Source organism: uncultured Tateyamaria sp., from assembly GCF_947503705.1.
In the GTDB taxonomy this organism is placed as follows: domain Bacteria; phylum Pseudomonadota; class Alphaproteobacteria; order Rhodobacterales; family Rhodobacteraceae; genus Tateyamaria.
Map to the genome: position 1 here is coordinate 1 of NZ_CANNES010000011.1, position 57,671 is coordinate 57,671.

General features: G+C 56.0%; 42 protein-coding genes and 1 pseudogene (1 of these 43 running past the window's edge). 25 read left to right on the top strand and 18 right to left on the bottom strand.

What is annotated here, in order from left to right:
* Positions 1-123 precede the first annotated feature (123 nt).
* The 4 genes from Q1A44_RS18715 to Q1A44_RS18730 form a co-directional block, all read right to left on the bottom strand.
* Positions 124-369: a hypothetical protein gene (locus tag Q1A44_RS18715; RefSeq protein WP_299628343.1), complete on the bottom strand. Its 246-nt coding sequence runs from the start codon at positions 367-369 to the stop codon at positions 124-126.
* A gap of 88 nt (positions 370-457) precedes the next feature.
* Positions 458-643 (bottom strand): hypothetical protein, encoded by a 186-nt coding sequence (locus Q1A44_RS18720; protein WP_299628345.1) that lies wholly within the window; start codon positions 641-643, stop codon positions 458-460.
* 853 nt (positions 644-1,496) lie between these two features.
* On the bottom strand, positions 1,497-3,140 hold the full coding sequence (locus Q1A44_RS18725; RefSeq protein ID WP_299628347.1) for a toll/interleukin-1 receptor domain-containing protein: 1,644 nt from the start codon (positions 3,138-3,140) through the stop codon (positions 1,497-1,499).
* Between the two features lie 9 nt (positions 3,141-3,149).
* On the bottom strand, positions 3,150-3,935 hold the full coding sequence (locus tag Q1A44_RS18730; RefSeq protein ID WP_299628349.1) for a hypothetical protein: 786 nt from the start codon (positions 3,933-3,935) through the stop codon (positions 3,150-3,152).
* A gap of 247 nt (positions 3,936-4,182) precedes the next feature.
* Here Q1A44_RS18730 and Q1A44_RS18735 point away from each other — a divergent pair, with 247 nt between their 5' ends.
* Complete coding sequence (locus Q1A44_RS18735) at positions 4,183-5,604, top strand: hypothetical protein (RefSeq protein ID WP_299628351.1); 1,422 nt, start codon at positions 4,183-4,185, stop codon at positions 5,602-5,604.
* Here the strand turns inward: Q1A44_RS18735 and Q1A44_RS18740 are convergent.
* Positions 5,601-6,635 (bottom strand): caspase family protein, encoded by a 1,035-nt coding sequence (locus tag Q1A44_RS18740; RefSeq protein ID WP_299628353.1) that lies wholly within the window; start codon positions 6,633-6,635, stop codon positions 5,601-5,603. The two genes, Q1A44_RS18735 and Q1A44_RS18740, sit on opposite strands and share 4 nt — an antisense overlap.
* Positions 6,636-6,847: 212 nt before the next feature.
* Between Q1A44_RS18740 and Q1A44_RS18745 the strand changes: the two genes are divergently transcribed.
* The 12 genes and pseudogenes from Q1A44_RS18745 (at position 6,848) to Q1A44_RS18800 (ending at position 14,377) form a co-directional block, all read left to right on the top strand.
* Positions 6,848-7,240: a hypothetical protein gene (locus Q1A44_RS18745; RefSeq protein WP_299628355.1), complete on the top strand. Its 393-nt coding sequence runs from the start codon at positions 6,848-6,850 to the stop codon at positions 7,238-7,240.
* 134 nt (positions 7,241-7,374) lie between these two features.
* A complete protein-coding gene (locus tag Q1A44_RS18750) occupies positions 7,375-8,583 on the top strand; it encodes a hypothetical protein (RefSeq protein ID WP_299628357.1) in 1,209 nt (402 codons plus the stop codon).
* On the top strand, positions 8,583-9,158 hold the full coding sequence (locus tag Q1A44_RS18755) for a hypothetical protein (RefSeq protein WP_299628359.1): 576 nt from the start codon (positions 8,583-8,585) through the stop codon (positions 9,156-9,158). The genes Q1A44_RS18750 and Q1A44_RS18755 overlap by 1 nt, the downstream gene beginning before the upstream one ends.
* 93 nt (positions 9,159-9,251) lie before the next feature.
* A complete protein-coding gene (locus Q1A44_RS18760) occupies positions 9,252-9,608 on the top strand; it encodes a hypothetical protein (RefSeq protein WP_299628361.1) in 357 nt (118 codons plus the stop codon).
* Positions 9,609-9,699: 91 nt separating this feature from the next.
* Positions 9,700-10,089 (top strand): hypothetical protein, encoded by a 390-nt coding sequence (locus tag Q1A44_RS18765; RefSeq protein ID WP_299628363.1) that lies wholly within the window; start codon positions 9,700-9,702, stop codon positions 10,087-10,089.
* Positions 10,090-10,179: 90 nt separating this feature from the next.
* Positions 10,180-10,698 (top strand): hypothetical protein, encoded by a 519-nt coding sequence (locus Q1A44_RS18770; protein ID WP_299628365.1) that lies wholly within the window; start codon positions 10,180-10,182, stop codon positions 10,696-10,698.
* A gap of 313 nt (positions 10,699-11,011) precedes the next feature.
* Positions 11,012-11,395: pseudogene (locus Q1A44_RS18775) on the top strand (type IV secretory system conjugative DNA transfer family protein); the annotation flags it as partial.
* Positions 11,379-12,764: a type IV secretory system conjugative DNA transfer family protein gene (locus tag Q1A44_RS18780; RefSeq protein ID WP_299628367.1), complete on the top strand. Its 1,386-nt coding sequence runs from the start codon at positions 11,379-11,381 to the stop codon at positions 12,762-12,764. The pseudogene Q1A44_RS18775 and the gene Q1A44_RS18780, both read left to right, overlap by 17 nt.
* Before the next feature lie 12 nt (positions 12,765-12,776).
* Positions 12,777-13,241, top strand: a complete 465-nt coding sequence (locus tag Q1A44_RS18785) for a hypothetical protein (RefSeq protein WP_299628369.1) — start codon at positions 12,777-12,779, stop codon at positions 13,239-13,241.
* The gene (locus Q1A44_RS18790; protein ID WP_299628371.1) at positions 13,241-13,516 is read left to right on the top strand and encodes a hypothetical protein; all 276 of its coding nucleotides are present in this window, start codon (positions 13,241-13,243) and stop codon (positions 13,514-13,516) included. The genes Q1A44_RS18785 and Q1A44_RS18790 overlap by 1 nt, the downstream gene beginning before the upstream one ends.
* A 43-nt stretch (positions 13,517-13,559) precedes the next feature.
* Positions 13,560-13,931, top strand: coding sequence for a hypothetical protein (locus Q1A44_RS18795; protein WP_299628373.1), 372 nt, complete (start codon positions 13,560-13,562; stop codon positions 13,929-13,931).
* 221 nt (positions 13,932-14,152) lie between these two features.
* Positions 14,153-14,377, top strand: coding sequence for a hypothetical protein (locus tag Q1A44_RS18800; RefSeq protein WP_299628375.1), 225 nt, complete (start codon positions 14,153-14,155; stop codon positions 14,375-14,377).
* Here Q1A44_RS18800 and Q1A44_RS18805 read toward each other — a convergent pair.
* Positions 14,374-15,141: a recombinase family protein gene (locus Q1A44_RS18805; protein ID WP_299628377.1), complete on the bottom strand. Its 768-nt coding sequence runs from the start codon at positions 15,139-15,141 to the stop codon at positions 14,374-14,376. The two genes, Q1A44_RS18800 and Q1A44_RS18805, sit on opposite strands and share 4 nt — an antisense overlap.
* Positions 15,142-15,146: 5 nt before the next feature.
* Here Q1A44_RS18805 and Q1A44_RS18810 point away from each other — a divergent pair, with 5 nt between their 5' ends.
* A complete protein-coding gene (locus tag Q1A44_RS18810) occupies positions 15,147-15,494 on the top strand; it encodes a hypothetical protein (RefSeq protein ID WP_299628379.1) in 348 nt (115 codons plus the stop codon).
* A gap of 5 nt (positions 15,495-15,499) precedes the next feature.
* Here the strand turns inward: Q1A44_RS18810 and Q1A44_RS18815 are convergent, their stop codons facing one another.
* The 8 genes from Q1A44_RS18815 to Q1A44_RS18850 all read right to left on the bottom strand — a co-directional run bounded on the left by Q1A44_RS18815 (position 15,500) and on the right by Q1A44_RS18850 (position 30,576).
* The gene (locus tag Q1A44_RS18815; RefSeq protein WP_299628381.1) at positions 15,500-16,246 is read right to left on the bottom strand and encodes a hypothetical protein; all 747 of its coding nucleotides are present in this window, start codon (positions 16,244-16,246) and stop codon (positions 15,500-15,502) included.
* A 136-nt stretch (positions 16,247-16,382) separates the two neighbouring features.
* Positions 16,383-19,193 carry an AAA family ATPase gene (locus Q1A44_RS18820; protein WP_299628383.1) on the bottom strand — a complete coding sequence of 937 codons (2,811 nt, stop codon included), beginning with the start codon at positions 19,191-19,193 and terminating at the stop codon, positions 16,383-16,385.
* On the bottom strand, positions 19,190-19,546 hold the full coding sequence (locus tag Q1A44_RS18825) for a hypothetical protein (protein ID WP_299628385.1): 357 nt from the start codon (positions 19,544-19,546) through the stop codon (positions 19,190-19,192). The genes Q1A44_RS18820 and Q1A44_RS18825 overlap by 4 nt, the downstream gene beginning before the upstream one ends.
* A gap of 92 nt (positions 19,547-19,638) precedes the next feature.
* Entirely contained in the window at positions 19,639-19,776 is a 138-nt protein-coding gene (locus tag Q1A44_RS18830; RefSeq protein WP_299628387.1) for a hypothetical protein, read from the bottom strand.
* A 49-nt stretch (positions 19,777-19,825) separates the two neighbouring features.
* Positions 19,826-20,581 (bottom strand): aspartyl/asparaginyl beta-hydroxylase domain-containing protein, encoded by a 756-nt coding sequence (locus Q1A44_RS18835; protein WP_299628389.1) that lies wholly within the window; start codon positions 20,579-20,581, stop codon positions 19,826-19,828.
* Positions 20,578-27,789 (bottom strand): type I polyketide synthase, encoded by a 7,212-nt coding sequence (locus tag Q1A44_RS18840; RefSeq protein ID WP_299628391.1) that lies wholly within the window; start codon positions 27,787-27,789, stop codon positions 20,578-20,580. Before Q1A44_RS18840 ends, Q1A44_RS18835 begins: the two co-directional genes overlap by 4 nt.
* Before the next feature lie 96 nt (positions 27,790-27,885).
* Positions 27,886-29,187 carry a hypothetical protein gene (locus Q1A44_RS18845; protein ID WP_299628392.1) on the bottom strand — a complete coding sequence of 434 codons (1,302 nt, stop codon included), beginning with the start codon at positions 29,185-29,187 and terminating at the stop codon, positions 27,886-27,888.
* A gap of 63 nt (positions 29,188-29,250) precedes the next feature.
* Positions 29,251-30,576, bottom strand: coding sequence for a hypothetical protein (locus tag Q1A44_RS18850; protein WP_299628394.1), 1,326 nt, complete (start codon positions 30,574-30,576; stop codon positions 29,251-29,253).
* A gap of 391 nt (positions 30,577-30,967) precedes the next feature.
* Between Q1A44_RS18850 and Q1A44_RS18855 the strand changes: the two genes are divergently transcribed.
* From Q1A44_RS18855 to Q1A44_RS18885, 7 genes are all read left to right on the top strand, one after another.
* Complete coding sequence (locus Q1A44_RS18855) at positions 30,968-33,040, top strand: hypothetical protein (protein ID WP_299628396.1); 2,073 nt, start codon at positions 30,968-30,970, stop codon at positions 33,038-33,040.
* On the top strand, positions 33,040-38,247 hold the full coding sequence (locus tag Q1A44_RS18860; RefSeq protein WP_299628398.1) for a DUF6603 domain-containing protein: 5,208 nt from the start codon (positions 33,040-33,042) through the stop codon (positions 38,245-38,247). The genes Q1A44_RS18855 and Q1A44_RS18860 overlap by 1 nt, the downstream gene beginning before the upstream one ends.
* Before the next feature lie 46 nt (positions 38,248-38,293).
* Entirely contained in the window at positions 38,294-40,018 is a 1,725-nt protein-coding gene (locus Q1A44_RS18865; protein ID WP_299628400.1) for a hypothetical protein, read from the top strand.
* A 1-nt stretch (position 40,019) separates the two neighbouring features.
* Positions 40,020-41,048 (top strand): hypothetical protein, encoded by a 1,029-nt coding sequence (locus Q1A44_RS18870; protein ID WP_299628402.1) that lies wholly within the window; start codon positions 40,020-40,022, stop codon positions 41,046-41,048.
* Complete coding sequence (locus Q1A44_RS18875) at positions 41,045-46,126, top strand: hypothetical protein (RefSeq protein WP_299628404.1); 5,082 nt, start codon at positions 41,045-41,047, stop codon at positions 46,124-46,126. The genes Q1A44_RS18870 and Q1A44_RS18875 overlap by 4 nt, the downstream gene beginning before the upstream one ends.
* Positions 46,127-46,204: 78 nt before the next feature.
* Positions 46,205-48,676 (top strand): hypothetical protein, encoded by a 2,472-nt coding sequence (locus Q1A44_RS18880; RefSeq protein ID WP_299628406.1) that lies wholly within the window; start codon positions 46,205-46,207, stop codon positions 48,674-48,676.
* A gap of 58 nt (positions 48,677-48,734) precedes the next feature.
* A complete protein-coding gene (locus tag Q1A44_RS18885) occupies positions 48,735-49,538 on the top strand; it encodes a phosphotransferase (RefSeq protein WP_299628408.1) in 804 nt (267 codons plus the stop codon).
* 96 nt (positions 49,539-49,634) lie between these two features.
* Here Q1A44_RS18885 and Q1A44_RS18890 read toward each other — a convergent pair whose 3' ends face one another.
* The 3 genes from Q1A44_RS18890 to Q1A44_RS18900 all read right to left on the bottom strand — a co-directional run bounded on the left by Q1A44_RS18890 (position 49,635) and on the right by Q1A44_RS18900 (position 53,547).
* A complete protein-coding gene (locus tag Q1A44_RS18890) occupies positions 49,635-50,717 on the bottom strand; it encodes an FAD-dependent monooxygenase (RefSeq protein WP_299628410.1) in 1,083 nt (360 codons plus the stop codon).
* The gene (locus tag Q1A44_RS18895; protein ID WP_299628412.1) at positions 50,717-52,657 is read right to left on the bottom strand and encodes a LodA/GoxA family CTQ-dependent oxidase; all 1,941 of its coding nucleotides are present in this window, start codon (positions 52,655-52,657) and stop codon (positions 50,717-50,719) included. Before Q1A44_RS18895 ends, Q1A44_RS18890 begins: the two co-directional genes overlap by 1 nt.
* 128 nt (positions 52,658-52,785) lie before the next feature.
* Positions 52,786-53,547: an IclR family transcriptional regulator C-terminal domain-containing protein gene (locus tag Q1A44_RS18900; protein ID WP_299628415.1), complete on the bottom strand. Its 762-nt coding sequence runs from the start codon at positions 53,545-53,547 to the stop codon at positions 52,786-52,788.
* Positions 53,548-53,617: 70 nt separating this feature from the next.
* On the opposite strand from Q1A44_RS18900, the gene Q1A44_RS18905 reads away from it, so the two are divergent.
* The 4 genes from Q1A44_RS18905 to Q1A44_RS18920 all read left to right on the top strand — a co-directional run bounded on the left by Q1A44_RS18905 (position 53,618) and on the right by Q1A44_RS18920 (position 56,566).
* The gene (locus Q1A44_RS18905; protein WP_299628417.1) at positions 53,618-54,976 is read left to right on the top strand and encodes a selenium-binding family protein; all 1,359 of its coding nucleotides are present in this window, start codon (positions 53,618-53,620) and stop codon (positions 54,974-54,976) included.
* Positions 54,973-55,341, top strand: a complete 369-nt coding sequence (locus Q1A44_RS18910) for a 2Fe-2S iron-sulfur cluster-binding protein (protein ID WP_299628420.1) — start codon at positions 54,973-54,975, stop codon at positions 55,339-55,341. Before Q1A44_RS18905 ends, Q1A44_RS18910 begins: the two co-directional genes overlap by 4 nt.
* A gap of 3 nt (positions 55,342-55,344) precedes the next feature.
* Complete coding sequence (locus tag Q1A44_RS18915) at positions 55,345-55,809, top strand: CoA-binding protein (protein WP_299628423.1); 465 nt, start codon at positions 55,345-55,347, stop codon at positions 55,807-55,809.
* 130 nt (positions 55,810-55,939) lie between these two features.
* The gene (locus Q1A44_RS18920) at positions 55,940-56,566 is read left to right on the top strand and encodes a TetR/AcrR family transcriptional regulator (protein ID WP_299628426.1); all 627 of its coding nucleotides are present in this window, start codon (positions 55,940-55,942) and stop codon (positions 56,564-56,566) included.
* On the opposite strand, the gene cysG is transcribed toward Q1A44_RS18920, so the two are convergent.
* Positions 56,563-57,671 carry the 3' portion of a siroheme synthase CysG gene (gene cysG / locus Q1A44_RS18925; protein WP_299628429.1) on the bottom strand. Its footprint extends 277 nt past the window's final position, so 1,109 of the gene's 1,386 nt are visible here — the last part of the coding sequence; the start codon falls outside the window, past its right edge; its stop codon occupies positions 56,563-56,565. The genes Q1A44_RS18920 and cysG overlap by 4 nt on opposite strands.

Below are 57,671 nucleotides of genomic sequence, written 5' to 3' on the forward strand. Positions count from 1 at the left end.
GATTTGCCATTTTGCTTTTTGTCATAACCATCATCCTTACTTAAGTTGATGGTCTCCGACAAACCCGGAGCGATTCATATGGCCTTCGGTTGTAACTTACCGCAGGCTGCGGGCGTGCAATGTTCAGCGCCTTGGGAAAAGGATGACTTTTTGGCATCTCTTTCTATTCGATGTGTCAAGGGATGGCGCGCGCAGGTGAGCAGTCCTTTCCGAATTGATTAATAGACGTTCGTCTTTCGCCCCCTCGATCTCCCAAATGGCCACATTTAAGGCATTGGTGACCGCAGAGGCTACTTGGTCGAGGCCATTTTTTTCTGCGTAAGCGCGTAAGTCTTTGCACACGCCAATGATCCAGTCGTGGTCGTTCATGTCCGCTCTTAGTCCTGTTTGTTGCACTCTCAACGAATGCGCACAAATGGTTAACAGAACCTAAACTTTTAGTAGGGCTGTGGAAAAATCAGTGGATAGTGTGTTGACCCGCATCACCGTCCATCTTCGGTGTTGCAGTGAACTCTTCGCCTAGTGTTGCACGAACTGCACGAAGAACATCAAGTAACGCAAGATAGGTTTCATCAAAACCACTTTTCTTGGCTACGTCGGCAGCAAGCAGCAACTGGCCTTCAAATTCTGATAGAGCGCGCATCGTTAATTCCTCTTAAGGATGTGTCACATGTGCAGCGGAAATCTTAACAACCCATTAACTGAAAACACTTTCCACCTTAGGTTAGCGTATTGCTGCCCATACTATCCATTTAGTAGGCGGACACCTGCCCAACCGCTAAACCTAGGGTAGATTTCACTTTTGCAACGTTCGCCTCGTGACAGAAACTGTAACGTTTGACCAACGCGTACCTGAAGAATCTGTCAGACCGCCTAGACAGAGTGTTAACTGAGTACATCAAATGAACCGCGAAAGGCTGGGAGTAGCCGAATGAAGTTGCGTCATGGTATAGAAAGAGCGCCTTAAGTCGGTCTCATACCTGTCATGCGCGGCACTGCGCGAGCAATGTCCACTATCTGGCGTAACTTCATTCAAGCCTGTAGCCGGAGGGATGCAACGGGAGCGCGCAGCGGGCTCCCTTGCCTAGATGTGCTGTCTGCCAGCACACATCTTGCATATTACTTTTACGTCTTCATCTCTGCAAAGATAAGGCTGCCGAAAGGTGTCACCTTGACCCATTTGGCGCGCGGTTTGGATCGTCACATCTTGGGCCAATCTTGGGTCGTTCGCAAGCTGGATCGGACCGCGCAACGGTAATGTTCTGAACAGATGAAGGAGAATCCCCAGGATGTCTCGAACGCAAGACCAGATAAACCACCCTGTTGCTGCAAGCTACGCTGGCATTGATGTCAGCAAAGACAAACTGGAAATTGGTTCAATCGTCCAATTTGTACACAAGCACTTTATTATTGCTCAGCAAAAATACTCGCCTACCAGAATCGCACCAAAGGCAAGTCTTCCGAACTTCGTGATGGCTATATCCAAAATACCCAAATTAAATTGATCGCGGATGGTCAACCAATCCAAGTTCACATCGATGCTGTCCATCCTTTGAGAAGACAGAAGCAACGCGAGGGCCTCCTGCCTTTACCGCCAAGATCCTTTCTCCGTCCGGTGAAAATACAGCTTCTGTGTACTCAGGAATTTCCCCGATCAGTGATCCGGTAAAAAGGTCGAGAATAAAAGTTTTCCGTTGCCATTGGTGTGAAAGAACGGCGGTTCGCCCGTCCCTAGAAAATGAAACTCGTGGTGCAAAGTCACCTCCCAATCCGGGAAACATAACGGATGCGGTAGGCTTGGTTGCGTCCAAATCGGAAAATATGTCGAATTGCACGTTAGTTTCCAGCGAACCTATAACAAGAATCGGAACGCCAGACGGATGGGCAAACAACTCTTCATGAGCATTTGTGTCGAACGGAAGAACGAAAAAATCGTTGTCGTGCACGCGGCCAAAATACTGAACGGAGTTATCTGTCAGCCGCTTGAAGCGATCAGATCCCTTTAATACGAAGCCAAATTCTTTGTATCCGCCTCCAACTTGGCTCCACTCAACAACAGTACCCTGGCATGCTAAGTCTGATGATGTACTCTGGTACAAGCCGTTTAAACTTCTGAAATACTTGATGGGTTGCAACTGATCGGTAGAGAAAAAGACCACGTCATCAGACGTGTTGCCTCTCGTCGAACACCCTAGTGGATAGTCCGGAAGGCTTTCTCTCAGGCGCTCAGCCTTTGACTCCCCGGTCATGAAGACCCAGTTGAAAATAAGAGTGCCAACAGCAGACAGGAAACTGCTGCCCAAGTTTAATGAGCTGTAGTAATAATCACGCGCCCCGTATGAGCCGCATACGGTAAAGTAGTATTCGGGCCAATAGAAGCCATACTGCGAGCGTACCTCATCAATCCTCATGAATCCGGTTGCCTTACCCGGGGTCGCACAAACAGAAACCATCGTGTAATCGTCTGAACCACCAAAGAAACACACACCAGACTTTCCATTCCGCTCAAAGACTGAAAACCTAAAATCGTCACCGCCGTCGTCGCCGCATACGAACTCGCAGTCCGAACTCCATGAATCACGTTCATTACTCGGGCGTATGGCATTCCGAGAGAAAACAGGTACGTCGTTGAGTTGCTTCATGACTGTATCGGACAAGATCACTGGACCCAAAGTTGAACCAAACAGTCTGGGATAACTAAATGTCATTCGACGAATGAGAGTTTCGAATTCAACTGGAAAGCGGTGTTGGTTGACTTCCTCAGCGTCGCTATCCAAAAGATATTTTAGGGTTGACGGCAATTTTGCACCATCGATCTTGCGACCTGATCGTCCGAGCAGAACAGGGATTACGGGGATGTCTGCCTCCCTCGCCATTTCGAGCTCTTGCTTAACAAAATCTGGGACACCCGATTTACGACGCACTTCAAAACTGTCTTCCCAGTCCGCTGAAATAAGCGCGAAGACTAAACTTGAGCCGCGCAACCGGTCCGCCGTATCCTTTGAAAACTCTTGACCCGGTTGAAGTGCATCTACATCCATGAAGACTTTAGCTCTACCGATTAAGCTCTCAAGCTTTGCATGGAATGCATAAGCCAAAGCTGACTCGGAATCCCTGCGATAGCAGATGAAAACAGTCATAATACCTCTTTACGTTACGCGTGAACAATCCGGTGTAAAGTCATTAAGCCAATTTGAAAATGCAGGAGTTGAGGCCCTGATTTCCAAAATCATACTTGAGTACCAATCATAGAACCTCCTTCCGAGGTCGTGTATGTAATTTTCGGCGATGGATCCATCTGGTACGAGTGCAAACACTGCAGTCGAGCCCCCCTTCATTAACGCTCCACCGAGAGCGATTGCAGTGCAAGCCGTGATGTCGTAGGTAACTGCTATACACGCTACAAGTACAAATAATGGCGCAAAGAGGTCGCGGGCGACAATGGCAGGTATATAAAAAGACCGCTTGGTGAATTGCTCGAGTTTATCCTCGCCGGAAAACCCATCATCCCAATACATTGCGTCGCTAGCCAGTAGAGACAGGTACATTAAGAAAAATAGAGCTGAGAATATGGTCAAAATCCCAGATAAAGCCTCAATGCTCATTGAGAATATCGAACTTCCATCGAAGACCGTCCAAAACCATATAGATAGTATAGAAAATTGAATTGACCGATTGCGCCGCCCTAGCGTCTCCCTTGGCTTCCTTGGATTTGCTGACCCAGTTAGTACGGAGAAGAAGCATGCAACGATGAATAAACATACATAAAGGACCAATACGAGTGCAAAAAAACCTAAGAAAATACTTGAAATGGAAAATAGAATTAGGCCGAACAAAATAAAAGAGATTGAGACCACTACTCCCAACCTGAATAGCACAATGGGCCAATACAAATTTTTCAATTTTTGATAGGCTTGTGCAAGACGTTCAAGCATTAACGTTTCCTTTGTAAGAATAGACGGTAAGCGTCCGTGATCACATCAGTTTAGTCCCAATACTCTATCAACCCGAAACCGTTTGCTGTATTCTGAACTTGCTGGACCCGGCGGGCGTCTTGGCTGTTTCACGTTTGCGAGTCATTCAACTTGACATCGATGGGTATCGTCCGGCCCTTCGCTGAGAGATAGTTTGTGAATTTTTCTACCCATTTTGCATGAACTTACGTTCGGTGTCATATTGTCAGTGACCGCACTTGTTTTAGGAGAATTTTTCTTGCTTTTGTCTTTGCCGGAGGTCGCTGTGAGAGCTTTCGTTTTTTGCTATCTCGCGGACCGTCCCTCAGATAGAAAAGGCATAATGCGTTGGCTTTCCGATGTGTTAGCTGTTTGCCAGCCCGAAAGCGGTGATGCAATGACAGCTTCTATTTCCGAGCGATCCCTTCGTCACTTCCTCGTAAAAGGTGGGCGCCCGAGCCCAGAAACGCTTAATGCATGCATTCACCTTCTTAGTGAGGAAGGATACATAGTAACAGAACACGCACTTTTCCAAACCCAACGCTCTCGAAAGTCGAAGAGCAAGGTCGATTCTTATGTGACCAAGGGTGATCTTCAAGGAACCTTTTATCAAGAGGAAATAGAAGATTTTGCGGCTGTTATCTACAGCTTGACTGTGGCTCGAGCCGATAAGAACAGAATTGAGTTCGATTCATTCCGCTCTCGGAGGGACTATTCCCGTAGATCCTCTGAATTGTCTCGTTCGTTTGAGCGGCGGTTGGACGAGGGTTTGTATGATAGTTTAAGCGAGCATCTCGGCCGTTTTTTTCGATTGGGCGCTTGGTGGCGTTATGAGTTTCATATCGAGAAAGGGGGTATTGATTGGAACAGTGAAATGGGTGCTGTGGTTAGTGAAGGTAGCTTTCTTTCTCTTATTGCCTCACGCGGAACAATTAAATCAAATTTTCAACGCATCGCGCCCTTGGATTTCAAGTCCTTTAACAAATCAACGAATTTGACCAAGCGCCAGAAAAGTAATATACTTAAGTATTCTCCTAGGTTTGTTTTAGGAGGGCAATCGTTAACGAAAGAGAGAGGTATGAGTAATGATTTATCTGGCGCTGATATTGCGTTTTTGCAAGCTGCGAGAGACCAAGATGCTTTAGCAATGATGGCTGCTTTGGCTCGTGGAGCCAATATCAATGGCGTTGACCCCTTAACAGGGCAAACTGCACTGCATATCGCCGCCGCGGATGGTGAGCCAATCTGTATTTTTGTTTTAGTTCACGAACCCAACTTCCACTCTGATTTAGTACAAGCGGTGGTTGATGAAACTGACCTCAGCACTGGCGCAGTGGATTTGGCTGTAAGGCAGGCACAAGCCAAGCTCGATCCGACGATCTTGGATCATAAAGGCAGATTTGCGTTGAATTGTGCGCCGCTGCCTCCGGCAGATACCGATTTGAGCGCCGACCCCACTTCAGAGCTTCAGCTTAGGATCGCCTCACTTATTTACATACCAACATCTAACGCGCTTAAAGCGTTGGGCGTGTCTCCCGATGTGACGCATGATGACTACGTGACTCCTGATGAACGCGCACGAATTATGGCTGCAGCAACGTCAGTTGGTGAACAAAATCAGCCGCCACCAGAACCTGAAGGTATGGGTTAGGTCATCAGCTGTTCACGTGCGACCAGATTGCGATAGTGTCGGCCCAAAGGAGTTAACTTGCACCCTTTGCGTTTAATGGCAGCGTAATACATGTGCTCGGCATCATGTGGCACAACCAGGCCGTGACGATTGCATGCCTGCAAACCAGCAAAGATAGCCGTCAGTTCAGGAACAGGTGGAATATCTATGATCTCTGCGGGCACGTTGTCTCGATTAGGTTCATACCGTTCATCCAGTGCGTGAAAATCCTGCATATTGGCGTCCTCGACGTCGACAGGAAACCACTTCGGCAAGTCCAAAAGATATTGAATATCTATCTGCGGTTTGCATTGCCGCAAACTTGTGAAACGGGACACATTTGCTTTGTAGACTGGGCGTTGTCCTACTGCGCCAAAGTTTTGATCTATGAAAGAATATACTGCAGCAGGTGTGACGCGGCCCAGAAGATCGGCAGCACTACCTTTTAAGGCTTCAACCATAAGGTTGGTGAACACACCACCTTCAGAGCTTTCTCTTGCCGATTGCTTTCGTCCACTAGCAGCTAGAACGGTTACGCCTTCACCAATCAAAGAAGACGTGGCGTTGTTCGTTGCTTTTTGAACCTCGCCGAATGCTCCGGAGTGGCATGTATCAATTAGTATGATTGACGATTGCACCCGCGGAAACGCCTCGTTTGCCAACGACATAACCTCGTTGAGGCGTATGCCTTGACCGCGCTTCTCGCCGTCTGGGGTCACCAGAATGAGGTCGCCACTGCGTGTGTGAAGCGCGCTGTGGCCCGCGAGATAAACTACAGCACATTTGAGTGTCGATGCGAACATCTCCTCTATGCTTTCCATGATCGCGTCTTGCGCGACCTGTGACTGAACGATGCTCAAATGTGGAACCACGTGCATGTTCTTTGTACCATCATCATTGTGAGCGAGTTGCTTCGCGACCCGTTCCGCATCTGTGCAGCATCCATAGAGCATATTCCGCTGGGAATAGTGATCAATTCCGACAACTACCGCTGCTTTGTCATTCTCAAGCATAGTGCATCTCCTATTGCATCGGTCCGGGCAAATTATTTCTCTTGACGCAAATTATTGGTCGAAGCGCGATTCGATGTGCCTCAGGTTTTGGCCAAAAAAATTATTGGATGTCCCAAAAAGTTCTGATTCTAGCGGATTCTGTGGTCGACGTCGCGGCCGGAATCATCCGGTAGGATCCTTTAAATGCAAACCCTTGGAAAAGGTTTTGTCAAATGACATATGAAACTGGCAATACGAATGTATCAAAGACCCTGATTGCGCTTCCACTGAGCGTTCTCGAAATTCCGGAAAACGCGCGTGCCATCGGCATAGCCATGGGCGATTTGTCTTGGCCCCGCCGCAAAGTTGTTGACCGCCTGCAGCTTCGGTACGAGTACTTTCTTGATGCGGGGCATCAATTCCGTACCTACGACGGTGACGTTTTTGACGTCGGTAAGGACAGGTTGGACGGTCTTTTCAACGACCCTGGCTACAAGTGGTTGTCGGAGTTTCCTAAGCGCTGCCGTCGCGGTGCGCTCGGGAAAGCGCCCGCGCGTTCGATCCAAATGCGCCTGCAAATGATTGAGCTAGGTTTACGGACGCCTGCGTACGGATACGCAATTTGAAGCAAGCGCGCGCCTTTCGCTGACGAACGGCGCGCGTAAGCCGCCCAAACGTGGCCCATCTCAATTTCCTATCACTCGTAATCCGAGTGCGTCCGCTCGGATGCACCGACGGATGTAACTTGAAAGGACAAATCATGTCTGGACAGAAAAAAGACACGCTTCGACGGATGGAGGCGAACGCTTTCGATCACGCCGAAAACTATATTGCCCTGATCTGTGGGGCAGTGTTCACAATCACCGGCCTTGTCTCCGCGTATGCCAGTTTCTCTGGCTTCAACTTGTTCGCTGAAGAAGTTGGCGGTCTCACCACGCTATCGAAAGGAGTGTCGGTAATCATGACAATTGCTGTTGCAAGCATCATGATCGTCGGCTGGTCGCTGATCACTCGATTTGGACCCGAAGCGCGCGGGCGCGCTATGGAGTCGTGCATGGTTCTTTTGGGCACTGCGCTCTTAGTTATCACCCTAGCCATCTCCAGCCTTAGCAATTTAATGGCGTTGGTGGGCCCTGCCTCGAAAATTCATGATTGGCGCAATACACACAGCGCACAGACCGTTGTCGTCGAGCAGCTGGCATCCAATGCCCTTGGCGTCAAAAAGTTGCTGCCAAGCTGGCGTGCAGAAGCGGCGAAAGCTTGCCCCGCGGCGACACAAGAAGTGAATGGTGGCACTGTGTCGGGTACAGGTCTGGGCGCAGGACCCGTAGTATTCGCGCTAAATGGCGTTTGTGAGCAAACACGCGCTTTTGCGAAGGCCATGGAAGACGCCATTTCTGAAACCGACGCGGCAGTCTCGGATGCCCGCGTTGCGCTTTTGCAAATGCGGGCGGCGACAAGGGACCGCAAAACGCCCGTGATCGAACGCGAAGACAGGTTTCTGTTGGCGGGCGATGTGCTGACGATCGCGATGCAAGACTTGCGAGCCGCTGACCTGACTTTGGTGTTGGAAGCCGGGGCGCAACAGGTGCGTAGCAGTGTGGCTGAGTTGTCATCCAACTCGGCTTTCACAGCGAAGCAGGTCGAAACCGTGCGCACAATTCGCGTTGGGATCGAGGGACTGATTGCCAGCACAGAGATCATAACCGAGCAGTTGCGCGCAAATACTATGCCGGAGAGACAAGCCATCACGTCGCCAGACTATATCGAAGGTGTCGTCAAACACGCGAAGCGTTTTGTGCCAGTGTTTGCTGCCGCCATCGGCATCGATTTGTTCCAGCTGTGGGCGCTGTTCTTCATGCTGGTTTCCAAGGCTGGACAACCCAAACCCGCCCAAAGTCTGCCCTTTTGGGCTCTTGTGACGCGCTCAGATGCCTCAGAACCACAATTCACATCGGAGGAAATGTGATGTTGAAACTTATCGCACGCAGTTTTTCGCTGACCATTCTGTTGTCCGCCATTGTCCTGACCTTCTTCATCATCGTGCTCATGATGGCCGTTGTTTTGGCAGGCGAAGGTCCGGTGATGCGTGGCATCACATGTCAGCTCGTTATCTCAGAAGACTGTGTCCGCAAGGAACTGCAACAGGAACGGAAAAGGCTGCACGATCTGCAGCGTCAAAACCGCGAAATGCTCGCACAGAACAAGAAGGCAGAGGCGCTGATCAAGCGCCTCTCAGATTTGGATCATGCTTCGAGCTCTTATGTGGTGTTCTACAACGCGTCATGGAAGCGCCACACGGTGACCACCGGACACACCTACGCTTCGTTGCTGGACCCAGACACGCTGATTGCGGCGCATTGTTATGTGTTCTCTCGCGTTCAGGGCGCGGGTGATCGGCAGATCAATCTCGGCAACATGAGCAAATCCAGAAGGCTTTCTTTGCCGTCCTATGGTGCACTAGCTTTGCGTGGCACAGGTTTGAGCAGCCGCGATATCGGTACGATGCAGGAGCAATGCCAGTGGCCGGACGGAGCCGCATAACCCGCCCGAACTGCGCCCATATCGCAAAACTGCATCGCCAATGATGAACTTGCGCCCCGCAACTCGCGGGGCGCAGCAATCTTGGAGAAATCAATGTTCAAACCTTACAGTCTCAAGCGGCTCATTGTCATGTGCACCGTCAGTCTGACACTTGCTGAACCCGCGATCGCGGCAGGCGGCAACGCGATCGGCAAAGTTGCAGATGATGTCACAAGTCTGTTCAACAAATTTTCGAAGCCAGAGGTGCCCCCGAAAACTCCTGATCTGGACTACAGATATGATCCGCCTGAATATGTTCCTGGCGGGTCAACAACGTTCAGCACCGGACGCATCACGGGTGTAGAACCGCCTTCTGAAGGATTGTCATCGACCTTCAACAGGCAAGGTGGCGATGCCATCGAAACAGACAGTTTGTCGGACACGTTCAATTCGGGCGCAGCATCCAATTGAGTTGATAATTCTGGTGTGCCGTTCGGGAAACCGGGCGGCGCTTTTGCTCCAAAATTTGCGACCATGCGTTTTTATGTGATATCATTTCAATATGTTGTTCGAAGGTTATCGTGAAATGGAAAGCTACGGCGTGGTGGATGCCACCAAGGCTTTTGTCCGCGTCTATTTACCCAAACATCACTGGCACTACCTCCTTTGGCTCAAAAGTCAGGGGCTCGATTTTGATCGTTTCACGCAGGATTGTGACAAACGGCGGCGCCAGATTGGCGAAGGCTCTGTGTTGCTGCCGGACTTCTTGGAAGTCGTGACTGAGAGGCTGGCAAATATCCACTATCGTCCCTACGCAGACCGCTCAAATGTCGTGCAACCCGTTTTGATCCATCAGCTGAGCACAGCCATTGACAAAGCCGAAGCCTACTTCCGCAATTCTGGTCCCAACGCCACGCGCTGGAATAGTTGGACAGGACACCATACCAACTAACCCGCCCAAGCTGCGCCCGATGGTTTTGTCGTTTTCCAGTCTTCTGAACTCGTTGGAGGCACGTCCTCCGTTTGAGATCAGGAGGGATCAATGTTCGCAATCATCGAAGCATTCGTACTGCATTTTTTGCAAGGGATTACATTTGAATTTGCCGACGACCTGTTGTGCTGGGCGTCAGACGCTTGGCTCAGTGGAAATTTACACAGCTGTCGTGCGAGCATGGTTGCTTGGGCCAAAAAGAGTGCCAACATCGCACCCTACGCAGCTTTCGTAGGGACACTTATCGGCTATGCAGTGTCTCCGTTGTCTGTGGTTGTAGCTGCGTTCATGGGCAAGCCACACAGTCCCGGCGATGCCTTCGGCCGTGCATTCAGTATTGAATTGGTCGAAGGGGCAATTGCCGTCATTGGTCAATTGATCACAGATCAGAGCTTTGGGGCCGCGGTCTGGTCATTTGGTCTAAGCGCAGTCATCGCTCCCATTCGTGGCAGTGTTGCTGCGTTTACCTTTGCCTGGGACGCAAGTGGGGCCTTCAAGTTCTTGGTGCTTCTCGTTGTCCTCACCGCAGCGCTTGTTGGCCTGTCGATGCTAGGCTTGCTACCCATCTAAGCCGCCCGCGCCCCGCCCTTGCGGCGCTGGCTGTCCTCTGAAGCTGTGCGAAGCGCCCCGCCTGACGCGGGGCGCTTTTGTGTTTGGAGGACAGAATATGTCTCAAGGAAAGAATGGAGAGCCGCACCCGTTGGGACGGCTTATTGTCACTGCGGGTATTTGTTATCTGCTCTATTTATATCCACTGGATCGGATTTATGACCCGATGTTCAGGGCGGTGTGGTGGTTCGGCGCGGGGTGCGCGGCGTTGGGAACTCTCAAGTCACTGCCGCAGATTGGTAGTGGGCTTGGACGGGTCTCGCGTGTGTTGCGGATGTTGCGAAAAGACACGGTGAAGGGCTCAGCGGGGTTTTTGACCGAACGAGAGGCGCGCCATGCCGGTTTGCACAAACGGCGCAAGGGCAGTCGGTTCATTGGTACACTGGGTTCAACCCCGCTGTGGCTTTGGACAGAGGTGCATCACCTGATCATTGGGCCAGCGGGAAGTTCCAAGACATCAGCCGCAATCATCAACATATTGATGGGCTCGTCGGAATCTGCGCTCATAACGGACATCAAAGGTGAATTGTGGGAAGTCACGCGGCACTACCGTGCCAAGATATTCGGCCATAAAGTATTGAAGGTTAACCCCAAAGATCCAGCCAATTCGGTCAAGATCAATCCTCTGGATGATATTGACGATGACATCGCGGCGGAAAGCCCAAAGGCATTGTCGCGCGCGCGGGATCGCATGGCAGTTGCTACCCGACCCGGAAGGCGGTGGGGGAACCAATACCATCTTCTATCAAGGCGGACGTGCAACCATCGTCACCGTCATCTTCGCGGTTTTGGTGATCATGCCGAAGGAGCACCGGAACCTTGCGATGGTGTTCCGCGCGCTTTCGGACATGACAATTTTGCATGATCTTTTGGATGCCGCGACCAAGTCTCCGGCGCTCAGAGGTGAGATCGCCGATATGGCGCGCAGCCTGCATCAACAGGCCTTTGGCGATGATGGGTCGGCCAAAACCTTTGAATCGTTCCGTACCAATGCGATCATCGCGCTTGAAGCCTTTGGGCCTGGCAATTACCTCGCCGCGATCACATCCGAGACGACATTCCACTTCCGCGACCTAAAGAAACACAAGGTCTCGCTGTACATCCTGATCGACTATGCCAACGCCAAGGTGCTGGGGTCCTTCAGCGGGTTGCTGCAACATCTCGCAGCGGAAGCAATGGTGGAAGAAGGCACAAACACGCCTGTCCTGTTCTGCCTTGATGAGTTCACAAACCAAAAATGCGCTGTGCTGGCGTCCATACTAACCCTGCTCAGATCGGCCGGGGTGCGCGTGGTCATGGCAACGCAAGACCTCAATGACATCGAGCGTGTTTATTCCAAGAACGAACTGGAAACAGTCTTGTCAGAGACGGAGATCAAACAGTTTTTGGGCGGCATTCGGTCGAAGAAAACGCTGGATTGGCTGGCGGCCTATTTGGGTGAAATGACAGACACGACCTCATCATATGCGATCGGCCGCGAGGGCCCACAGGAAAGCCTGAACCGAGTGAACCGAAAACTGCTAACAGAGGACGAATTGCGCCGCTTGCCCAAAGAGGCGCAACTGGTCATCTTTGGTAATCACAAGCCAATGCTTGCGAAAAAGGTGCCCGTCTTTGCCGTTTCACCATGGCGGCATGCCGTCGGCATCAACACCGCCTATGGCCCCAAACGCCGCCTAGATGCGGTCGAAGTCTATATCCGGTGGTGGGGAACGTTTGTCACGCCGCGCGCGGCACGCGCGTACAGGCGCATGCTGCGCAACCTGCACCGCAAACGCAGCCAAATCGGATTGTTCCTCGGCCAGTTGTTCGGTGGCATCACGCTGCTGCCCTTGGCTGTGGTGGTTTTGATCGGCGCTGTGGTGCTCAGTGGCCCTGGCCTGCCGAACCTCCGTTTCGAATACGGATACGCAGGAAGCGCCCAGGAACGGCCCAGGCACTTCATCTGGTGTCGCTATGTCGGTCCTACCAGCCCCGGCGTGATTTTTGGCCCCAATTGCCCCCTGATCCTCTGGCGCACAAATTGAATGGAGATCGACATGGATGATCCAAAAGAAACCCGCATGATCCAAACCCGCGATGGCGTGGAGCGGATTCCGCGCACGCAGATCGGTGTTGGCCTGCGTGACTATTTCCAGAACACAGAGCTGCCCGAAGATATCGAGCGTGCACAGGTTTTTGCCACATCACGCGGCCCGGTGCTTGCGCCGCGTGATCCCGTGCCATGGACGGAAGCGCATGCGCAGAAGGTGAAGAATTTTGCGCAAGATGTGAAATCCTACATCGATGAGAAAGGCAGCTACAAATGGAAGCTCGGCAATTGCGCAGAGACCCTTTCCAATGAGACTGGCTACCCTGCCTCTGAAATGAAGGCGCATATCGTGGCGGCATTTGAGGATGCACAGGGGCAAGACCCGTTCAAATACCTACAAGGGGTGCGCGCTGAACAAGGCCTGCCCGTGCGAGGCCAGGAGCAAGCGCCTGACCAATCGTTTGAACTGTGATGGTCAAGGATGCCTTCGAGGACGTATCGCAGGAGCCTCGCGCCGATTTGGCCGAGGCTCCTGTGCCCACACGGGACAAGCTGCTGGCGCTGATCGCAAAGCAACACCAATTGCTGACCAAAATACAGCCACAGCACAAACCGACTTGGGCGCTGGATGCCCGCAAGCCCGAGTTCAAGGAATTGCGCGAAGTTTCCCGCGCGCGCACGCGGACAGAAACCCGCCTGGAAAAGGCGGCACAGGGCTTCCGCCGCGGGTTTGACTGGAACAGCTAATCGCAAATTTGCACTGATGCCGCGGAATTTGGTATTCTGGGGCATGATTTTGCAAAACATAGACTACTTGATGGATCGCGAGCGGGAGGTTCTGCTTAAAACCTGCATTCGATACATCGAACTCCCCATATCTGGTCGCCAGAGGATCGAGGCTTATGATCTCGTGTGGACATGGTACGACCGTCTTCTCGCATATCCCCATGGCAATGACGAAGATCGGCTGCACCACTTCTGGGAACGCTGCATTGTCGAAGAAGGCTGCACGCCGTCTGACGCCTTGGTGCGTCTCGTGTATGAAATTCTTGAAGGGTATGATGAACGGGGTGTCGACATCATTGACGACGCTATAGCACTGAACATTGCGCATGAGCGGATGGCAGCGTGGCGGGCGCGCAAAGCGAGCGGGCTAGAGTAAAAGTAACGGCAAGCTTAGGCTGCCGTTCAACGGATCTGGGACGTAACGCTCAGTCCTAGGGGGATATTGGCCAAGCGGCGCAGATTAACGAGCCGCCGGTTCAAAAATATTGCATCGGCCCACTTTCCGCCCAGCACAGAAGAGTCTTCGTGTTTTTCCCACGTTGAATGGGAAAAGCATGAGGCATGTAAATAACGTATTCTGACTACCAAAACGAGATCATGGCAGAGGACTTCCCTACCATTCTTGAATGCCTCGGACGAGAAGGGCACAGGCTCTTTGAGATCGAAAAAACACCCAACGGCATCAAAGTTGTGGAGCTTTGCGATGAGTACTACGGCGCGACGCTGTCTTGGAAGCAGCTACGACGCTTAATCGAAGAACTCACACAAATCCTTGAAAGTGCAGACGAGATAGACACAGGTTCGCCACGCGGTGCCGACTAGAAAGGATCACATCCCACGTCATGTGATGTCGTGGTGGACAAAACCGGATAGGTCAGCTTTTCGCGGTGAAAGGCGCGCTGCAAGGTCAATCGCGAGACGCTCAGCAAGGCTGCGACATAGCGACAAGGCAAATCCTCGGCGCACATCCAAGAATAAGCATCGTGAACAATCTCCGGGCTCAGATGCGGCGGTCGGCCCAAACGTACTCCCCGTTTACGTGCCGCTTCCAGGCCTTCTTTGGTTCGGCGGCTTATAATTTGCCGTTCGAAATTCGCAAAGGCTGCCACCATTGTGTAGAAAAGCTCGCCTTCTGCTGTTGTCGTGTCGATGGGCATCGACAGAATGCGGAAATGAACCTTGCGACGGCGTAGATCATCTGCCGTCAGCATTGCATCAATTGAGGAGCGAAAAGCTCGATCAAGATCGACAACGACGAGCGTGTCTTGCGCACGCAACTCTTGCATCAGTGTGTCAAAAACGGGTCTTTCGACAGCTGCGCCTGAAATGAATTCCACCCGCAACTCAACACATTCGGCTTCAAGTTGCATCACCTGACGATCCGTCAACTGTGACGCAGTAGAGACGCGAATATAGCCGATGCGACGGGGTTTGGGCATGCGGGGTGATCGAAAACCATCCCTTTCGATCAACCCGTTTTGAGCGCATTTTGTGGCCGCACGCGTTTGGCGCGACCTTGTATTCCTTAGCTCTTTCTTTACCGGATTGCCGGACTCTCGTATAGCCACCGCTTGAACAAAAACCATGGATTATGAACAGCATAGCGACGTGGGCTGTGGCAATAGGGTTGGCGGTGGTCTGCACATTCCATCCACAGAAATCTACCGCCGAGACATTTACGGGGGCCGAGTTTTTGACCTGGCCCGTGGACGGTCAGGACAACTACATCGGCATTGCCGTAACCATGGCATCGCTCATTGCGACGCGGGTCAATCCCTCCACTGGGCAATGTCTGGATGGCTGGTATGCTGCCAGTGAGGATGTGGCGGCCTCACGTGATGCGGAGATCCGCGCAGTGATAGCCCGCAATGCGGAATATCATCCAAGCGCGGTGATCATGCTGGTTCTGGAAGGCGCATGCGGGTCATTTGCGCCGTGAAAGACTTACTTGAGCGCCATCGGAACTGAGATTGCTGCTGCCGTTTCCACAACAGGCGCGTCCATGGGTGCGCTGTCCTGCTCAAGTGAGATGTTTGCGGGGTTGAGCCGTTGAATGCGATCCAGATCGCGTTTGAGGTCATCCAAAGACATCGCCGGATCTTCACTGTCGTAGCGATTGCGCATGTCGCCCAATACATCGTTGCGATAGGTGCCCCAGTCCGCGCGCTTGTCTTCCAAAGCCTGTCTTTGGGTTTGGGCCGCAAAGTAATCTTCGGAGCTTGGCGCATCAACTGGCCATATAATGCCCTCTGCAATCGCGGGATCAACGTCTGAGCCATCGGCGTAGACAACGCGCCCGTCCGCATGTTGAAACACGAGACGTCCATCTGGATCACGGGCGGCACGCGCCTCCAAATCAGCAATCATTTGGTGTGCCGATTCAAGCTGGCGCTCGATCATTGCAAGCGCAGTATCAGCTTCGGTCTCGGCACCGCGCAACCTATCTCCAAACTCAGTGTAAAGCGCCGCATATTCCGGATCGCGCATCAACTCTTCGAGGGTGCGGCGGGTGCGCTCGCGTTCTGCCTTGCGCCGTTTGCCATCGGGTGAACGGTCGTCGTTGGGGCTCAGGAATTTGCGCATGCGGCCTGTATCCGCGCCGCTGATCTCATTTTGCAGATCGTCGAAGTCGCGCTGGCGTTTGGCCTTAGATAGTTGTTTGGAGATGTCTTCGTCGGTGTGATCACGCATGGCGGCCTGCCTTTCCCCACGCCGCGCCGTGGGGCTTCGAACACCGCAACCACTGAACTACACCAAAATACCGTAACACACTCAATTCCATACCAAATAGTATACCGTAAATGGGGTCACCCGTGCAAATTTGGGATCACAATCCCAACTGGAAACCTGGCCGCTGTTTGGGCGCTGGTTGAGGTGTAGGTGCGGATCGCCACGTGGGACGATCTTCTTCACTGACATACAGGCGCATGTCGCGGCGATGCCGTGTCAGCGCCACGTAAGTCAGAGGATCATCCATGCTGCGCGACGCCAACACATAGGCCTGATCGACGGTCACGCCCTGGGATTTGTGGATCGTGACGGCATAGCCGTGATCAAAAGAGCGGAACTGTGCGGGATCAAACGACACGCGACCGCCATCATCGAGATCAACCGTGATCTTGGATGCGCTGGCTGTGCGCACCGTGCCGATCATCCCATTCTTGACGCCGATGTCGCGATCATTGGCGGTAAAAACCATCCGGTCACGCGCCGCAAATGCACGCGGGCCTTGGTCGGTGCTTAGCAACACGCCCTCATCCAGGTCTCCGGCATACTTCAACGTCTCGCGTACCGATTGATTGAGCGCATGCACGTCGCGACGACGATGCGCCAGGATCAGGCGCGAGGTCTCTGGCGTTGTTGCGCGATCTACCAGGTAGTCCTCGGTCAGCTGCGCGATGGCACCGTCGCGGGATGGTGCAGGCATAACGCAACCTTTTGCAGCGTAGCTGGCCACTGCCTCATGAATGCACCCCTTTGCCAGATCACTTGTGGCATCTTTTTGCCATGCCTCTTTCTGTCGGTGAATCTCAGACAGCCACGCCGCACCGTGACGGGCGATCATGACGCGAAACGGCTCACCCGCTTCAATGGCAGGCAATTGGTCTGGATCACCGACCAACACCAGTTTTGCGCCGATCTCATCTATCTTGTGGGCAATCCGGTCTAATTGCCGCGTGCCCACCATGCCCGCTTCATCCACAACCAACACGTCACCCGGTTTGATCGGGGTGTTGCCATTGGCCCAGCTGAGCTCCAAAGACGCAAGTGTGCGGCTGGCAATACCGGAGGCGTCTTGCAATCCGGCGGCCGCTTTGCCGAAAAGGGCCGCGCCATGCACCGTGATCCCGGCTTTGATCCACGCGTCATTGGCGGCGGCAAGGATTGTGCTTTTGCCTGTGCCTGCACGGCCCACAACCATCGACAGGCGCACCGCATTGGTCATGGCATGGACCGCGTCTCGCTGTTCATCGCTAAGCGCTGCGCCAAATTGAGCCAGCGCGCGGTTCTGGTTGGTCAGGGCCTGCGCAACCTGATGGTGATTTGGCGCTTTACAGGAGCGCGCCAAAAGGCTGCGAGAGGTTGATTGCAGATGTGTGTCTGCCTGGATGTAGTCGCGGGTGGTGTAACGTCGCTCGTCCCCTTCAATGCGCACCAGATCGGGTGCGGAAAGGGCGGCCTTCTTGGCTGTCAGTGCGGATATGGGATCAGGGAAGACTTTGGCCAGCGCGCGGCTGATGTCGCGCTCGTCAAAGGCCGCCTCAAAGTATCCAAGGCGCTCCAAGAGACGAACGGGCTGCGCTCTGATCTCGGCATCGGTCACCGGGCCTGTGGCTTCGGATGCCAGAAAGGTCTGTCTTGGGTCAGCGGGCGTTGCGCCTGCAAACTGATCCGTCAATCCACCTTTGAGCGGCGGTGCCGCCCCTGTGAGCTTTGCGACCAATGCGTCGCGCTCGGCGCGCAAGTCGTCCACAAGACCAAAGGCTTCGCGCCGAAGCGCTGTGCGTTTGGCCTCAAGTGCGCGGCGCTCACTCAGTTGGCTGCGCCGCAGGTCATGCCATTCGGCGGTATGGGCCGTATCAAGCCGGGCTTTCAGCGCAGCCCAGGCTTGCCGACGCTGGCGTGTCTTTGTGATCTGATCCCACAATCCAGCCAAACCGCCACGGCTTTGCAGGGTCTGCGCCTTGGCCTCTGACAAGGTTTTGGCCTGCGCGACCTTGAGGGCCTTGCGCGCTGCACGGTGGGATTTGATTTGTGCCTCACGCTGCGTATCGAGCGCGCGGCGTTGTGTGGACAGGTCGGCACGGATCTCGCGGGCAGCCTGCGCAAAGCGCGCCGTTGCATTCTGAGCAAGCTGTGCGCGGGCGGTCTCAACACCGGGCAGATCATCGGCTTCGCCGAGCTTGAATCGCACCGCTTTGGTCTTGAGACCCACAGCACGGGGCACCGCGATGATCTGGCCATCGGCGGTGACAACAACGTGGCTGCGCCGATCACCGCGTGCCAATGCCAGACCGTGCTCGGCCAAGGCGGCTTCAAATGCAGCACGGCTGTCACTGACCTCCCAGCACTGTTTGATCAATTGCTTTTGGTCGATGGCATTACGCCCACGCCGTTTGGCGGCTTGCCATTCGGCAAGAGACACACGGTCTTGCGCGGTGTGTTGGCTGTCATCAAAACCTTTGGGCAGATCAAACCCATGTTCCAAAAACAGGGTGCGGCTGATGCCCATCAGCTTGCGTTTGTAATGCGACAGGTTTTTGGCGGTCATTGTCTGGGCGTCGATCCGTGACCAGACAATATGCGCATGTCTGCGCCCGTCTTTCTCATGAAAGACAATCGCGCGCGGATGGCCCGTGAGGCCATGCGCACGCTCGATTTTGTGGGCTGCGGCCCGGAAGTCTTTGTCGGTCAACTCTGCGCTGTGTTCGGGCGGTGGATTAACAGAGACGCTGAAATAAGGCTGCACGCAGCGAGTGCCCTTGGAGATTGCGTCGATCTCGGCAAATGCACCTGCCAGATCATCACTCAGGAAGCCACGTAACTGGTGCACCGTGATATGGTCGTTGTCTTGCGTGTTCAAAAGGTGCAGTGCCAAAGCCCTGCCACCGCCGCGTTGGCTGCCTTTAAGGTTCATGGCGCTTTGCCGAGCGCCTGCATCAGCATTGCGCGCACGTCCTCAAGTAACTCGGCGCAATCGCTCAGGGTCTTGGAGGTTGCAGCGTCGGTGGTGTCTTTGTCGATATGCTGCTCAGCGTCCTTGAACGATTGGACCAAAGGATGCACAGAAAGCCGCGCGAGGATCGCCGCCAAAACACGCTGATCTGTTTTTGGACGGCGCGTTGGTTTGGCGCGCTTTGTGGCAGCATCCGCCAAAGCAGCGGTGCGCACAAAAGCACTTAGAGCCTGATCACCCGCCTTAGCCTGCAACTGCGCATACTCTTCCGGCGTGAACCGGATCGTCAGGCGGTGGTCAGGTTTAGAAGGCATGGCGTCTCAGGGTCAGAAAAAGAAAAGCCCGCCGCTCAAAAACGAGGGCGGGTGATACTGGTTGTACTGGAAAGTGAATGTGATGGCGGGCGTCAGTCGGGCGGATCAGCGTCGCGCACCGCGCCATCCACAGGAAAATCGGGCAGAGTGCTCAATAGTGCTTCCCAGCGCTCCAACTCAGTGAAAAACTCGTCCCAATGGTTCGAACACGCTCCGCGATGCTCCGCCACTTGCTCTGTACGTCGCTGCTGTACCCTTCTGAGTGATGGGCCAGCTATCCTAGACCCGAAACCTCAGCCTTTGTTGCAAGGGGATGTAGATCAGGAAACCCACGCGGAAGACTTCATACATCCATCTTTTGACCCAAGCTTGCAGCTTGGTCAGCCAAGCGTTTTGGGTGTAAAGTCGCTGGATCAGCATTGAAGCCAGCACGTGGGCGCATATGCTGCGGGTTTGTTCCTGAAACTCGGGCCGCATGACGTCGAATATGACCACGATGCGCCGTTCGTCGGTTTGGTTCCAGGCCGTGTGCGTTTGCGCATCGCAAAAGGCCAGCAGCTTGCCTTCGTCCCAGCCCTTGATCTCGTTGCCTACTTGAAAACCACAATCTGGCAGGCCTGCGGGGACTTTGATGCCCAGGTGGCACCGATAAACGGCGTCGGTGTCGCCCTGGTGCGGGTTGATGTTGGAGCCGGGCTCCAGAATGCTCATCGATAGGCTGGTCACACCGGGGACAGCGTTCATGATCTCAACCGTCTTGGGGCATTTTTTGTAATTCTCGTGCATGCGCAAACCCCAGAACATGATCCCCATGGTTTTCCAGTGCCGGGGCGGAAAGGCCATAGCGTGGTTGAATGAATAGGGTTGCACGCGCTCGGGGTTTTCCTTGGAAAGGGCAAAGAGTTCGTCGCGGATGACCTCCCAATTGTCCTCGAATACCTTGGCCCAAGCCAGCTCTTGAGTGTCATAGAAGAAGGGCTGATCGCCGCGAAAACGACCGCTGAAGATTGCATACCACGGCTCTGGTTTTGTCATGTCAGGCTCTCCTTTTCTGCCAGCAGCATGCGTTCGGCGCGATCAATGGCCTGCGCCACCATTGCCGGGTTGGTCAACAGCACCTGGTGATCGCCATCGACGCGCGTGCACTGAAACGCGTTTTGCGACAACTCTGCCCATGCCTCGACCCGGTCCGGCGTGACGAGCGTATCTTCTTGACCATAGAGCACGCATACGGGCGGTGTCATCGCGACGTCGGATGGCTGGTACGTCGCAAAAAGCGTCAGGTCGGCACGCAGTACGTCCTTGAGCTTTTCAACGACGATGCGGCGTTCGTCGTAGTCGTCGGTGTCACCGTAAGCTTCCATGATCTCTGTCACAAAAGCGTCGTCATCCAAAAGATGGGTGGTCCGCGTCGCGCCGTTGGGGCGGGGCCTGTTGGCGCCTGACAAAACCACCAAACGAGGCGACCTACCATCCGTATGGGTCAGCTTGATCGTCAGCTCATAGGCCAAAACAGCGCCCATGGAATGCCCAAACAGGATATAATCACTGTCCACCGTAACAAGATCCCGGGCGATCTGATCCACCAGCGCATGAATATCCTGAACCGGGGCCATATGTCCCATATCCTCGCGGCCCGGAATTTGTACCGCAACGACGTGGCGGGTGCCGTCGAGTGCATTGGCGAGGTTTTGATAGGCAAACGCCCCCGATCCCGCAAAGGGCAGGCAGACGAGCGTGGGGCAATCCGGAACAGGCGCGTTGAGGGGGCGTAGCCAAGAGGCTGGTGCCAAAGGCTCTGCCGCGATCTGAGCGGGCGGGGCAGAGTGATTGACCTGTCCGTCGATGACCAAGGGCCGCGGGGCATCGCCGCTTCCGTCACCGCCCTGAACCACATCAAAGATGAATTCGCAGAGCGCGTTGATCGTTGGATAATTATAGGCAACGGTGGTGGGGAATTCGCACTGGAAATAGTTTTCGAGGTTTGCCGCGAAGGTCAGTGCCATCAGCGAGTCCATGCCCAGAATGTTAAACCGCATGTCGCCGCTGATCTCGTCGGCGGTGTCCAGCAACGTAACGGCCTGCAACTCTTTGCGAATGACCCGCTGGATAATGTCGAGGGCCACGTCGGGTTCCACATCGCGCAGAGCCGTCAAGCGATCCGAATCCGAACGTACAGGCCGGTCTTCGCTCTGATGGACATGAGCAAAGAACGAAGGCTGCGGCGCAAATTTGATGACATGCGAGTAGGATTGCCAATCGACTGCACAAATCATGCTTGTGGCGCGATCCGCGGCCATCGCGGTTTCCAGGGCAGCCGTGGCATCGGCTACAGGCATCAATTCAAAACCCAGCTTTTGCAGTGTCGGTTTCTCACTGGGCGCGGCACTCATCCCCACTTCGTCCCACGGCCCCCAATTGACGTTGGTCACCGGCAGCCCTTGCTCGCGCCGCACCTCTGCCAAACAATCTAGAAAGTGATTGGCGGCGGTATAATGGCTGAGCTTGGCAGAGCCCCAGAGGGACGACACGGTCGAGAACAGGACGAAGCAATCCAAGTCGCGATCCTTGGTCAACTCATGCAATTGCCAGCTGGCCTGAACCTTGGTTTTCAGCGTGGACAGCAGCCGGCGGACATCGACGTTTTCGACCAGATCGAACCAGTTTTCTCCGGCAGCATGGACGACACCCCTGATCGGCACATCGCTGTCGTCAAAGGACTGGAACAGCGCCTGAACGGCGGGCGCATCCCGGACGTCAAGCTGCCGTGTCTCGACGGTCACGCCGGTCGCGCGCATCTCCTTGATACCGTCAATGATGGGGTGCCAGGCATCGTCTGACGCTATGTCGGTCCAGGATGCCTCTGGCGGCAGGGCCCTGCGTGACAGCAGAACAAGGTGATTTGCGCCCTTGGCCGCCAGCCATTTCGCCGTCGCAAATCCAAGGCCTGCCAATCCGCCGGTTACGATATAGGCGCCGTCACACCGCAGTCTGTCGCTCCGTTCCAGTTTCAACGGATCGGGCTTGAGTTGCTGGGCGTAAAAGCTTTGGTCGCGCAAGGCGACGAATGGTTCAAACTCGGGGTTGATGACTTTGTGCACAATCAATCTTGCCGATGCGGTAGGGTCGTCGCACAGGTCGACGTCGATCATCCCGCCGCGGGTGTCTGGCTGCTCAAGATAGAGAGTCTTTCCAAAGCCCCAGAGCGGCGCGCCGGCGGCAGTCAGATCAGGCGTCCGTTTCGCGATGGGCACGGCTTGGGTGTTATTGGTCACCAGCCAGATCGGGCTGATGACAACCTGTTCTTTGAGCGCATGCAAGAACCAGATCAGCCCGGTGAAATCGCGGGTCTGCTGGGCGTTGAGGGCCGCGAGGTCGCCTTCTTGAACTCGCGCGTTGTGCGAAACAAACACGATTTTCCACGGCATATTCTCGGCCGTGCGCCGCATATGGTAGATGTCCCATACGGCCTCGTGCCAGTCCTGTTGCGTGGGCGCATCGGGCATTTTGATACGCGCACCAAGCTTGGGATAGGACTGCGCCTGTTGGCGTTGTGGGGTGCCATACTCAATCCAGAAACAGGAATCACCACGCCCGTCGATGGTTTTGCACAGCGAGGCCAGCAGGCTCGCGTCCGGGCCGACCACAACCCAGTTGAACCGCCGATCCTTGAACCCGCCTGTGTCAGGGTCGGTAGTCAGTTTTGTCCAGTCGAGTGTGTAATGCCAATCATCGGTTGTCTTTTTGGGAACGGGCGGGGTTTCTGACGGCACCAGGGCCGTATCGGCCCCCTCTGCTGACTGCGGCATCGGGGTGGTTGTGCTGCCTTGATAATGAGCCTGGTGACGGGCAAAAGCCTCGGCGTTGATGGCCTTGATCCAATGGCGGCTGCGGTCAAAGACCTGTGGCGGGAGCCGCTCCGGGTAGAAATGACCCTCGTAGATCGTGGACCAATCCACATCCAATCCACGCTGGTAAAAGGTGGTCATGGCTTCGATAAAAAAACTGTCCTCCTGTCGGAATTTTCTGGTGAACAGCAGGGTGCGCAGGTACTTCGCGTCCCGTTTGCGCAAATTGGCCAAGGCAAGGGCGAGGCACGATCCGCCCGGGCCAATTTCAACGAAATCCAAGTGTTCTGAGCGCATGGTTTCAAGCGCTTGGGCGTATTGTACGGGATGGCGGAGGTGATCCAGCCAATGATTGACCGATGGCGCGTCAGCGACGTAATCGGCTGTCACGCTGGACACCCAAGGACGGTTCGGCGCGTGGAACGTCACCTGCTCCAAGAGCAGCCTGTAGTCTTCAAGGATCGGCTCGACGATTGGGCTGTGAAAACCGAACCTTGTGTTGAGCGGATGCGTTTCCGTTCCGTCGGCCTCCAGCTCTTGCTGAACGGCCATGATGTGGTTGATGTCGCCCGAGATTGTGACCTTGCCACCGGCATTGAACGCCGCGATTTGCCCCCGTTCGGGATCAAGCCTGTCTTGGACCTCGTCAGCGGGCGCATTGACCACCAGCATGCAGCCGGGCACCTCCAACCCCTCCATCAACTTGCTACGGTGATAGAGTAGCCACATGGCGTCTGTGGGCGACAGCACACCGGCTGCGCTGGCGGCCGCAAATTCCCCCATGCTGTGCCCCAGCACGATCGCGGGCGTGATCCCGACCGTTTCAAAAAGTACGGTCAACGCGTGTTGCACCGCAAAGAGGATGGGCAAGCTGTGGCGATCGTGGGAAATGTGATGATCCGCGTCGGAAAAGGCCACATCTGCCAGGTTCAGCCCCGGCTCCAACGGATTGAGAACGGCGGCACAGCGGTCAAATTCCCTTCGAAACACGCTGTATCGTTGGTAAAGCTCTTTGCCCATCTGATGGTAAAGCTCGCCCTGTCCCGAAAACAGAAAACAGGGTTGATGTGATTTGGTTGCCGCGCTGTCCCACGTATCCAGCGCAAGCAGCTTGTCCAATTGATCCGCAGCATCAGGGCCCTGAAGCGCGTTGACGCAAACCCGGTGCTTTTGATCTGATCGACCTTTGGCAAAGGAGTAACTGATATCAGCGAGCGGAATGCCAGGTGCGCCGTGTAGCCAGGCCGATGTGGCCGCCATGTTGGCTTTCAGGCTGTCGCGGGTGGGCGCGGAGAGTGCAAGCGGGTAATACTGATATCCATGCATTGGTGGGTGGTCGGGCATGTCCCGGCCATTGTCATCAGGTTGCGACAGAATGACGTGGGCCAGCGCGCCCCCAAACCCGAATGAACTGATAGCCGCGAGACGCGGTTTGTCACCGTGTGGTGCCCAGTCTTCCAACTGGTTCGGTACAGCAAGGCGTCCCGCCGACAGGTCGATGGCGGGGTTCAGGGTGTTGACGTGGATTTGCGGCGGGATCTGTTGGTTTTGGAGAACAAGCACCGCCTTGATCAGCCCGGCAATCCCCGCGGCGGATTCCAGATGCCCGATATTCGCCTTGACCGCGCCTAGCCAGCACACAGAGTCCGCATCATCAGCGTGCCGCCCATAATGTGTGTTGAGCTGTGCAACCTCAATCGGATCGCCAGATGCAGTGCCAGTGCCGTGGGTCTCGACGTAGGAGATCTGGTCGCCCGACAGCCCGCCTTGGCGCAAGGCCCGCGCGATCAAGCTGTTTTGGGCCGCACCGTTTGGAAAAGTGATACCAGCCGCGTGCTGTGATCCAGCGCCGTCCTGTGCTGCGGCGCTGGCCTTGATATCGGCCAGAATCCTGTCGCCATTTGCAATCGCCGCAGAGCGCCGTTTGATCATCACCAGGCCACAGCCTTCGGCGCGCACGTAGCCATCTGCGCTGGCATCAAAAACCTTGCAGCGCCCTTCGGGGGACATCATGCCGAACTGGCTGAGAACAATGGTCGAGCCGGGCGACAGGATTGCGTTGACGCCCCCCACAATCGCCTGATCGCACTCGCCTAACCGCAGGGCCTGCACGGCCAGATGAAAAGCGGTCAGCGACGAGGAACACGCCGTGTCCACGCTCATGCTGGGGCCGTGCAGATCATAGAAATATGACAGCCGATTGGCAGCAATACTGCCCGCGTTGCCAAGGCCGGTATAGGCATTATAGCTGGATATGTTCGGGCTAAGCGTGATCTTGGCGTGCAGGTAATCCGAATTGCTGATGCCGACATAGACGCCTGTATTGGTGCCCGCGAGGTCGGATTTCCTGGTCCCTGTGTTTTCAAGCAAACGCCAGGAGGTTTCCAAGAGCAAGCGATGCTGTGGGTCGGTCTCGCGCGCTTCGATGGCGGAAAGACCAAATAGATCAGCGTCAAAGCTTTCGATCTCATCAATGAAGCCGGCCCATTTGGTGTTGGACTTGCCGGGAATGCCGGGGCGTGGGTCATAACAAAGGTCGTTGTCCCAGCGGGTCTTGGGCACTTCAGTGATCGAATCCACGCCTTGGCACAGGTTCTGCCAGAATTGATCCAACGTGTCGGCACCGGGAAAACGGCAAGCCATGCCAACGATGACAATCGGATCATCTTCATCCCTGACGTTCGAGCGGGCAGGGGCCGCGCGTGCCGCATCTTGCGATGTATCAGCTGGGTTGAGCCGGTTGTGAGAACCCAGTTGGGGAAGCGACCCTTCCAGAAACTGCGTCAGGCAGGCGCGTCGCATGAGTTTGGCGCTTGTTGTGCGCGGCAGCTTGCCTTTCGGAACACATAGAATGGTGTGCGGTGCCATGCCGAAATTTTCGATCAGGCAGGCCGCTATCCGTTTCTTGGTCTGCGCCACGTCGGCGGCAGAGCTGTGGCGGTGCATCTCTTGAAAGATATAAAGGTCTTCTTCCTTTGTGCCGTGTTCGGACACAGCGACGGTGGCCATTCCGTCCAGTACATCCGCCAGATGCGAGGCGAGGCATTGTTCCAAGTCTTCGGCTGGAAAATTCCTGCCGCGCACGATCACCACGTCTTTGTAGCGTCCTGAAATATAGATGCGCCCGGACGAAACACGCCCCAAGTCCCCGGTCGGCAACTCGCCGTTGTCGGTCAACAGCGGCCCGGTGCTGCTGGTTTGGGCCAGACTGTCGCCAGACAGATGAATTTCACCCTCATCGCCCTCGGCGCAGAAATCACCGGTTTCGGGATCGCGGATTGTCACTGATATACCGGTTTCAATTGTATAGGGCAGAAGGGCACGCTTGGTGCTGCTGCCCGTCTCTTTGTAAAGCACATGGTCGCGCAGATCTGTCAAACCCGCGCGCCCCCCGGCGGCCAGAAGGCCTGCTTCGGCCAGTCCGTAGACCGGGCGTAGTGCGTTGGGCGCAAGGCCACATGGCGAAAACGTTTTGGCAAATGCATCGAGATCTTCCAAACTCACCGTCTCTGCACCGATAAAGATTTGTGTCCAGCACGACAGGTCCCAATGTTGCTGGGGCGCAACTCGGTCGGCACATAGCCGCAAGGCGAAATTCGGCGTGGCAGCTGAATTGGCCCGGTAGGTGTGGATGGCGTCGAGCCACAGGGCGGGGTCACGCAAGAAGGTGTTGGGTGTCATGAATGCACCAAACCCGCGCGTGTAGAGTACCGTCAGCAAATGTCCGACCAGCCCCATATCGTGGTGAAGTGGCAGCCAACTGACCAGGCGCACCGGGGCGGAGCGATCAAATACTGCGTCCATAAAACGCAAATTTGCCAGGACGTTCTCATGCGTCAGCGCGATGCCTTTGGGACGCGCGGTCGAACCGGATGTGTATTGAATATACGCAATGTCGGAAGGAGCCGGATAGGGGTGGTTGTCCGGTTCGGACACCGCGCGCGCCATCATCAGGTCTTCGATTGACAAGACAAGGACGTCGCTCAGCCCAGCCTCCTGCAAAAGCTGTTTGGTGGTCTCCAGCGCATTACTTTCAAGGACAAGACAGCGCACATCGTCTTCTCGCAATGTCCGCAGAACGCGGCCAAATCCGACATGGTTGCGCCGTGTCGGCAGCGGCGGGATCGGTGCAGGGATTGCGCCCGTCCGCATCAACGCAAAGAAACAGGTGACAAAGCGTGCTTGATCGCTGATCGCCATCAACGCAACGTCGCCGGGTCGCACACCAGTTTCTGCCAGAACGTCAGCCAGCCGGTCGCTGCGGGTCTTGAGCATCTTTACCGAAATCTCGGACTTGAGCCGCCCGCGACTGTCCAAAAAGACCATGGCATTTGAATCCGAAGCGGCAGGTCCGTCATCGTCCAAAAGGTCGGTCAGAGTTTCAAATGAACGCACTTGTTTGTCCTATTCCGCCACGTGTGCCGTTGCGATCATCCAATGCGTGCAAAACCGGGCCACAGGCCGGGCTTGCACGAAAGTTTGGACGGCTTGTTAGGTCAGGCTCCGAGCCGGGATAACGCTTGGGGTGGCCCCGAGCTTGCCGGGGGCACCGGCGGGCCCGCTGCCCCCGTCGCCGTTTCCGTCGGGGCTGAGACCGCCCGCACCGCCGGAGCCGCCCGCACCACCTTGGCCCGCGAGCACTTCGGTCTCGATATGTGCGGTGTCGCGTTTGACCACTCGGACAGGATCGACAATTTGGCTGCCGTCACCGCCATTGCCGCCTGCGCCGCCCCTGCCGCCTGGCCCTGAAATCCCCTGCGGGGAACTTGCGCATCCAGTTGGGGTGAAGCCGGGAAAGCCGCCGGGGCCCCCGGTGCCGCCCTGGCCGCCGTCACCGCCATCTTGGCCAGAACCGCCCTTTACCATCAGATGCAAGGGCTGACCCACTGTCGCAATGATGTCCACATTGGCCGCTTGCAGGTTGCGCCCGGGGCCGCCCTCTGCACCTTGTCCACCCTGCGCGCCCGGCAGGCCTTCCCGACCGTGTTCGGGTTTGCGCGTACAGATATATTTGCCGATTTCTTTGTCAAAGAAGCTCTTGCCAGCTTCGGCATCCTTGGGCTGTTCGGGTGTGGCACCAACGGCGCCTGTCTGTGCCTCGGGGGCGGAATAAGGCTCGCCGGCGATCAGGATTTGCGGGCCGTCCTTTGCGTCTTTGCCGGATGTCTGATCGGTGATCGTCACTTGGCCAAAGAACAGGCTCGCCTTGCTGTACACTGCGATCCGGGCGGATGCGGCCATTTCCACATACGAGAAATTCAACACAATCGGCTCAAGCCCGTCGATGACAAGTGTTGTGCCAGGCCCCAGAACCAGCTTGTTACCGGTATAGGCGGTGAGTTGAGAAGGAAAGAGCACGCTGTCGATTTCTTCCAGTGTCCGCTCTGGTACGCCCAAACCCCCAAATGCAAAGACGGAGGCCAGCTTTTCCATTCTGGCTTTGAGCAAACGAGCCTCGTCAACATCGCCAGGTTGAGCGACGAGGTCCGGGCGCATGTCACCCAGCGTCACCTCCCCCATATCTTCTTGCAGCTTTTGCAGCGCGCGAATGGCAGGTCCGTCCTGAGGCTTGTCATTCAGCAAGATATTGCGCAGCTCGGCAATTCCCTTTGTTTTGAATACGTGTCCCTTGAGAGGGCCGGACCCATCACAACTGACAATGACTATCGGGGTATTCGGGTCATCAAAAGTAACTTCCTTGCCAGCCGTGAAATCATGCACACCCAGTCCGACATTCTTGTTCACTTCAGCAAAACGTTCAGCAATTTCGTGTTCGATATCAGTGTTGGTCATAATGTTCCTCGCGTCAAAATAAGGGTCCAATTCCGCGCTAAATGGTCAGCCAATTGCGGAGCCTTAGACGGTTGGTAGTATCAGGTTGCCAGGTGGGGTCGCAGCCCCAGGTGTCCCTGGCCCTTTGCTGCCACCGGTTGGTTTGCCGGCGCCGCCCACGCCTTCGGGGCCTGCCGCTCCGCCGTTGTCGAGGTTGTAACCCACATTGACTGTTGCGGTCCCTTCCCACACCAGTCTGGTGGTCACGGACGTGCCGCCTTTCCCACCATTGCCACCACGTCCGCCAGCGCCACCTTGCCCTTGATCGCCTTGAGTTTTGGTCGTGCAACCGGTCGCGCTATCGCCGGGCTGGCCACCCTCGCCACCTTCACCGCCGTTACCGCCTTTGCCACCTTGCTGGCCTGTTCCACCGCCGTAGTTCAGCGTCAGCACGCCGCTGATCTTCCCAAGATTGATCGTGTTCGGGTTGGTATAATCAGTTCCGTTATTGCCCGGCGTTCCGTCGTCTCCGTCGTCGCCCGTTCCGCCCTTTTGGCCGGCGCCCGGTTCTGTGTCGCACTTATATGGGCAATTGCCCGTTGTCGTCTTGTGGCTCTTGCCATTGGGCGTTGCTTTGGAGGGCTGATCACCATGATGCCCGTCTGCGCCGTCTTGTGCCTGGGGCAACTGCGCGGGCACGTAGTTGAACGAAGGGCTGGGATAAAGGCCATGTTGGGTATCCGCCAACATCAGGCTTGCGTGCGGTTCGCGCCCAACCAAATCCGTTGTTTGAGCAAAGCCGATCACCGGCGCGTGCACGTGAATGGTCGATGCGCCATGCAGTTCCAGTTTGCCCACGTTCATAAACACCGGCGCAGTCCCCACGATGCTAAGCTGGGCATGATCTTTGAGGATCAGATGGTCCGCCGTGAACAAACCCATCGAAACGGGGAAAAACAGGCGGTTGGCCGCTGCGGCCAAGTGTTGAATCTGGTCGGCGTGGCCGTTCAGAAACACGCTCATCGCCTCGTAGAGCATGAATTGCTCTTCCGCCGAAAATGCTTCGATGCCTTGCTCTGCGCGGGCCATCCAATCGTCGACTTGGTGGGCCGCCAGATCTTTGGTGTGCAACTCTGGCGCGAGGCGAGGATGGGCCGCACACCGCCGCTCCAGATCGGAGGATGGATTGTGCAAATCACCGTTGGCGATGTAGGCGAAGTGTTCGATCGAATCCACTTGCACCTGCTGCAACACAAAGTGCGAATTCTCGTCCAGAGAGACGATTTTATGCTCTCCTTCCTCAATAACGATTGTCGGGGATTCTGATGCTGTGAACTGCGTCGGACCAAGATTGACCCGGGCATTCAGTTCGTTGAAATCATTGGAAAATAAAGGATTGTCTAAAATCATGGTTCCCCCTAAATCGAGCGCGTAATTCACCAAATAAGCGACCGCGAACGCGTCTTGACGCTACATCAAATCGGCCACATTTCAAGAATGGATTCCCGCAAGCCGTGTCGGACGCATGTGCGGGATCGCGGTTTTGGGGCCGTTCAAAGCGGTCGCCGAAGCCAATGTCTGTGGGCCAAAGGCCCGTATTTTTATCAGTGTTTTAGACTGCTCGACGTGGGAGCAAGGCCGCCGAAGCGGCGCGCGCTTCGCGAAATAAGGGTATTTTTTTCTTGCCAGCAGCCAGCCGCCCATGCAACCGTGACCCCATAATGCGGGTTTCGCGCAAATATATTTTTGACGTTTCTGTTTAAGCACTCTGCGCAAAGCCCTCACTATGTGGGGATACTTTATGAATTACGATACCATTCAGGACAGTCTGGATGCCATTGGTGTCTCTGCGCCCGACCTCTATCGTGCGGCTCTGTATCTGACCTACCTCCAAAACGCCGAAACCTACTTCGCCATGACCCTCGCAAAAGAGCCGGACAATGGTGGGTTGGGTGACGCGTGTTACGCTTTCGTATCCGAAGCGGTGAATGCCGCCCCACTTCTGGATCAGCTCGCTGCGCTTTTGGACGGTCTTGTGGCACCCGCCGTTCAGGGGCAGTTGGCCGGGAATGCGGATCCCCCCAAGGGTTACTATGAGACTTTTTTTGACACGACGATCTTGCCCACGGCTGCTTCCGGCAAGAGCATCACCCAAGCGGAATTCGATGCCAATGTTGCCAAATTTTTTGCGGCACAGGGCCTGACCAAGACGGCGCTGGACAAAGCTTTCAGCAACTTCACTGTGAACATCAAAACGGCTTGCGGTCGGCTTTACGCAGATGTTGCAAACCTCAAATCGCTCTATGCGGATCAGTTTGACGATGGTTTTGCGATCCAAGAGCTCAAATCCATCAACACCGGTATGCAGCCATTCTACAACGGCGGGCAACAGGCGTTGGAGATGGAATTGGTCGTTGCAGGCAGCCCGTCTGCCAAGTCGATCTTCAAGTCGGACCTGTTCGGTAGCACGATTTCCATCGTTTACGAGCCGCGTGATATGGAAGCTGATTGCCTGATTTGCGGCATATCGGCAGCGGCCAACAGCGTGCTGGGCGACGATTTCATCGTGCAGTCGCTGTTCGAGATTTACAACAAGGGCGTGACCGACAACAAAGATCCGGTTCTGGCCAAGTCGCTCAAACCGCTACCGACGCTGCTGATCCTGCCGGTGAACCCATCATCCAAGGCCGCAAAACCCCTGGTTGGCTCGTACGGCTATCGCCAAAGTCTGAACACGCCGTGGCAGTCCTTGGCCGCGCGGGCAGAACCCAGAACCCTGACAGCAGATGCCTTGATTGGCCCGGACGATGACGCGGCCACGATCATTTCGGATTTCTATCTGACACTTGGGGCCATGACGGCGCTGAGCGCGACATTTTCCATCACTGGGCTCACAAGCTCGAACATCATTTCAGCCGAACGGATTCCAACGGCAACCAATACAAACGCCGCCTTTGTAATAAGCACAGAGACGATTGTCACAGACGGGCTTGTGGCTGATGGGTCAGGTGGCATTGACGGCCAGGCATCTGCCATTCCTGTGCTGTCGATCAACGCTGATCAATCTGGGCTGGAGACAGTGATCCGAGATTACCGCGACCCCAACAGGCTGTGGCAATCAGGAAAAAGCGGCACCGCCGCCGTGGTAGCGCTGAAACCCACGGGTGCATCCACGCCTGTCCCGGCGGAATTGCTGATAAAGGGCTTTGATGCCGGTATCGCAATTCTCAAGGCGGTTTACACCGGTGACAGCAAGTCCGGCATCACCGATTTCATCACACGTACGGACAAGGTCGTCGTCAAAATCGCGGCTGTCTCAGCCTCTGCAACGCAAGACCTGAAAACCGCGGTGTTCACAACGCTCCCTGCGCAGCGCTCGGCTTTGACCCTTGAGCAGGCGTGCAACACGACCGTCAGTGCCAGTCTGGCGACTGCCGCTGCTGCTTACACCGCCGCAGGTGATCCAAAGGCGGATCCTGCCTTTATCGCGCTGTCCCCTTTGCTGGCTGGCAAGGCGTTGGCGAACCTGGACGATCCGACGTTTTTTCATCAGATCGGCACATCGGACCTGCTGGGCACTGATGGCACGGCGCTTGCGATCCCAGCGACGATTACCACCTATCCCGACCCCGAAACGCCGACAAAGGCGGGCACGCTCAAGGTCAAGGGCGCCAAAGGCATGCCCGACCGAACAACCTATTTCGACCAAGCGCCAAGTGCCGCGCGAGTGTTTGGGCCGCAGGTTGAAACGATCGGGACGGCTGCGGGGGATATCTGGACCGCAAAAGTCCGGGCCAGCATTTTCACAAGCCTGGGCCTGACGTCGGATTTTGATCCGACGACCGTGGTCGCACAAGGTAAGGACGGCAGCTGATGAGCACGATTGAAACCATCATCAAAGCCTTCAAGGCGTTTCCGACAGACGGCAGCGAGATTGCCCTGAATGCAAAGACATTTGATCTGGATTTCACCAACGATGTATTTGAGTTCTTGCTGTTGCAAGACACGCTGACCTTCAAAACGACAACTGTGACGGTGACTGGCGAAACGTCCGCAACCCTCAAGGGAACGACAAGTGTTTACGGCTACGACGCCGTGCCCTGTACGTTGAGCTTTGAGGTAAAGGACGCGCTGGTTGTGGCCAAGATCACAAGCGATCTGGGCAAAACCGCCAATATCCAACTGCCGGTTCTGTTCTGGATTACGACAACCGGACTGAGTTTTGCAGGAACCATGACCGAGACCAAAGGGCTGCCTACTTTCGGTTTTGCCGGTGGGCTTGACCTGGGCAATGACGCATCGGCCCCGGTTGCCATCGACTATCAATCGGCCGGTAATTGGGACCTGGGCATTGCCAAGGATGAAAAGACAAATATCAGCGGCAGTCAGGTTGCCGCAATTTTGGGCGGCGAGGCGCTCAGCAGTCTGCTGCCTGAAAGCCTGGAAAAGGAACTGGATACGTTCGCAGTCTCCAGCATCGACGCTTCGTTCAATTCCAAGACCCATTTCCTATCGTACTTCAATGTCGGGTTTGAAGTTGTCGAAGGCTGGGACATCACCTCTGATCTGTCTCTTGAGCCGGGAATGGGCCTGTCCTTTACCCTGTCCGAGAAAAAGATCGAGCTGCCGAAACTGGGCGCAACGGCCCAAGATGTTGCCGCAACAAGCGACAAGAATATCGCAGCACAGGTCACCGGTACGCTCAAACTGGGCGGGGTCGACGTTCCGCTGATCCTGGCCGCAGCGTTCAACGATGTTGCGACGTGGGAGTTCGGTGTTCAGGCGGGCAAGACTGTAACGATCCCTTCACTCAAGGACGTTCTGTTGCTGGGCGGCGATCAGGCTTTTGTCGACAGTTTGCCGGCGCAAATCTCGACCCTGCCCAGTATCGAGATTGACCGCTTGTTCGTTATTTTCCAACCGTCGAAAAAGCTGATCAACGAGGTCAGTTTCAAGGTGCAGACGGCCTCAACCTGGCAAGTGCTGCCCGGCTATTTCGAGCTGACAAAGGTCAAGCTGGATTTCGACATCACCGACGTCAACACGCCCAAAGACCGCAAGGTGGTGGGCGAGGCCTATGCCGGGTTCGACATTGGCGACGTTCCGTTCTTTTGCCAGATCAAAAACACGAAAAAGGATCAGGATTGGGTCATTACCGGCGGTTTGGTCAAAGGTAGCAAACTGAACTTTACCGCCATTGCCGCATCCCTGTTCAATGGCGAATTGACGATCCCGAAGGATGCACCGCAGATTGCCTTTGACAAGGCAAACCTTGAAGTCGTGCCGGAGAAGAAGACCTTTGAAATCAGCGCAGGGTCGGACGACGCCTGGGACATTATTACAGGCAAGCTGGCGATCGAAACGCTGTCCATTGATTTTTCAAGAAAGCCGGAAAAGAAGAAAGCGGGCGAAGCGAGCCAGTTTGAAGCAAAGGCTGACGCGCCGGACAAGGCCGATCCGCCCTCCCCAACGACCTATACCTATTCGGGACAGATTTCAGGTACCTTGACGATTGGTGGGGTCGCGGTTTCGTTGAGTGCCGTGCTGAACAAAACGCCTGACAGCGGCATTGATTTTGAAGGCAGCACCGGCGACCAGAAGATCCCCTTTGGAAATTGGCTGCAGGATTTTGCCTCGTTCTTTGGGCCTGTAGAATTGCCGCATTGGGTCACGGAGCTGACCCTGTCCGACATTGCCGTCACGTATAATTCCAAGACGAAAGACTTCAGCTTTGCCATCCAACTATCGGACAATGACGCGCCAGGACTGATCATCGCCCTGTCCATCGAAATGACGCACAAGGACAAGGACTGGACCAAAGTCATCACAACGAAACTGACCTACAAGGACGACGACGTTGATCTGCTGTTCTCGCTAGCCTTTACGACCTCAGAGGCCAAGGGCGTGAAAACATCGAACACCCGCGCGGTCTGGGGCGGGGACAATCCGCCAAGCCTTGCGACCTTCCTGATCTTCATGGGCAAAACCCTGAAGCTTGATGTCGATTTCCCGCAGGCGGTCAATTGGGACGCCACGCTGTCCAGGATGATCATCGAGGGCAAGCAAGTCGGTACAAAGCCGCAAACCATCGAGGCCGCCGGGCAATTCGATCTCAAGATCGACGGCAACACCGATTGGAGCCTGTTCTTCTCCTATACCAACGAGACCAGTTTCGAGGACGGCGGCGATAAGGAAAGCGCGGGCAAGCTGACGGTCTACACAAGTGATGACGCGGAAAAGAGCGCCCCCGAGGCTGACCCGACACCCGAAGCCGCGCCTTATGTCTTTGGTATCGCGCTGAGTGGGCCGATGAACCTGACGGACTTGCCCTTGGTTGGCTCGATCCCCGGCATCGATGCCTACAACATCGACAAGTTGGGGTTCTATTATACCAACGCCGCGTTCAAGGATGACAAAGCCAAACTGAACTTTACCATTCCTGATCTGGATAGCGTGGGGACAGGCAAAGCCGGATATAGCAAGGCGCAGTTGGACAAGCCGAAATTCAACCTGTTGGCCCTGTTCGCAAAAGACGCCAAAGGGGGCGGGGGTGACAAGGCGGCGCTGGCGGCGCCGGACATGCCCGAGGCCAGCAGTGCCAGCGGGGACAGCGACGGGAGCATGAGCCTCGGCACACCGACTCCAGACGCGACGGCGGATCAACCCGGCTTTGCCAAGACGCAGTCATCGACCGACGCGCCGATTGCGTGGCTTGCACTGAATAAATCCATTGGCCCGGTATCGCTTGAAAAGGTCGGGCTCAGCTATTCTGCACCACCAAAGGGCGAAGACGGCGAGCTTGGCATCTTTGGTGTGTACCTCAATGGTGGGCTGTCAATTGCCAGTTTTTCGATGGCGCTGGACGGGCTTGGTATCACCTTCCCGCTGCCCAAACCTGGCGGTTCAATCAAAGATCCCATTTCCCAAATCGATTTCCATTTGAACGGTCTGTTCCTCGATCTTGAAGAGCCGGGGTTCAAGATTGCCGGAGGCTTCATCAAGATCCCGGGCGATACGCCAGATATGATCGGGCAATTGACGGTGGATGCCGGCCCGTTTGGCCTGGACGCTTACGGCGGTTTTGCGGGTGATTTGTCGGACCCGTCTGTGTTTATCTTCCTGCATCTGACGGCGCCTTTGGGCGGTCCACCGTTCTTCTTTGTGGATGGTGTTTCAGGTGGGTTCGGGCTGAACCGCGATTTTGTCCTGCCGACGTTTGATCAGTTGGGCAACTATCCGTTGCTGCCGCAAAGCCCCGCAATCCCGACTGCCGCGGATATGGGTGGAAAATCGGCGGCTGACAAGCTCAAGACGATGCAAACCGCGCTGTTGAGCCTGGCCAAATATTTCCCCGTAAAGGAAGGCCAGTATTGGGTGGCGGCCGGTCTCGACATCACGTCTTTCGAGATGATCAAGGTCTCGGTCATCTTGTCGGTATCCTTTGGCAAAGACCTTCAGGTCGCCGTGATTGGCAGTGCAGGCATGTCCTTGCCCGTCAATGTCGGCACCGATCCGATGGCCTATATCCAGATCAATTTCCTGGTTTCCTATTCGTCCTCCAACAGTCTTGTGTCTGTGATCGGCGTCATCACGCCCTCGTCGTTTATTCTGACGAAAGAGATCAAGCTGTCTGGCGGCTTTGCCTTCTATCTCTGGCTTGATGGGCCCAATTCGGGTGATTTCGTCCTAACCATCGGCGGGTACAGCCCATTTTACAACAAACCGGCACTGTATCCTGACGTGCCGCGGATGAGCCTGTCTGCCAGTATTGGTATCCTGTCGATGAAGGGTGAAAGTTATTTTGCCCTCGTGCCAAGTGCGCTGATGGCAGGGATCGACGTGAAGGCAACGGCAGACCTTGGTCCCATTTCAGCCTGGTTCCACGCCAGCGCGGATTTCTTTATCGGCTGGAAACCCTTTACCTACCACATTCAGATCGGCATCGCGCTGGGCGCGTCGCTGACGCTTGATATCGGATTTGTCACGATCCGCATCACGATCCATGTGGGTGTCGGGCTCGACATCTGGGGGCCTGAATTCGGTGGCCGGGCCATGGTCGACTTGTCAATCGTGTCCTTTGCCATCGACTTTGGCAAACAAAAGCAAGAGGCCCCTGTTCTGACCTGGTCAGAATTCATCGATTTCCTGCCCAGCAAGACCCAGAAGGAAAAGGAAAAAGCGGCCCCCTTGCGCATGGCACCGATGATGGCATTCGCGCTGATGGAAGAGCCGAATGTAGCCGTCGCTGCCCCGGCAGCGGACACTGGCCCCAAAACGTTGATTTCGGTCGAAGTGGCGCGTGGCAAGCTTGCCAAGGATCAAGCTGCTGCCGATGCATCCGGCGTCGCGTGGGTGGTGAACGGCAATGATTTTGCGATCCGTACCCATGCCAGCGCGCCGTCCAATGCGATCAACTTCAACAACGAACCGCTGCCACAAGACACTGCGCGTTATTTGCTGCCCGGCAACCTCAGACAGCAATTCGAAGAGCGTCCCGAACTCATCGGCAAGTTGCCTTATATCATCGATCCCAAACCGCCCGAAGGTGCGCCGATTTGGTACGATCTTGAGGTTGGCGTCAAACCCAGCAATCTGACCGACCTGACCTCGACCCAGATCATCACCCTTAAGAATGAGGCGGGTGATGACCAGGCAGTGATGCTCCAATTGGTGAAATCCGGTGTCGCCTCGGCGCTCTGGGGTTCTGATGGCGATACATCCACGTCCGACAGCGGGCTGATGGCGGGCGCTGTGGTCGGGATTGAGATGCTGCCCAACATCTATTTCCCCAAACGCACGTCTTACATTCAGTATTACTACCTGGTGTTCTCGCCCAACGACGTTTTTATCGCCCAAGAAGTGGCCCCCAGCATCGATACCGGCGCTTATCCCGACCCCGGGAAAATCATTGACAGCATGAAGGATGGCACAGCGTTTTCCAGCACTGAAACCGCCCGCACCGACGTCGTTGATGTCCTCGGCACGCTGGGCTTTGACGACTTGGCGCCAAAGAACTCCGGCGCGCTGAGCACCCAGGATTACGTGCAATCGGCCGAGCTGATGCACATGACGGCGGCCTGATCCTGTGTGTCAGGGTTTTGCATGAATATTGAAAGCGATTGAGAGCATGAAAGAAAACAAAGCCCCGGTGACCACCGACGACTCGCCTTTGTTCCAGGTGCGTGCGTCTTTCGTCCAGCACAGTCTGCCAGGGCTTGAGGCTGGCAAATATACGATCACTGCCCAGCAACAGCTTGACCACGCGGACAAAACATCCGCAACGGATGGCCCTTTGCCAGTGGTCGAGCAAGTGTTCGGGGTCGAGGGGGAAAAGTACACGATCTCACAAGCCTCCGTGCACAGCAGATATCCACCGAACGAAGTACAGGGCGAGTTTTCGACCAGTCTGCCGCAGATCATCTTTCAGGATGCGACCAAGTTGCCATGGATCAGGTCGCCCTATTATCGCGACGAACCCGTCATCCAGACGCATACCTATGATGTGGACGGCAAGCCGCAGGAATATGACGACGACAAGGCGACGTGGCTGTTTGTGATGTCGCTGAATACCACCGATTTTGAAGGCGTCTCCCCGCGTGGTCTTGTCCGGACAGGGACGGTGGCGGACTTGATCCCGGATACGATGACGGTGCGCAGCAACACGTCCTCCACGCCGATTCCGGGCAGAATGCCTGCCAAGGACATGTATTCGATATTCTCTTATGTCTTTGAGGATGGCAAAAAAACCAAGAAACCGGCGGGCAGTGAATTGGACCCCGGCATTGGCCACGATGGCACCGACGCCATCAAATTCATTGATATCCCCATCGCGTTGTTCCAGACACTGGCCCCGTCGATGCAAGACTTGCAACTCATGGCGCATGTGCGCTCGGTCAAGCTGGACAACAAGGCGCTGGCTGACGGCAAAGTCATTGACGCGGAAGGCGAATATGCCGTGGTCATGGGCAACCGGTTGCCGCAATCCCTGCCTGCGGCGCAAGCCGTGCCGCCGGTGCCTGGAAAACCCGCACCGGGGACCAATGACGTTTTTGTTGTGTCCCTCGAAAAAATGGAATGCGCGCTGAGGGGGTATGCAAAGCCCAGCTATTTCAGCGAGAACATAGTTGACAACGCCAACGGCCATGTGCGGCTCGTGGTTTTGAACCAATGGAGCTTTACCTCGTACGACGACACAAGTTTTGAATTCAAACTCATCCTGGGAAGCTTGAACGACCGCACGGTTGATCCAAAACACCCCAGTGAAGGCTCGCAGGACAACCCGCACATGCGGTTGCCGAACCCGCCCCACTTTACAAGCCCGACCGAGGCACAGAAAGTGGCAGAGCACATGTTGTCTTTGGGCTATGTGCCCATGAACCACCTCACGCGCAAACCCGATGTCAGCGTTGAGCCCAAAGAGCCCATTCAAACCGTGTCCTGGTATCGCGGGCCGCTCGCCCCTTTCGCGGTCGAGCCCGATCACAATGGCCCGCTGGGTGGCGGGGCTGTGGGAAGCGATTTGTCCAAAATGGTTTATTCCGCCGACAAGCTGCTGCGCTTTGACCCCACGGTTGGCATGTACGACACCAGCTATGCCGCCGCTTGGCAGCTTGGCCGCTTGCTGGCCCTGCAAGACAAGAGTTTTTCGGTGCCATACTACCAATGGCAACGCAGTCGTGCCTTTGCTTTCCGAATGTCGATCGAGAACGCCCTGGTGGGCGATGATTTCGCGGACCTCAAAGCAGCCTCTCAGAACCTGATCCAGTCCCAGAGCAAATCTGGCGCGCCCGACAACGCCTTGTTCAGGTCGGCCGTGAATTTCTTTGTCCAGATGTCAGTAGAGGGAGAATAACATGCTCAATTCGATCGACCGCATGACCACACTGGCCCAGGAAACTGCCAGCGCCGAAATCCCCGAGGATCTGGCAACGTGGCTGACCAATCTGGAAAATCTTGTCGGGGTTCCGTTCAATTACCTGGTGCCGCAGAACGCGATGCTGCCCCCCGAGAGCATTCGTCAATTCCATATCGACCCCAATTGGGTGAATGCTCTGGTGGATGGCGCAATGAGCATCGGGCGCCACTTTGAGGGGAAGCAGACCTCTACCGTGAACCAGGTGTCGGAACATGCCAATACCTTGGCGGCGCGGTCTCAAACCATGGAAATGAAACAGATGGTGCGCGAGGCGCAGCTGTCGAAGTTGCCGAAAAAGGAACTGCACGTCCTGGGGCGGCAAAAAACTCAGGAAAAGCTGATGGCCCGGGGGCTGGCCGCCCCACTGGATGTGGCCGACACGCCCTTGACCGGTTTCATCTTGCGCTCGCAGGTGGTCAAAGGCTGGCCCAGCATGGATGTCGCCGGCTACCCCAAAGGCGCGTCGCCCTATGACAACAGCAAAAACCCGTCGGTAAAGGTTGTCCCGCTCAAGGTCATCCGCTTGGTCCGGCTGTCTGACGAGGTCCTCTTTGGCCTGTTTCAGGGCGAGTTGTTCGAACTGGTATTCCACCAACCAGCCGAAGCGATCCATTTCGGGTTCGACAACGTTACCTATTCAGGGGGAACAGCACAGGTCGCGAAGGATCTGAGATACCCGACAGAGGGTTGGGATGCTGCGACGTCGCCTTATGAGTACATCAACGACGAACCTATCACCAATCCGTTTCACGACAGCGACGCGCGCGTTCTGGACATGATGGCCATCAGCCAGTCCATCGGCGCATCGCTCGCCAAAAACAAGGCGGCACCGGGCTATTATCAAGCGTCGCCCTCATCTGACACCTACAAGAACCACCTCGTTTCCTCGGACTTTGGCTTGGAAATGGTTGAGGGCGTCGGCCTCGTCAGTTTCATAAATGCCCAAGCGCCGGAAGAGTCGAAATGAACATCATTGTTCCCATTCACGTCGAAGCGCTGCGCGTGACAACCAACACGGCGCAGCAATCCAAAACCGCGCTTTACCAGTTTGACAAGCTGGGCAAGGTTGCAACCTCAGCCGACAGCGGGATGATCGCTGCAGAAAACTTTGCGACCTCGCAAACCTATTTGCGGAACCAACCCGGCATTCACCTGCATTGGTCCATCCCGCGTGCCTATACCAAGGGCCTTCAGGATCAAGAAACCGGCGCGCTCAAATACCCCGTTGTACCCAACCGCTGGATCGTTATCCGCACATTGAAAAACAACAAACCGGGGTCGCTGCCTGCCACCGATACGCATATGTGGGTGTTGGAGAGCGACGCGCATTCGCTAGATGATGGCGAAAAGACGCTTGAGAAATCTGTCGCGCCGTGGATGGACAATGCGGGGGCCTTGCAGGGCCTTCAGGGCAATGTGCTTGGACGCAAATTGGATGCCACAAATGGGTGGCATGAGCCGAACGGCCAGATGCATACCCTTGCGGCCAAAGTCGGGGATGGAAATCACGGTTATCTGGGCAAGCTTTTTCAGGCACCCTATGGCTCTGGCGAGACGTTCACCGCTTATATGCCCAGTTCGGGCAATATTCTGGGCATTTATGACAAGCTGGATGACTATTTCCAGAACCTGCCCAATTGGACGGTCGATGCGGATTTGTCGGTGTCTTATACCGTTATGGGCTGGGTCAACGACATATCATCGGACGCCTGCCATATCATTCTCAACAATGCGCTGACCGCCTATGGTGCGTTGCCGGAACGGGACAAACCGACCCTCGCGGAATACATCGAACAGGTGATGGGCGAGGATCTGAAATGGTCGTTGTCGGATTATTCCTCGCTGACCGCAGCGTCTATCCCCCAGACCCAAGCGATCATGAACGGGATTGTGTCGGGTATTACCTGGAATACCTCGTCACAATCGGGAGTGACCTATCCCACAGCCCCGCCCAAAAATCAGGACATCAAGGTCAGCGTCGGCAGCAACACCGCCGATGCGTTGTCGGCCTATCTGAACGGTACGGTGGCCGATCCGTTCTTCAATCCGGACGCGCCCGAGGTGGATCATCAGGTCGAATGGTTGCTCAATGCCTTGCAGTTTGACCAACTGCCAAAGCTGGACGCAGGCACCAAAGGGGTCGGCCAATTACAGGAGTTTCTGCACACTACCACCTTTGCCGGCTTTCCGGGGGGGAACGTCTGGTCCGTGCGGCAAGACAAGGACAAGACCCAATCGCAAGGGCAGGGGAACAACAACGAAGTTACGCTGCCCGCCTATCTTGGCAAACTTCTGGCCGAATTGAACGGTGCACAGATCGAGCTTGATACTGGCAAAGACAAAATTGCCAACGAGCGCAAGCAGCTGTTTCTTGACTGGTCTTATCATGCAGGCCAGTTGCAGACCAATGTGTTTGGGTCCGCCAATGAGAACCTGAACACCGATGTGACCGGCGCGTTCCTGGTTGATGGTCTGCTGCACTATTTCCCGTCGCTTTTGGACAGCGGCAGCTACAATAGCTTTACCAAACCTGTAGCGCCATACGCGGCAAAACTGGATAGTTTCAAGATCGCCCTGCCTGCGGATGCCCATCCCGACCGGGCCAGCGACATTGCCAGCTACACGTTTCTGGAACAATTGAACCCTGCCGCCCAGACCTTTGGAACAGCGCTTCAGGAGATGCTGGTGGATGCCGACGCCATCACCGAAGAGTTACTGCCGCTGGGCATCGCCAGCCTGAAAGAGGTCGCGGCCCTGGTGGAATTGGCAAGCCTCGTGCCGGCGGGCAGCCCAACGGCACAGTCGCAGATCGCTGACTTGGTGAAACAGGCGCTGGTCAGCTTGGACACGGCCAGCATGGCAATCGAAAAGGCGTCGACCTATGGCAATGCGCTGGTCGACAGCGAGGCCGGGATTGACAGTTTGATTGCGCAGGCGACCACTGCGCAAAACGGCATCGCCGCGCTGATCACGGATTTCAAAGGGTACTTTTCTGTCCATGACGTGCCAGAGGCATTGCCCTTGGCGGGGGGCAAAGCCTTTACTGACAAAGTGCAGGCCGAGGATGTTCTGACCCTCTTCAACTATACAGCTGACGACAAGGGCTTTCCCGGGGTGGAAACCCTGCTCGACAGCTATAACGGCTATAGCGGCCAGTCTGCCTTTGTCATCGATACGAGCAAGGCCGCATATTACATGGCCTGCGCGCATATCTATGCGATCCAGTCGCTGGTGCCTTTCATTGTGACCTGCGCCTATTACCTTCAGTTTTGCCTTCAGGAGTTGAACGAGGCCTATAGCGACGCCGAGGAAATGGTGACGAAACTGAAGGCTGCGAAAACGGCCCTGACCCTCAGCACGATCAGCGACGCAATCACCGATCTCAACACCATTGCCACAGGCACTTTGCCATCAATCCAGTCCGATCTTGAGGCCGAGACACCCCGCCTTGCGGACGCTTTGGCCAAGGTCACAGAGCTGTTGGAAATCCAGAATTCCGGTTTGCCAAGCGATCTGTCGGATCTGAGCGGTCAGAACTGGTTGAATGTTCTGGAAGATATGCGGGCCGCAAAGGCGATTGCCTTTGCGCGGATGCCTGCGGAACAAATCGTAGGCATCCTTAATCAGTGTCTCTACGGCAAGGTCGGCAAGCAATTTGAACTTGTATCCGCGCCCGGGCAAATGTTTGCCTCTCCCAACGAGCCTGTGATCCTGATGGCGCAGGATGCGACCGAGGAAACGGTGCTTGAGCCTTTTACGCGCAACGGGCGCGCCGAGGTTATCCCTTGCCGACTGCCCAACGAATTGGTGGCTGCGGCCACGCCGCCGACCTTTCCGCCCTCGATCACCTCCATTGCGACGTCCATTGTTCCGGCCCAGGCTGGGATGAGCACCGTGTTCCAGCAATTGGCAGAAGAAGGTGTGCTGTTGACGCCGGAGTTGTCCTCGCCTGTTTCCGCCGCGGATTTGAAGGCGGCGGCAAACGCCAACGAAACGCTGCACATGGACAAGTTGAAACATGTAGAGTTGAACGATGCCCCAACCGGGCTGACGGGCAAGTTGCCCTACTACGTCGCCTATAATTGGCGCGATGACAAAGACCCGTTCATGCCACTGTTTATCTGGTGGACAGCCACCTACACCTTTTCGAACGCATTTGATTTTGCGGACAAAAAAGTTGGGCCGGACTTCCTGGATCAGTTTGAATTGGGCCAGTACCAAGTTGAAATGCACCTCAAGTCTTCGGCGGCGGGGAATTTCTCTAGCACCAGCGGTCAGAGCAATCATTTTGGCCTGCAGGGCGTCATCGCGATGTCGTCAAACCCGACTTACGTTCTGTGCGACCAAATCGCGAAGTACTGCGCCACCTACCTCAACTATGACCCAAAGGTTGCGCCGGTACAGGAACCGAATGACCCGGATTATGATGTAAAGCTGCTCTTTCACACGTCCTATATGAAATACAAAAGCATGCGGATGCTCAGCCAGGGTCTGAGCGGGTTCAATCCCAGCATGATCCAGCGCGTTCAGGAAATGCAGTTGCCGGTGAACATTCCGACCTCCTGGACTGATGAAGGCTATCCGCTTTCCAGTTTCTGGCAAACACAATTCCTGCACAACCAATCCCAAGGCTGGCCGGTGAATTGGAACAACGAGGCCCCGAACCCCAGCGCGCTGAAGACAAATGACAGCTATGTCGATTTCAACCCGCTGCGGGCGGGGGTGATGAAGATCGACAAGATCCAATTGGTGGATGCTTTCGGGCGCTATATCGACTTGGCGGAGCCCAATCCGGCTTATGTCTCTGACACCATGATTGACCCCGAACTTGCCAAGGAAATCTATCTGCCGCCCCGTCTGACCCAGCCCACGCGCGTGAACATGGACTGGGTTGCCGCCGAAACCTCTGCGGTTACAGGCAGCTTTGTCGAACCGGGCAGCGCCCAGCCTGCGGTTTCGCCGATTTGTGGCTGGATATGGCCCAACCATCTGGACAATACGCTGGCGCTTTATGATGCGCGTGGCATACCTGTCGGCTCGCTTGGGTTGCAGGACACAACAAATCGCGATGACGGTCCTGTCGTTCATTGGTTCCCCGTTCCCGGCGAAACAACCAGCGTCGGTGTTTCGAACCGAGACCAAATGGCCGCCTATTTGAAGGACAAGAGTGTCAACAGCGTCTTTATCGATGTTCTGTCTGATTTCCTGTTCAGCGACGAAACCAAGTCAACGGGGCAGAATTTCGCCGAAGTCCTTATTTTACTTGAGGAATCTCAAAGCTTTATCGTCACCAATTCACTTCAGGTTGACCAAGACCTGAGCCTGTTTGTCGGCCGCCCGTTGGTCGTGGCACAGGCGCAAATCGGTCTGGAGTCCAAAGGTACGCTCAACCGGGCGGGTGATTTGAGCACGTTCCCGACCTGGAACAAGAACGGGCCACAATTCACCATCAGCGATGCCTCCTACATCCCCTACCAACAGGATAATTTTAATGACGGCGGCATTTCTGACCTAAAGGTGCCCACACGCATCGGCACGGCCCAGGTGAAACTGCCCAGCGGCAAATCATTCCCCTATTTCGACGATGGGGTCGTAGGGTACTTCGTCGGGGGTGACTTTGGTACGCTTTTCACGCCTGTTGAGATGAACGCCACGAGCAAGATTAAGTCTCTTGCCAGTAGCGACAGCATCTACCCGGTGCAGATCACGCCGAATGGCGATGTAGAGACAGTGACATTCATCATGGACCCGCGCGCCTCGGTGCATGCGACCACCGGTATCCTTCCGGCCCTTGGCATCAAAATCCCCGAAGACCAGTTCAACGACGTTCTGCGTCAGATCGAGATTACCTTCCTGACCGCGCCTGTGCTGACGCGTGGTGATGTGCCTGAATTGCCGATCCCGAAAGAGCAGGGCTTTGATTGGGGCTGGGTGAACACAATGGCTGAGTACCCAATCGAGGGAACCCAGAACTTCCAACAGGCCAAGTTCCCCGAAACGCCGCAAAGCCTGGTTGACGGTTGGCTCAAGCTTAAGCGTCAATAAACAAAGTGGTTGGGCGCCAGATCCGAATTGGCGCCCGGCTCAACCGAAGCCCACGATCATTTCAGCAGGTCAGACCCGATGGCAACATACCCCCTTATTCTCACGAACCCCGCCATCACCAAGGGAGACAAGGCTGTCGTTTTCACCGGTGACGGCAAACCCAATTCATTGGAACTGACGGTTCAGAACAAGTCGGGGTTTCAGCAGAAATTTACCCCTGACAAACCGCTGATACTGGATTTTCCAAGCACCATCATTTCCTACGACAATATCAAGAAATTGACGGTGGATGCCGCCTGGAAGATCACGGCACCAGACCCGATCAAAGAAGGGACGAGCAACCCTTATAGTATCACGCTGACCCCTGTCAGTACGATTACCTTTGACGTGAACGCCAAGATAACGATTACGCTGGCGGAAATACTGCCGACAAAGGCGGGAAACGGCCCCCTCAAACTCAGCTATCCGTTTGCCTTGGGCACAATGATCTCGACTGCCACGCTGACGTGCAACGCTTTGCCCAAGCCAGACAATCAAACGCTCTTGGGGCCGATCTATGCCGTTTCCGTTGATGTCGAAGTTGAAGGCAATTCGGGTGGCACCCACAAAACGAACAAGATCGAACCGAGCGTGAAACCGATCAACGGCCGCATCAAGGAAACCAGCATTGTTGAAAACCGCGTCACACTGATGTTCGCGTTTCACGGCGAAAACAACAAGGCAAAGCCGACAAAGGGGTACACGCCGTCCACAGAACTTATCGAGAAACAGGGCACTTCAGCGCCGCGCTTTACAATCCGTTTTCCCTATTCGAATGCAGCGGCTCAGATTGATCAGATCTATACCCTGACCGACAATTCCAAAAGATCCGACGATGGCTATTTGAGCCCGACAAGTGGGCGCAATATCGACATTTCTCTGAGTTCGACGGTAAAGGGTGTGATGAAAAACACCTGGTGGACGATCCTGCCGCCGGATGTAAGCGATGACGCCACAGCCCCGGTATGGACGGTTGAGCCGACCGGTGCAAACCAGCATTTTCTGACCTCCATTGACCATATCGGTGGCGGGCCGGGCCCGACCCTGAATATCTATCTGAGTAACATCTGCACAACCCTCGATATTTTTCCGCCCACACCGCAAACTGCGGTGTTTGTCCAAAGCCTGGATTTTCCAGGCTTCAACGATCAAATGACCGTGCACCTGATCGAAAAGGACCCGGTCCAAAAGACCAAGTCATTCAGTGCCGCGATACAAAACCCATCCGCCACGCCCAGTCTGCAATTGGATTGGCTGACCCAAAACACGACGACCGTCGAGATCACCGGTGTCCAAAGCAACAGTGCCGTTCAAGGTGTAGGCGCGGCGCTGGACCCATCTGGGCCTCTGACAGTGCCCATCTCTGTCGATGCACCGGTTTTGTGCGAATACACGCTGACGTCCTATAACGCAGGACGCAGTCCACAATCGAATGCATCCGGCAACGGAAAGATATCTGCCACCTGGGCGATCAACCCCGCTGTCGGGACAGAGATGTTCGGGAACACGACCACTGTCGCCACCTCTCCGGATGGTGGGTTGATCTACATGCCCGGACAGGGCGCGGATGTCGGCACACCGCTTTATGTCTTCAATACGAGCGATCTGTCGGTCAGCACCAAGAAAGCCTTTGATAACAACCTGTCTGCCGTCAACGTGGCACCGTCGCCTGATGCTAAAAATGTTTATGTCGTCCTCAAAAATCAGCAATATCAGGCGTCACAGATCGTCCAATTGACAGCGGGCAGTCTGGCCGTTGCCAACACATTTACCGGTCTGCCCGGCGGGATCATGACTGACGGCGGATCACTGGTCGTTTCGTCGGACAGCAAGCATCTTGCCTATAGCAGTTACACGCCGGGATCAGGCTCGCCGCGTGTGATGTATCTTGATTGCGAGTCATCCTGGACGAGTTACACGCCGCCAACGGTGAACGTCGCCACCATGAAAAACCGCGGGCTGGCCGTGACTTCAGAGGCGATATTTCATAGCGATACCGGCGGGCTGGGATATATCGGTCTGACGCCAACAATCGCCACATCCTCCAAGACTTTGACTCTGAATGTGGGTGGCATCGCGTACGAGTCTGGTCCGATGAGCCTGTCGCCAGACGGGTCACGCCTGGCCATCATGGCATTGCCACAAGGGCGCACGTCGGGAGGCAAGGTGTTTTTTGTGGATACCAACAACATAACCCTTGAAACGCTGTCGATTGACACACCGATCAGCTTCAAGAACGGTTTCATCCTCCCCGGGCTCACGTTCTCCGTTGATGGCAAATACCTCTTTGTCTCAGGCTCAGGCCCCAGCGGCTCAGCTGCCCTTTATACCTATTCCACGTCGACGGGTCTCGCGCTTGCGCCGGTGCAATCCTCAACCGACCAATTTGGGCCCGTATCGGCACAGCCGACGGGTGTCGGGGTGTTCGTATTGAACACAGATTCGTCCCAGATGGGGCGCATATTGCGCCTGAACCCGACATTTGCGCCGTTTAGCAATCCAAATTCCTGATCTCGGGGCGGTTGTCGTCATGCTGGCGCATCTGGCCCCGAGCGAAGCGTCCTGACGCATGTCACGCACAACCAAGATCGCCGAAGGAAGCTTTGCCGTTGTTTATGACATCGGCGCGTCCCAGGTGTTGAAACGTTTCAAGGATAGAACTTCGGCGGACGCGGTCCGCTACGAAGCGATGATGTCCTCACATGCGTGTGACGCAGGCATACCCACGCCCGCAATTCGCGCGGCCGATCCCGAGGGCGGGACCCTGACCTTTGACAAGATCGACGGCCCGACCCTTGTGAATGTTGTCAAAGACAAACCCTGGACAGTCTTTTGGGCCGCGCGTGAAATGGCGCGTCTTTTTGCCCGCATCCACCGGGTGGATGCCAATGCGTTTGGCGCCAAAAGCTTGCAAGATCAGATTGCCGCACAAATTCAGAGTAACGACGAAATTCCGAGCAGGGTTCAAGGGGGGCTACTGGCGGCACTGACAGCCATGGCGTCAATGCCGCGTTTGTGCCACTTCGACTTTCATCCCGAAAACGTCATGGTAGATGACAAGGGTATTCAAGTCATAGATTGGGGCGCTGCAAAGCAGGGGCATCCGATGCTCGACATCACCCAAACCGTTGTTATGAACCGGGTGGATCGGATATTGCAGGACCCGGGCAATCCGCCGGTCATTGTCGTCATGTTGCTGCGCAAACTCTATATTGAAGCCTTCCTGTGCTTTTATGCGCGGTTTTCGGAGGACTTTACGTATCGCCAGGTCAGACGCGACGTTGCCAGGCTTACCAAGCCCATTGCTGCGGCCCGGCTGGCCAGTGCAAAACCTTACGAGACCGTAAAACTGAAACGGATACTTGGGCGCTGAGGGATTGTTGGCTTTTCTTTCTCCGATTTTGTAGGGCGGCGTAGGCGGATGGCTTGGCATCCAACCGGGAAAACCACCGATTGCTCCACCTCCAAGCTATTGCGCAGCGACCGTTCTGCACTGCGCATCAGACGATTTGTGCCCAGACGCAGGAAAACCTGCACGCGTTTTCCAGAAATCCGTTTCGTAAGGGAGAGCCGCATATTGAAGGTGTGTCATGCCAAAGGTCCGCTCGGCCGTTCGGGACGAAAGTGCCTCGTAGACCATTGGCGCATCTGGGTCTCCCGCGATGGCATCTGCTGCCGCGTTTCCGGCAAAGAAACCGCCCGACAGCGCGTTGAACAGCCCTTGTGAGGCGATGGGGTCAAAGGCGGCCGCCGCGTCGCCTGTGGCCAGCCATCCGTCGCCGCACATGCGGTCCAGCACAGCGTTGCAGCCATCCATTAGGCGCGGTGCATGGGCGGTATCCAACGTCATCAGCTTGGTCTCCGTGCAGGCCTCTGCCAGAAAAGCGCCAGGTGTGCGAGCGATGTCTTTTGCGCGCTGGGCCGTTGTCATGAACCCGAACGTGCCGCCCGTGTTGTGCGGTACGGCATACCACCAGCCGTCGGGTGCAGCCTGGGCCAGCATACGGGTCTCGCCTGTTCCGCTTGATTGCCAGGTCACTGCCACCAGATCGGCGTCGCGCAGCATTCTTGCCCCATGCTTGCGCGCAATCGCGGCAGGCCGCCCAGTTGCATCAATGAGGAACCCGGCGGTAATGCTGGATTGACCGCTGAGGCCGACCTGCCAGGCACCGTTGGCCCTGTCATGCGATGTTATCCGGGCCGTGACCAGCGTGACGCCGGCATCCCGTGCCCGTTGCCGCATTACGGCGGAAAGCTCTTGTCGGTTCACGCCCCAACCATGCAAACCCAGACCCGGATGCGCCCCGTGCGATTGCAGGGCGGCGCGCCCCCAGGCACTGATCACATCCGTGATCCGCACTGCATCGACCAGCACAGTACTCAGGCCCAACCGCTCAAGAATGGCGGCAGCACCCTGTGGCAACAACTCGGCGCGTGGCGCGCTAGAACCTCCCGCTGCATCGACAACCGTTGCGCTTAACCCGCGTTCGGCCAAAGCAATGGCGGCGGCGAGCCCGGCAGGCCCACCGCCCGCGATCACGACGTCCGGCATCAGACCTCGCCGCGGTCCATGCGGGGATAGTCACGCTCAAGGATCGCCTCGTCATCAGGCTCATGTTCGGCGGCATGCAGCAGAGCCAGTTCTTCGAGGGAAAGCGCCACGATATCATGGGCCAGCTTCAGGGTTGGGTCGCCCTTGGTAAACTTCCGCGACCGGCCCGTTTCCACAAAACATGGATCAGGCAGGCCCGACTCTTCGGGAGGTGTATGGGCCTCGACCAGACCCGTCATCCACCACTTGTGCACCATATTGTCGATCCGGGCGGCATAGCCTGTGCTTTGCAAATCGCGCAGCCAAAAACGGCGGTTGCTGAAATGGCGCTGCGCTTGCAGAGGGGCGAGCCCCGGTGTGGTCGCAATGCGGTAGGCCTCGATCGGGAGGACCTGATTGGGTACACGCGCGCCCCAGAAACTGGGAGAGCTGAGGTAAAGGCTCGGCTCGTATACGAGGCCTGAATTGCACGAGGCCTCATCGGTTTGCCAGGGCACCCCCATCCAGCGGGTCAGACTGCCGGCACCAGTCTCGCCCCACGGACCGTCATAGGCCAGCGCATCTTCGCGGCTGAGGTAGGGGCCATAATCCTGGCGCACCGCCTCGCCCTCGGGCAGAGGGCGCAAGCGGTAGGGCACGTCCGGGTTCCACAAGGACGCCAGACGCATGGGCCAGGTCAGCTCGATCCCCGGATGGAAAGGACCACCCAGACATTCGTGCAGCGCCGCACGGTCCAGCTCGCGGGGCTGATCGGCCACGGGGATATCGTCGAAACTGGGAATGTCGGGAAAACCTACCCAATCGGGTTCAAAGCGGCCATGGGCCCAGTTTTCAAGGTGATCAAATTGGGTCTTGGTCAGGAACAGATCCTCGCGGGCGCGGTTTACATAGGTGCCGTCGGGGTACTGATCGCCATAGGTGTCACCGTAAAACGGGGGCAGGGCGGCAGGATCAAGCGCTTGGGTGTTGCTGTCACGGAAAAGCTTGAAAACCGCGTGGCGGTAGGCCTCTCCTTCGGGCGTCGGATCGTTCATCAGCGCGATCACTGCAGGGTCGCGGGCATCCAATGGCGTGCCTTGCCCGGCCAACATCATGATACCCTCATTGACCCATTGGTGCCCTGTCATCCGGTCAAACATGGGCCAGATGTCACGGGTAAAGCTGGTGTCCTTGGGCAGATCAAGCGTCCCTTGCCGCCCAAACAGGTCGCGTACGACATCGTCCATGGTGATCATGCCAAAGAGGCCCGGGCCAAAGTTAGGCGGGGCGACGATCACATGGGCAGGCGTCGCCTCAAAGGTCTCGCCGTCAATGCTGACCGAGGCGCGCACAGGGCCATCGCAAGTGTCATCATGCCAGCCATCATTGTTGGCAAAGGTAGTGGGTTTGGCCTCCTTGTCCTTGGGCTGGGACAAGCCGTGGCCACCAAAGAACAGCAAACGACCATCTTCATCTGTGCGCAGTTCACCCAAGTACACCGGATTGCCGTAATACAGACCATCGTTAAAAGGCTCGACCGTCATGTTGCGGCCTGTGATCTGGCGGCCGGTAGGTCTGATGCTCAACGCCTCACGGTCGGCACCCTGGACGTCCGCGTTGCGCCGCGGCGGGGCAAAAACCTGACCGGCAGGCAGGTCCATTGCGTGCAGAAATTCATACCATCCGGCCTTGAGGTTGGCGACTTCGACGCGCCAGTTGATTTGCGCTTCGTGGCCAGTGATCTCGCGAACTTCGCCGGATTTCAGGGTCGCATAGATGCGAAAGCGGGCCACCTGGCGCTTTATATGACCTTTCTTGTTGCGGTATCCGTCACTGTCTTGGGGCGTTTCGCCGATGACTTCGGGGGCCAGGAAATACTCATCGGCCCCTTCTGCGTTCCCGACACGGGCTACGCCGATAGCGGGGTGAATAGCAACACTTTCAATCTCATCGGCACGCATAATGGTTCTCCTTAAATGGCATTTGGGATCAAATTTTCTCTGTCTCGCTGCAACAGAATCAAACCTTACCCTCACGTCAACGACGAGCAAACACGTTTTACGAGAATTTCGCGGGGCGGAAACCCGGGTTAACCCGTTTTGCCTGTGGCGGTGGGCGCGTTCCATCCCAGGTCAGTGGCCAGGCCATGTGCGATCCAGGCAATTTGTGGCCCAATCTTGGCACGAAAGGCAGGTGTAAACACCCGTACCGATCCGGTTGCACCGATCGACATCGTGGCGCCCGGGCCATTTGGCGCAAGTGGGGCTGCCACCGAACACATGCCGCGCTCGATCTCTTCCACGCATTCCGCGAAGCCGCGGGCGCGGATATTTGCAAGCTCAACTTCCAAGTCCTTAACAGACGTGAGCGTATGTTCGGTATAGGCGCGCAGCTGGCCCGCCAGGTCGCGCGTCAGAAACCCATCGGGAGCAAATGCGGCGACAGCCTTGGAACATGAACAGGCATGAAGCGGTCGTTTGCCCAAGCCGGGATGAAGATAGGAAACCCCTGTCTCCGGCGTTTCGACATGAATGATTTCGACCGATTTGCCGCGCATCCGCGACAGGAAAAACGCGGTGCCATGTATGGCAGCGGCCTGTTTCAGTGCGGGCGCAATGACCTCGAGCAGGGCTTCATCGGACTGGTTGCTTTGCGTGATGCGCCGCAGACGCGCACCGATGGTGAACTGGCCACGCCCCACAGGCTCAAGCAAGCCCGCGCCGACCAGGTCCTGAACCAATCGATAGGCAGATGGTTTGGGCAGGTCCGAATGGGCACAGATTTCGGCCACAGTCGCCATGCCCTTCTGCCCGACCACTTCAAGGATATGGGTGAGCCGTTCGAGGTGCATATTTTTACCTTGTGAGAATCTGAATATCAAATTACGAGAATAGGAATATGATCGCAAGGGAGGATCGGTGATGATGGACGGCGCATGTTGTGGCCCGGGCTATGCCAGCCCGGCCGAAGCCATCAAGGCCCCCCGCGAAAAGCTGCTTTATACCATTGCCATCTACACGGGCACCGGGATTCAAAAACCCGACTATCTGGCCACGGTCGATGCCGATCCCGACAGCCCGACCTATTCCCAAGTAATCCACCGGCTGGAAATGCCCGGCATCGGGGATGAGTTGCACCATATGGGTTGGAACGCCTGTTCGTCTTGTCACGATGATGCAGGGATGAGCCGGAAATACTTGCTGGTGCCCGGCGTGCGGTCCAACAATATCCACGTGATCGATACGGCCACCGACCCTTTTGCGCCGCGCCTGCACAAAGTGATCGACGGGGCCGAGATCAAATCCAAAACCAACCTTAGCGGGCCGCACACGGTGCACTGCCTCGGCTCCGAGATCATCATTTCCTTTCTGGGAGATGCGCGGGGCGAGGCGCCGGGCGGTTATCTGCACTTAAACAAGGATTTCGAGATAGTCGGCCGTTGGGAAGAGACCATGGGCGACATCCCGTTCAGCTATGATTTCTGGTATCAGCCACGCCACAACGTCATGGTCAGTTCAGAATGGGCGGCGCCCAATACGTTCATGCCAGGTTTTGACCTTGAGGAAGTGGGGCACCTGAAATATGGCCGCCGCCTGCACATCTGGGATTTCGAGGCACGTAAACCGGTTGAGACGATGTACCTCGGCGAGGATGGGTTGATCCCACTTGAGGTGAAATTCCTGCACGATCCCGACAGCAGCCACGGCTTTTGTGGCGCAGCGCTTAGCGCCAATGTGATCCACTTCTGGAAGTCCGAGGCGGGCAAATGGGAGTGGGAAAAGATCATCGACATCGAGAACGAGCCGCATCCCGAATGGCCCATCCCTGTCCCGGGCGTCATGTCTGCGATCCTTGTTTCCATGGACGACAAATACCTCTACCTCAACAACTGGCTGCACGGTGACATGCGCCAATACAACATCGAGGATCCGCACAATCCGGTGCTGACGGGGCAGGTCTGGATGGGGGGGCTTTTGGGCAAGGCGCCGGAGGTCAACGGTGTCAAGGTTGCTGGTGGACCGCAGATGTACCAGCTGAGCCTTGATGGCAAACGGCTCTATGTCACGACCTCGCTCTTTTCGACTTGGGACAATCAGTTTTATCCCGAAATTCGGACCCAAGGCGGCGTTATGCTGATGATTGACTGCGACGTGGAAAATGGCGGGATGAGCATCAATAAGGATTTCATCGTCGACTTTGGCCAGGAACCCAACGGACCTAGCCGTTGCCACGAAACTCGCTATCCCGGCGGTGACTGCACCAGCGACATCTGGCTGTGACCGAGACGCGGATCATAACCCTTGCCAACCGCGATGGGGCGACCCACGTGGTAGATGCGCGCCGTCCCTTGCTGGATAGCTTGCGCGAACAGGGGGTTGATCTGCCCTATGGCTGCAAGTACGGCGGCTGCATCACTTGTGCTGCAAAACTGACCCAAGGTACGGTTGATCAACGCCGTCAGGTTGCGCTGAACAATCGGCAAATCAGTACCGGGTACGTCTTGTTATGCGTGGCCCGGGCGATCACCGATTGCACGCTGGAGATCGGTGTCGAAAGCCATGACAAACTCTATCGCAACCCTTTCCTCGACCCATTGGAACCGCACGAATTGAAAGCCGATATCGCCACTCCGAAGGAGGCCTGAGCCATGCCCGCAACTGCATTGGATGATCTCTATGACTACGACCCGGCATACCTGGCCGACATCCTGAAATCGGTCAAGACGATCGCCATGGTCGGGGCCAGTGCGGATAAGACCAAGTTCAGTTATGGGGTGCTGCGGGTCCTGCATGAGACGGGTTACGATATGATCCCGGTAAACCCGAACCCTGCGCTCAAGGAGATCCGGGGCATCCCGGCCTATCATTCCTTACACGCCATTGATCGTCCCGTCGACATGGTCGAGGTTTTCCGACCCAAAGAGGAACTCTATGCCATCACCGAACAAGCCATTGCCATCGGGGCCAAGGTGCTTTGGGGTCAAATCGGGGTCTACGATGATGCCGCCGCCAAGTTGGCCGAGGATGCGGGGCTGAAAGTTGTGATGAACCGCTGTCCCAAGATCGAGCTTTTTCGCCCTTTCTGGAAACCTCGGCTGGACTTAGCGATCTAAAGACGGGAGTTTTCGGCGCATACACGCCTCGGTAGGCCGTTGGCTGTCGGGTCAGGTTCGGTCATATTGATGTGGCACCCCGAGAACCACCGACACTTTTGTCTGCAAAGGCGGGGCACTATTGGACCCGATGACAAAAGACATCAACAAACGCCGCCGTCGCAAAGACGCCCGCCCCAGCGAGATCATCGCGGCCGCCTTCGGCGAGTTTGAAGACAAGGGATTTGGTGGCACGACACTTGGCAGCATAGCCGCGCGGGCCGGGATTTCGCGCACCACAATCTACCTTTATTTCGACACCAAGGAAGCGATATTCGAGGCCGCAATGCGAGGCTCTGTCGAACAGACCATCGACGCGGCTGCCATGGTTGTTCAGCAGGCTCATGGGGACTTTCGCACTGTCTTTTCCCATGTGGTGGATATGATTTATGCGCGCCTGGTAACGGGGGATGCGTCTGTCTTGCTGCGGGTTCTGGTTGCCGAAGGGCACGAAATGCAAAGCCTGGTGGCGCTTTATCGGCACGAGATTCTGAGCAAAGGTGAAAGCACAATCCGCGCCCTGATCGAACGGGGCATTGCGGCAGGTGAGCTTGCCGAAGAGGCGCGCAGCTATGATGTTCGGCTGCTGGTGTCTCCCGCAATTTTTGTAGCGATCTGGATGCGGGTCTTTGCGCAGGTTGAACCGCTTGAGGTTGACGCGTTCAAGGCCTCGCATATCAAACTGGTTTGCGACGCTTTGATCCAGTCCAAAGCCTAGACCGCCTGCAAATGCCCGCGCATTGACACAGGTTCATCCCGCAGCATGAGGGTGAGGATGGCAGGGCTGGTGATCCCGGCGCGTTCCAGCGAAGCGGTCAGTTCGTCGGCCCGGCATGTCTCGATCTTTTGATCTGGGCGTTGGGCGTTGGCCACGATCTGCACATCCACTAAGGCGGCCAAACCATCGGCACGCAGACGCGCCTCGATCTGGGGGGCTGCGGACACGCCCATATAGACAACAACGCGGCTGCGCTTTTGCAGAAAATGCATCCAGTCAGGGGTGGCATTATCCTCCGCCGTCTGGCCCGTGGTCAGCACAAGCGTGTCGTTGCGTCCCCGTTCCGTCAAAAAGCCGCCTGTGGCCGCCGCGGCCCCGCTGGCCGCCGTAACCCCGGGCACAATCTCATAGGTTACGCCCACAGCCTTCAACGCATCCGCCTCTTCGGCGCCGCGCGCAAAGATCCCCGGATCACCGCATTTCAGGCGCACGACACGTTCGCCCGCGAGGGCCGCCGCCACCAAGACGGCGTTGATTTTGTCCTGTGGCCAACTGTGACAACCAGGCGCTTTGCCCACGTAGACCCGGCGCGCATCGCGGCGCGCCAGTTCCAGCACTTGCGGATCAATCAGCCGGTCATAGAATATCACATCCGCCTCTTGCAGGCGTTTAACGCCGCGCAGGGTGATCAAGTCGCTGCTCCCCGGTCCGGCACCCACAAGGGCCACGGGGGCGGGGGCGGCCTCGGAAAATTCGCCCGTCGCAATCGCGTCTTTCAGCATCCGCGCTGCATGCTGTTCCGCACCGGCCTGATGTTGCGCCCGCACAGGGCCATTGAACACCCACCGCCACAGATCGCGGCGCATGCGCGGGCTGAGCCGTTGCGCGGCAAAGCTGCGTAAGCGGCCCGCGAGAGCGGCCAGATCGCCCAGGCGCGGCTCCAGCATATCTTCGACCTTGGTCTTGATTTGGCGGGCCAAGACCGGGGCCGTCCCTTCAGTGCCGATAGCCACGACCACTGGATCACGGTCTACAATGGATGGGGTGATCGCATCACACAGCTCCGGCTGATCCACCACGTTGACAGTGGCACCTGCGCATTTGG

What these genes read in the sequence shown, in the direction of transcription:
- Q1A44_RS18715 (WP_299628343.1), bottom strand. Translation starts at nt 369, where the DNA reads ATGAACGACCACGACTGGATCATTGGCGTGTGCAAAGACTTACGCGCT.
- Q1A44_RS18720 (WP_299628345.1), bottom strand. Translation starts at nt 643, where the DNA reads ATGCGCGCTCTATCAGAATTTGAAGGCCAGTTGCTGCTTGCTGCCGAC.
- Q1A44_RS18725 (WP_299628347.1), bottom strand. Translation starts at nt 3,140, where the DNA reads ATGACTGTTTTCATCTGCTATCGCAGGGATTCCGAGTCAGCTTTGGCT.
- Q1A44_RS18730 (WP_299628349.1), bottom strand. Translation starts at nt 3,935, where the DNA reads ATGCTTGAACGTCTTGCACAAGCCTATCAAAAATTGAAAAATTTGTAT.
- Q1A44_RS18740 (WP_299628353.1), bottom strand. Translation starts at nt 6,635, where the DNA reads ATGCTTGAGAATGACAAAGCAGCGGTAGTTGTCGGAATTGATCACTAT.
- Q1A44_RS18745 (WP_299628355.1), top strand. Translation starts at nt 6,848, where the DNA reads ATGACATATGAAACTGGCAATACGAATGTATCAAAGACCCTGATTGCG.
- Q1A44_RS18750 (WP_299628357.1), top strand. Translation starts at nt 7,375, where the DNA reads ATGTCTGGACAGAAAAAAGACACGCTTCGACGGATGGAGGCGAACGCT.
- Q1A44_RS18755 (WP_299628359.1), top strand. Translation starts at nt 8,583, where the DNA reads ATGTTGAAACTTATCGCACGCAGTTTTTCGCTGACCATTCTGTTGTCC.
- Q1A44_RS18760 (WP_299628361.1), top strand. Translation starts at nt 9,252, where the DNA reads ATGTTCAAACCTTACAGTCTCAAGCGGCTCATTGTCATGTGCACCGTC.
- Q1A44_RS18765 (WP_299628363.1), top strand. Translation starts at nt 9,700, where the DNA reads ATGTTGTTCGAAGGTTATCGTGAAATGGAAAGCTACGGCGTGGTGGAT.
- Q1A44_RS18770 (WP_299628365.1), top strand. Translation starts at nt 10,180, where the DNA reads ATGTTCGCAATCATCGAAGCATTCGTACTGCATTTTTTGCAAGGGATT.
- Q1A44_RS18780 (WP_299628367.1), top strand. Translation starts at nt 11,379, where the DNA reads ATGACATCGCGGCGGAAAGCCCAAAGGCATTGTCGCGCGCGCGGGATC.
- Q1A44_RS18785 (WP_299628369.1), top strand. Translation starts at nt 12,777, where the DNA reads ATGGATGATCCAAAAGAAACCCGCATGATCCAAACCCGCGATGGCGTG.
- Q1A44_RS18790 (WP_299628371.1), top strand. Translation starts at nt 13,241, where the DNA reads ATGGTCAAGGATGCCTTCGAGGACGTATCGCAGGAGCCTCGCGCCGAT.
- Q1A44_RS18795 (WP_299628373.1), top strand. Translation starts at nt 13,560, where the DNA reads ATGATTTTGCAAAACATAGACTACTTGATGGATCGCGAGCGGGAGGTT.
- Q1A44_RS18800 (WP_299628375.1), top strand. Translation starts at nt 14,153, where the DNA reads ATGGCAGAGGACTTCCCTACCATTCTTGAATGCCTCGGACGAGAAGGG.
- Q1A44_RS18805 (WP_299628377.1), bottom strand. Translation starts at nt 15,141, where the DNA reads ATGGTTTTTGTTCAAGCGGTGGCTATACGAGAGTCCGGCAATCCGGTA.
- Q1A44_RS18810 (WP_299628379.1), top strand. Translation starts at nt 15,147, where the DNA reads ATGAACAGCATAGCGACGTGGGCTGTGGCAATAGGGTTGGCGGTGGTC.
- Q1A44_RS18815 (WP_299628381.1), bottom strand. Translation starts at nt 16,246, where the DNA reads ATGCGTGATCACACCGACGAAGACATCTCCAAACAACTATCTAAGGCC.
- Q1A44_RS18820 (WP_299628383.1), bottom strand. Translation starts at nt 19,193, where the DNA reads ATGAACCTTAAAGGCAGCCAACGCGGCGGTGGCAGGGCTTTGGCACTG.
- Q1A44_RS18825 (WP_299628385.1), bottom strand. Translation starts at nt 19,546, where the DNA reads ATGCCTTCTAAACCTGACCACCGCCTGACGATCCGGTTCACGCCGGAA.
- Q1A44_RS18835 (WP_299628389.1), bottom strand. Translation starts at nt 20,581, where the DNA reads ATGACAAAACCAGAGCCGTGGTATGCAATCTTCAGCGGTCGTTTTCGC.
- Q1A44_RS18845 (WP_299628392.1), bottom strand. Translation starts at nt 29,187, where the DNA reads ATGACCAACACTGATATCGAACACGAAATTGCTGAACGTTTTGCTGAA.
- Q1A44_RS18850 (WP_299628394.1), bottom strand. Translation starts at nt 30,576, where the DNA reads ATGATTTTAGACAATCCTTTATTTTCCAATGATTTCAACGAACTGAAT.
- Q1A44_RS18855 (WP_299628396.1), top strand. Translation starts at nt 30,968, where the DNA reads ATGAATTACGATACCATTCAGGACAGTCTGGATGCCATTGGTGTCTCT.
- Q1A44_RS18860 (WP_299628398.1), top strand. Translation starts at nt 33,040, where the DNA reads ATGAGCACGATTGAAACCATCATCAAAGCCTTCAAGGCGTTTCCGACA.
- Q1A44_RS18865 (WP_299628400.1), top strand. Translation starts at nt 38,294, where the DNA reads ATGAAAGAAAACAAAGCCCCGGTGACCACCGACGACTCGCCTTTGTTC.
- Q1A44_RS18870 (WP_299628402.1), top strand. Translation starts at nt 40,020, where the DNA reads ATGCTCAATTCGATCGACCGCATGACCACACTGGCCCAGGAAACTGCC.
- Q1A44_RS18875 (WP_299628404.1), top strand. Translation starts at nt 41,045, where the DNA reads ATGAACATCATTGTTCCCATTCACGTCGAAGCGCTGCGCGTGACAACC.
- Q1A44_RS18880 (WP_299628406.1), top strand. Translation starts at nt 46,205, where the DNA reads ATGGCAACATACCCCCTTATTCTCACGAACCCCGCCATCACCAAGGGA.
- Q1A44_RS18885 (WP_299628408.1), top strand. Translation starts at nt 48,735, where the DNA reads ATGTCACGCACAACCAAGATCGCCGAAGGAAGCTTTGCCGTTGTTTAT.
- Q1A44_RS18890 (WP_299628410.1), bottom strand. Translation starts at nt 50,717, where the DNA reads ATGCCGGACGTCGTGATCGCGGGCGGTGGGCCTGCCGGGCTCGCCGCC.
- Q1A44_RS18895 (WP_299628412.1), bottom strand. Translation starts at nt 52,657, where the DNA reads ATGCGTGCCGATGAGATTGAAAGTGTTGCTATTCACCCCGCTATCGGC.
- Q1A44_RS18900 (WP_299628415.1), bottom strand. Translation starts at nt 53,547, where the DNA reads ATGCACCTCGAACGGCTCACCCATATCCTTGAAGTGGTCGGGCAGAAG.
- Q1A44_RS18905 (WP_299628417.1), top strand. Translation starts at nt 53,618, where the DNA reads ATGATGGACGGCGCATGTTGTGGCCCGGGCTATGCCAGCCCGGCCGAA.
- Q1A44_RS18915 (WP_299628423.1), top strand. Translation starts at nt 55,345, where the DNA reads ATGCCCGCAACTGCATTGGATGATCTCTATGACTACGACCCGGCATAC.
- Q1A44_RS18920 (WP_299628426.1), top strand. Translation starts at nt 55,940, where the DNA reads ATGACAAAAGACATCAACAAACGCCGCCGTCGCAAAGACGCCCGCCCC.